Source organism: Streptomyces sp. MK7 (assembly GCF_032658145.1).
GTDB classification, from domain to species: Bacteria; Actinomycetota; Actinomycetes; order Streptomycetales; family Streptomycetaceae; genus Streptomyces; species Streptomyces spiralis.
The window spans coordinates 115,343-172,765 of record NZ_JAVACL010000001.1; the positions used below are offsets into that span (position 1 = coordinate 115,343).

General features: G+C 72.3%; 52 protein-coding genes (2 of these 52 only partly in view). 13 read left to right on the top strand and 39 right to left on the bottom strand.

All coding sequences use genetic code 11. The features are described from left to right. The 3 genes from R2S09_RS00485 to R2S09_RS00495 form a co-directional block, all read right to left on the bottom strand. A protein-coding gene (locus R2S09_RS00485; RefSeq protein ID WP_306188749.1) for a DUF5063 domain-containing protein crosses the window boundary here: on the bottom strand, positions 1-315 show its 5' end (the start). Its footprint begins 345 nt before the window's first position; the window shows 315 of its 660 coding nt (coding positions 1-315); the start codon lies at positions 313-315; its stop codon lies off the left edge, out of view. Further along, entirely contained in the window at positions 308-907 is a 600-nt protein-coding gene (gene recR / locus R2S09_RS00490; protein ID WP_306188751.1) for a recombination mediator RecR, read from the bottom strand. Before recR ends, R2S09_RS00485 begins: the two co-directional genes overlap by 8 nt. 82 nt (positions 908-989) lie before the next feature. Then, the gene (locus R2S09_RS00495; RefSeq protein ID WP_037869563.1) at positions 990-1,334 is read right to left on the bottom strand and encodes a YbaB/EbfC family nucleoid-associated protein; all 345 of its coding nucleotides are present in this window, start codon (positions 1,332-1,334) and stop codon (positions 990-992) included. A 253-nt stretch (positions 1,335-1,587) separates the two neighbouring features. On the opposite strand from R2S09_RS00495, the gene R2S09_RS00500 reads away from it, so the two are divergent. Then, complete coding sequence (locus R2S09_RS00500) at positions 1,588-2,337, top strand: SLATT domain-containing protein (protein ID WP_306188756.1); 750 nt, start codon at positions 1,588-1,590, stop codon at positions 2,335-2,337. 22 nt (positions 2,338-2,359) lie between these two features. Here R2S09_RS00500 and R2S09_RS00505 read toward each other — a convergent pair whose 3' ends face one another. After that, positions 2,360-5,038 (bottom strand): serine/threonine-protein kinase, encoded by a 2,679-nt coding sequence (locus tag R2S09_RS00505; RefSeq protein WP_316739126.1) that lies wholly within the window; start codon positions 5,036-5,038, stop codon positions 2,360-2,362. A gap of 319 nt (positions 5,039-5,357) precedes the next feature. Here R2S09_RS00505 and R2S09_RS00510 point away from each other — a divergent pair, with 319 nt between their 5' ends. The 4 genes from R2S09_RS00510 to R2S09_RS00525 all read left to right on the top strand — a co-directional run bounded on the left by R2S09_RS00510 (position 5,358) and on the right by R2S09_RS00525 (position 10,828). Then, positions 5,358-6,713: an aspartate aminotransferase family protein gene (locus R2S09_RS00510; RefSeq protein WP_306188854.1), complete on the top strand. Its 1,356-nt coding sequence runs from the start codon at positions 5,358-5,360 to the stop codon at positions 6,711-6,713. Positions 6,714-6,878: 165 nt separating this feature from the next. Next, the gene (locus R2S09_RS00515; protein ID WP_306188759.1) at positions 6,879-7,580 is read left to right on the top strand and encodes a GntR family transcriptional regulator; all 702 of its coding nucleotides are present in this window, start codon (positions 6,879-6,881) and stop codon (positions 7,578-7,580) included. Continuing rightward, entirely contained in the window at positions 7,577-10,096 is a 2,520-nt protein-coding gene (locus R2S09_RS00520; RefSeq protein ID WP_316739128.1) for a glycosyltransferase family 2 protein, read from the top strand. Before R2S09_RS00515 ends, R2S09_RS00520 begins: the two co-directional genes overlap by 4 nt. 81 nt (positions 10,097-10,177) lie before the next feature. Continuing rightward, the gene (locus R2S09_RS00525) at positions 10,178-10,828 is read left to right on the top strand and encodes a hypothetical protein (RefSeq protein ID WP_189898287.1); all 651 of its coding nucleotides are present in this window, start codon (positions 10,178-10,180) and stop codon (positions 10,826-10,828) included. Between the two features lie 24 nt (positions 10,829-10,852). Here R2S09_RS00525 and R2S09_RS00530 read toward each other — a convergent pair whose 3' ends face one another. The 7 genes from R2S09_RS00530 to R2S09_RS00560 form a co-directional block, all read right to left on the bottom strand. After that, on the bottom strand, positions 10,853-11,611 hold the full coding sequence (locus R2S09_RS00530; protein WP_306188764.1) for an ABC transporter ATP-binding protein: 759 nt from the start codon (positions 11,609-11,611) through the stop codon (positions 10,853-10,855). A 10-nt stretch (positions 11,612-11,621) separates the two neighbouring features. Next, positions 11,622-12,197 (bottom strand): hypothetical protein, encoded by a 576-nt coding sequence (locus R2S09_RS00535; protein WP_316739132.1) that lies wholly within the window; start codon positions 12,195-12,197, stop codon positions 11,622-11,624. Further along, entirely contained in the window at positions 12,194-13,531 is a 1,338-nt protein-coding gene (locus tag R2S09_RS00540; protein ID WP_306188768.1) for a hypothetical protein, read from the bottom strand. The genes R2S09_RS00535 and R2S09_RS00540 overlap by 4 nt, the downstream gene beginning before the upstream one ends. Positions 13,532-13,681: 150 nt before the next feature. Then, the gene (locus R2S09_RS00545) at positions 13,682-14,233 is read right to left on the bottom strand and encodes a hypothetical protein (RefSeq protein ID WP_306188770.1); all 552 of its coding nucleotides are present in this window, start codon (positions 14,231-14,233) and stop codon (positions 13,682-13,684) included. Positions 14,234-14,746: 513 nt separating this feature from the next. Then, complete coding sequence (locus tag R2S09_RS00550; protein WP_316739134.1) at positions 14,747-16,582, bottom strand: 5'-nucleotidase C-terminal domain-containing protein; 1,836 nt, start codon at positions 16,580-16,582, stop codon at positions 14,747-14,749. A 154-nt stretch (positions 16,583-16,736) separates the two neighbouring features. Next, positions 16,737-17,885: a hypothetical protein gene (locus R2S09_RS00555; RefSeq protein ID WP_316739136.1), complete on the bottom strand. Its 1,149-nt coding sequence runs from the start codon at positions 17,883-17,885 to the stop codon at positions 16,737-16,739. A gap of 213 nt (positions 17,886-18,098) precedes the next feature. Next, complete coding sequence (locus R2S09_RS00560) at positions 18,099-19,382, bottom strand: adenylosuccinate synthase (protein WP_306188775.1); 1,284 nt, start codon at positions 19,380-19,382, stop codon at positions 18,099-18,101. A 196-nt stretch (positions 19,383-19,578) separates the two neighbouring features. Here R2S09_RS00560 and R2S09_RS00565 point away from each other — a divergent pair, with 196 nt between their 5' ends. Next, a complete protein-coding gene (locus R2S09_RS00565; protein WP_306188777.1) occupies positions 19,579-20,448 on the top strand; it encodes a diacylglycerol kinase in 870 nt (289 codons plus the stop codon). 19 nt (positions 20,449-20,467) lie between these two features. Here the strand turns inward: R2S09_RS00565 and R2S09_RS00570 are convergent, their stop codons facing one another. Beyond that, entirely contained in the window at positions 20,468-20,845 is a 378-nt protein-coding gene (locus R2S09_RS00570) for a Uma2 family endonuclease (protein ID WP_316739139.1), read from the bottom strand. A 36-nt stretch (positions 20,846-20,881) separates the two neighbouring features. After that, positions 20,882-21,379, bottom strand: coding sequence for a GbsR/MarR family transcriptional regulator (locus R2S09_RS00575; RefSeq protein ID WP_306188781.1), 498 nt, complete (start codon positions 21,377-21,379; stop codon positions 20,882-20,884). A gap of 92 nt (positions 21,380-21,471) precedes the next feature. Here R2S09_RS00575 and R2S09_RS00580 point away from each other — a divergent pair, with 92 nt between their 5' ends. Both R2S09_RS00580 and R2S09_RS00585 read left to right on the top strand, forming a co-directional pair. Continuing rightward, complete coding sequence (locus R2S09_RS00580; protein ID WP_316739142.1) at positions 21,472-22,374, top strand: ABC transporter ATP-binding protein; 903 nt, start codon at positions 21,472-21,474, stop codon at positions 22,372-22,374. After that, on the top strand, positions 22,371-23,972 hold the full coding sequence (locus R2S09_RS00585) for an ABC transporter permease (RefSeq protein WP_316739143.1): 1,602 nt from the start codon (positions 22,371-22,373) through the stop codon (positions 23,970-23,972). Before R2S09_RS00580 ends, R2S09_RS00585 begins: the two co-directional genes overlap by 4 nt. Positions 23,973-24,085: 113 nt before the next feature. Here R2S09_RS00585 and R2S09_RS00590 read toward each other — a convergent pair whose 3' ends face one another. From R2S09_RS00590 to R2S09_RS00690, 21 genes are all read right to left on the bottom strand, one after another. Further along, positions 24,086-25,324 (bottom strand): cytochrome P450, encoded by a 1,239-nt coding sequence (locus R2S09_RS00590; RefSeq protein WP_316739145.1) that lies wholly within the window; start codon positions 25,322-25,324, stop codon positions 24,086-24,088. Between the two features lie 119 nt (positions 25,325-25,443). Continuing rightward, positions 25,444-26,109: a response regulator transcription factor gene (locus R2S09_RS00595; protein ID WP_306188788.1), complete on the bottom strand. Its 666-nt coding sequence runs from the start codon at positions 26,107-26,109 to the stop codon at positions 25,444-25,446. Continuing rightward, on the bottom strand, positions 26,106-27,452 hold the full coding sequence (locus R2S09_RS00600; protein ID WP_316739147.1) for a histidine kinase: 1,347 nt from the start codon (positions 27,450-27,452) through the stop codon (positions 26,106-26,108). The genes R2S09_RS00595 and R2S09_RS00600 overlap by 4 nt, the downstream gene beginning before the upstream one ends. Before the next feature lie 168 nt (positions 27,453-27,620). Further along, positions 27,621-28,295 carry a response regulator transcription factor gene (locus tag R2S09_RS00605; protein WP_306188792.1) on the bottom strand — a complete coding sequence of 225 codons (675 nt, stop codon included), beginning with the start codon at positions 28,293-28,295 and terminating at the stop codon, positions 27,621-27,623. After that, entirely contained in the window at positions 28,292-29,782 is a 1,491-nt protein-coding gene (locus R2S09_RS00610; RefSeq protein ID WP_316739150.1) for a sensor histidine kinase, read from the bottom strand. Before R2S09_RS00610 ends, R2S09_RS00605 begins: the two co-directional genes overlap by 4 nt. Next, positions 29,782-30,987, bottom strand: a complete 1,206-nt coding sequence (locus tag R2S09_RS00615) for an acyltransferase (protein ID WP_316739151.1) — start codon at positions 30,985-30,987, stop codon at positions 29,782-29,784. The genes R2S09_RS00610 and R2S09_RS00615 overlap by 1 nt, the downstream gene beginning before the upstream one ends. Further along, positions 30,980-31,930, bottom strand: coding sequence for an alpha/beta hydrolase (locus R2S09_RS00620; RefSeq protein ID WP_316739575.1), 951 nt, complete (start codon positions 31,928-31,930; stop codon positions 30,980-30,982). The genes R2S09_RS00615 and R2S09_RS00620 overlap by 8 nt, the downstream gene beginning before the upstream one ends. 353 nt (positions 31,931-32,283) lie before the next feature. Beyond that, a complete protein-coding gene (locus R2S09_RS00625; protein WP_316739153.1) occupies positions 32,284-33,162 on the bottom strand; it encodes an alpha/beta hydrolase in 879 nt (292 codons plus the stop codon). A gap of 229 nt (positions 33,163-33,391) precedes the next feature. Then, positions 33,392-34,582 carry a kynureninase gene (kynU, locus tag R2S09_RS00630; RefSeq protein ID WP_316739154.1) on the bottom strand — a complete coding sequence of 397 codons (1,191 nt, stop codon included), beginning with the start codon at positions 34,580-34,582 and terminating at the stop codon, positions 33,392-33,394. Then, positions 34,575-35,432 carry a tryptophan 2,3-dioxygenase family protein gene (locus tag R2S09_RS00635; protein ID WP_306188799.1) on the bottom strand — a complete coding sequence of 286 codons (858 nt, stop codon included), beginning with the start codon at positions 35,430-35,432 and terminating at the stop codon, positions 34,575-34,577. Before R2S09_RS00635 ends, kynU begins: the two co-directional genes overlap by 8 nt. A 229-nt stretch (positions 35,433-35,661) precedes the next feature. Then, a complete protein-coding gene (locus R2S09_RS00640) occupies positions 35,662-36,075 on the bottom strand; it encodes a DUF3151 domain-containing protein (protein ID WP_306188801.1) in 414 nt (137 codons plus the stop codon). Positions 36,076-36,132: 57 nt separating this feature from the next. After that, on the bottom strand, positions 36,133-37,635 hold the full coding sequence (locus tag R2S09_RS00645; protein WP_316739158.1) for an MFS transporter: 1,503 nt from the start codon (positions 37,633-37,635) through the stop codon (positions 36,133-36,135). Between the two features lie 124 nt (positions 37,636-37,759). Further along, positions 37,760-38,791 (bottom strand): class II fructose-bisphosphate aldolase, encoded by a 1,032-nt coding sequence (gene fbaA, locus R2S09_RS00650; RefSeq protein ID WP_306188804.1) that lies wholly within the window; start codon positions 38,789-38,791, stop codon positions 37,760-37,762. Between the two features lie 169 nt (positions 38,792-38,960). After that, complete coding sequence (gene pyrE, locus R2S09_RS00655; protein WP_189898315.1) at positions 38,961-39,509, bottom strand: orotate phosphoribosyltransferase; 549 nt, start codon at positions 39,507-39,509, stop codon at positions 38,961-38,963. 10 nt (positions 39,510-39,519) lie between these two features. After that, positions 39,520-40,317, bottom strand: coding sequence for an aldose 1-epimerase (locus tag R2S09_RS00660; RefSeq protein ID WP_306188807.1), 798 nt, complete (start codon positions 40,315-40,317; stop codon positions 39,520-39,522). 74 nt (positions 40,318-40,391) lie between these two features. Further along, on the bottom strand, positions 40,392-41,513 hold the full coding sequence (locus R2S09_RS00665; RefSeq protein WP_316739160.1) for an SRPBCC domain-containing protein: 1,122 nt from the start codon (positions 41,511-41,513) through the stop codon (positions 40,392-40,394). 133 nt (positions 41,514-41,646) lie between these two features. Further along, a complete protein-coding gene (locus tag R2S09_RS00670; protein ID WP_316739162.1) occupies positions 41,647-42,324 on the bottom strand; it encodes a response regulator transcription factor in 678 nt (225 codons plus the stop codon). Next, a complete protein-coding gene (locus R2S09_RS00675; protein WP_316739164.1) occupies positions 42,321-43,517 on the bottom strand; it encodes a sensor histidine kinase in 1,197 nt (398 codons plus the stop codon). The genes R2S09_RS00670 and R2S09_RS00675 overlap by 4 nt, the downstream gene beginning before the upstream one ends. 354 nt (positions 43,518-43,871) lie before the next feature. Beyond that, positions 43,872-45,527, bottom strand: a complete 1,656-nt coding sequence (locus R2S09_RS00680) for a polyamine aminopropyltransferase (RefSeq protein ID WP_316739165.1) — start codon at positions 45,525-45,527, stop codon at positions 43,872-43,874. Between the two features lie 238 nt (positions 45,528-45,765). Continuing rightward, positions 45,766-46,293, bottom strand: coding sequence for a DUF2617 family protein (locus R2S09_RS00685; protein WP_306188817.1), 528 nt, complete (start codon positions 46,291-46,293; stop codon positions 45,766-45,768). Between the two features lie 396 nt (positions 46,294-46,689). Next, positions 46,690-47,040: a hypothetical protein gene (locus R2S09_RS00690; protein WP_316739168.1), complete on the bottom strand. Its 351-nt coding sequence runs from the start codon at positions 47,038-47,040 to the stop codon at positions 46,690-46,692. Positions 47,041-47,181: 141 nt separating this feature from the next. Here R2S09_RS00690 and R2S09_RS00695 point away from each other — a divergent pair, with 141 nt between their 5' ends. Continuing rightward, the gene (locus tag R2S09_RS00695) at positions 47,182-48,384 is read left to right on the top strand and encodes a pyridoxal phosphate-dependent aminotransferase (RefSeq protein ID WP_306184882.1); all 1,203 of its coding nucleotides are present in this window, start codon (positions 47,182-47,184) and stop codon (positions 48,382-48,384) included. A gap of 124 nt (positions 48,385-48,508) precedes the next feature. On the opposite strand, the gene R2S09_RS00700 is transcribed toward R2S09_RS00695, so the two are convergent. After that, positions 48,509-49,054: a YbjN domain-containing protein gene (locus tag R2S09_RS00700; protein WP_306184880.1), complete on the bottom strand. Its 546-nt coding sequence runs from the start codon at positions 49,052-49,054 to the stop codon at positions 48,509-48,511. A 138-nt stretch (positions 49,055-49,192) separates the two neighbouring features. Between R2S09_RS00700 and R2S09_RS00705 the strand changes: the two genes are divergently transcribed. Beyond that, entirely contained in the window at positions 49,193-49,714 is a 522-nt protein-coding gene (locus R2S09_RS00705) for a hypothetical protein (RefSeq protein ID WP_306184878.1), read from the top strand. A gap of 143 nt (positions 49,715-49,857) precedes the next feature. Here the strand turns inward: R2S09_RS00705 and clpB are convergent, their stop codons facing one another. Further along, entirely contained in the window at positions 49,858-52,455 is a 2,598-nt protein-coding gene (gene clpB, locus R2S09_RS00710) for an ATP-dependent chaperone ClpB (RefSeq protein WP_316739177.1), read from the bottom strand. A 188-nt stretch (positions 52,456-52,643) separates the two neighbouring features. On the opposite strand from clpB, the gene R2S09_RS00715 reads away from it, so the two are divergent. Next, positions 52,644-53,060: a TIGR03618 family F420-dependent PPOX class oxidoreductase gene (locus R2S09_RS00715; RefSeq protein WP_316739179.1), complete on the top strand. Its 417-nt coding sequence runs from the start codon at positions 52,644-52,646 to the stop codon at positions 53,058-53,060. A gap of 195 nt (positions 53,061-53,255) precedes the next feature. Here R2S09_RS00715 and R2S09_RS00720 read toward each other — a convergent pair whose 3' ends face one another. Further along, positions 53,256-53,591 carry a hypothetical protein gene (locus tag R2S09_RS00720; RefSeq protein WP_030173891.1) on the bottom strand — a complete coding sequence of 112 codons (336 nt, stop codon included), beginning with the start codon at positions 53,589-53,591 and terminating at the stop codon, positions 53,256-53,258. Between the two features lie 297 nt (positions 53,592-53,888). Here R2S09_RS00720 and R2S09_RS00725 point away from each other — a divergent pair, with 297 nt between their 5' ends. Then, entirely contained in the window at positions 53,889-54,902 is a 1,014-nt protein-coding gene (locus R2S09_RS00725; protein WP_306184870.1) for a helix-turn-helix transcriptional regulator, read from the top strand. Between the two features lie 83 nt (positions 54,903-54,985). Continuing rightward, positions 54,986-55,936: a helix-turn-helix transcriptional regulator gene (locus tag R2S09_RS00730; protein WP_316739576.1), complete on the top strand. Its 951-nt coding sequence runs from the start codon at positions 54,986-54,988 to the stop codon at positions 55,934-55,936. Here R2S09_RS00730 and R2S09_RS00735 read toward each other — a convergent pair. After that, the gene (locus tag R2S09_RS00735) at positions 55,899-56,942 is read right to left on the bottom strand and encodes a LuxR C-terminal-related transcriptional regulator (RefSeq protein ID WP_399143903.1); all 1,044 of its coding nucleotides are present in this window, start codon (positions 56,940-56,942) and stop codon (positions 55,899-55,901) included. The two genes, R2S09_RS00730 and R2S09_RS00735, sit on opposite strands and share 38 nt — an antisense overlap. A 187-nt stretch (positions 56,943-57,129) precedes the next feature. After that, positions 57,130-57,423 carry the end of a substrate-binding domain-containing protein gene (locus R2S09_RS00740; protein WP_316739577.1) on the bottom strand. Its footprint extends 813 nt past the window's final position, so only the last 294 of its 1,107 coding nucleotides appear in the window; the start codon falls outside the window, past its right edge; its stop codon occupies positions 57,130-57,132.

Below are 57,423 nucleotides of genomic sequence, written 5' to 3' on the forward strand. Positions count from 1 at the left end.
GTCGAAGACCTCGGAGTAGACGTCGATCGGCTCCAGGAGGCGGGCGAGGTTCTCGCGCAGGATGTCCACGTCCTGCTCCGGGCCGGAGTCCGGCTCGTAGCGCTCGTCGGGGACGAAGTCCTCGTGCGCGCCGAGCCGGCCGCCGGCCAGCAGCAGTTGGGAGACCTCCAGCAGGAGGAACGGCACCGCCGAGTCGGGCTCGTCACCCCTGGCGACCTCGGCGACCGCGACCAGGAAACTCTCGACCTGGTCGGCGATCTGGACCGCGAAGTCGTCCGGATTCTGGCTGGTCGCGTGCAGCGTGGCGTCAGACATCTAGGAGTCGTCTCCCCTCGAAGGCGCGACCGAGGGTCACCTCGTCCGCGTATTCCAGGTCGCCACCCACCGGGAGGCCGCTGGCCAGGCGGGTGACCTTCAGGCCCATGGGCTTGATCATGCGGGCGAGGTACGTCGCCGTCGCCTCGCCTTCCAGATTCGGGTCCGTGGCCAGGATGAGCTCCGTGACCGTGCCGTCCGCGAGACGGGCAAGGAGTTCCCGTATCCGCAGGTCGTCCGGGCCCACGCCCTCGATCGGGCTGATCGCGCCGCCCAGGACGTGGTACCGCCCGCGGAACTCGCGCGTGCGCTCGATGGCGACGACGTCCTTCGGCTCCTCGACCACACAGATGACGGACGGGTCACGGCGGCTGTCGCGGCAGATCGCGCACAGCTCCTCCTGCGCCACGTTGCCGCATGTCGCGCAGAAGCGGACCTTCGCCTTCACCTCCATCAGGGCCTGGGCGAGCCGCCGTACGTCCGTCGGTTCCGCCTGGAGGATGTGGAAGGCGATCCGCTGGGCGCTCTTGGGACCGACGCCGGGCAGCCGCCCCAGCTCGTCGATGAGGTCCTGGACCACGCCTTCGTACACCGGACTGCCGTCCCTTCCCGCGTGTTGCTTCGCTTCGTAACCGTAGTGGCCGGGCGGCCCCTCAGAAAGGCACCCCGGAGGGTCAGAAAGGCAGCCCGGGGATGCCGCTCCCGCCGCCCAGGCCCTGGGCCAACGGGCCGAGCTTCTGCTGCTGGAGCGTCTGGGCGTTCTCATTGGCCGCCTGGACGGCCGCGACGATCAGGTCGGCGAGGGTCTCGGTGTCCTCCGGGTCCACCGCCTTGGGGTCGATCTTCAGCGCGCGCAGCTCGCCGGCGCCGGTTACGGTGGCCCGCACCAGGCCGCCGCCCGCCTGCCCGTCGACCTCGGTCTGCGCCAGTTCCTCCTGGGCCCGCTGCAGATCCTGCTGCATCTTCTGGGCCTGCTGGAGCAGCTGCTGCATGTTGGGCTGGCCACCACCGGGAATCACGATCAGCTCCTGCTTTCGTACGGCATGTCCGGATGTCCGGGCGGAGTATCCCCGCTGGCATGAGCCTACGTGGTCCAGGGAGGTGGCGCCCTGCCACTCTTTCGAGTGAGTCACGGGTGGGCCCTATACCTGATCAAGGCCCCCTTCCGAGCGGAAAAGCGAGGCTTCCCTCCTCTTCGCCACCCATTGGGGGGTAGGAAGGGGGCCGGCGCGTCAGCCAGCGTCACAGACCGTGATCAGTAGGGAGTGCCGGGTGGGTCAGCCGGAGATGCAGCCCGAGGGTTCGCGACAGGACGGGCGCGGCGACGGGGCGGCCAGGCTGCGGCCGGGCGACCTGACCGGGCGGCCGTTCCCGCTCGGCGACTGGGGCGAGCCGGCCGAGCGGCTGGACGAGCTGTACCGGTGGGTGGAGCGGGGTGCGCTCGAGACCGCGTCCTGGTACCTCGCCGAGCGGGTGTGGAAGCGGCGCGGGGCGCGGGTGCTGCGCTGCGGGGCCGCGGTGGGGGCGGTGGCCGGGGCGGCGCTGCCGCTGCTGGACCTGACGCGGGCCGTCGGTGGAGTGGCGCCCTGGGGATATCTGGCACTGCTGCTGTCCGTGGCGTGCGTCGGCATCGACCGGTGCTTCGGGGTGACCTCCGGCTGGATGAGGGACGTGGCGACCGCGCAGGCCGTGCAGCGGCGGTTGCAGGTGCTCCAGTTCGACTGGGCGTCCGAGAACGTACGGGAGGTGCTGGGGCCGGCCGAGGGGACGGCGAGCGAGGCCGCGGAGCGGTGCCTGACGGTCCTGCGGCGGTTCTCGGAGGACGTGACCGAGCTGATGCGGACGGAGACGGCCGACTGGATGGTGGAGTTCCGGATCGGCTCCGCGCCGATGGGCCTCCAGTCGGCGGTGTCCGGCGCCGGCCGGCCGGAGGTGGGGGCCGCCGGAGGCGGGCGCCTTCCGCTGCCGCCGGGGGGCGCGCGGCCCAACATGCCCCGGCAACGCCCCCCGGAGCCGCGCTGACCGCGCCCCGCTGCCGCCTGGGTCACTCCTTGGTGTAGATCAGCTGCACCCCGGTGGTGGTGTTCACACGCCGCAGGCTGCCGTCCGACAGGAGGCTGACCTGCGTGGCCTCGCCAGGAGTGCAGCCCTGGGTGCCCTGGCCGACCGTGAGCGAGGACGGGCCGATCTCCAGCGGACCGCCGTCGACCGGCTTCCTGGTCAGGTCGGCCCGGAACACACAGTGGTAGGTCCCGCCGCCTTTCAGCGGGCCGTCGGCGACGAGCGTGAGGACCGTGTCGCCCACCTCGCCCTGACTGATGGTCAGGCGGCGGGGGTTGGAGCCGTAGACGTTGTCGATGGTCGTCGTCCAGGTGCCGAGATACGCGGCCGGGACGACGCCGTCCGACGGGGAGGGCGAGTCGGGCGGCGACGTCGTGGGCGACGGGGCAGGGTCCGTCGAGTCGGCGGGAGTGGTGGGTGCGGTGACGACCGGGGAAGGGCCGGGACCGCCCTTGTCGTCGTGGTCGCCGCCGCCGCTGCGCATCAGGGCGTACACCGAGCCGCCCGCGACGAGCGCGACGACCAGCGCCATCGCGACCAGTGCGGCGGTGGAGCGGCCGCCCCGGCGCGGTTCGTGCCGCGCGGGCAGCGGGCTCGGTCCGTACGGCGGCGTGGACCCCACCGGCGGCGGCCCGTACGGCGGGGTCGCGCCGAGGCCGCCGTAGGGGTTGGGCGCCCCGGCCGGCGCCCAGCCGCCGGGCTGCTGCGGATAGCCGTAGGGGGCGGGGACGGGCTGCTGCGGGTAGCCGTAGCCCGGATGCGCGGGCGCCGGCCCGGGCGGAGGCGTCCGGCCCGCGACCATGGTGGGCAGGTGATTGACGGGCGGCTGCGCCCCGCCTCCGCCCGGCTGCCCGGGAACGGGCGGGTTGGCTCCGGGGGCGGCGGGGGCGTGCCCACCGGACGGCGGGGGAGCCTCGGCCGGAGGCTGAGCGACGGACGGCTCTGCAGCAGCCGGGCGGACTGCGGCGGGGTCCTGCGGAGTGGGGGCGGCGGCGGGAGTCCCGGCAACGGCACCGGGAGCGGCCGGGGCTCCAGCAGCGGCGGGCGTGGCCGGGGTCCCGGCAGCGGCGGCAGGAGCAGAAGGAGTCCCGGCAACGCCGGGGACGGCCGGGACCCCGGCAACAGCGCCGGGAACAGCTGGAGTGCCACCTGCGGCAGGAGCAGAGGAAGTCCCAGCAACACCGGGAACGGCCGGAGTCCCGGCAGGAGCTGGAGCAGCCGGAGATCCAGGGGCGGCGGCGCCCGGCACAGCGGGCTCCCCGGCAGCGGCGGCGTGCGCCGTCCCTGCGGCTCCGGCACCGGCCCCCGCGCCGGCACTCGGACCGGCTTCAACACCGGCTCCGGCACCGGTCCCGGCCCTCGCCCCGGCACCAGCACCAGCACCAGCACCAGCACCAGCACCAGCGTCGGCCCCGGCAACAGCTCCGGCATCGGCTCCGGCAACAGCTCCGACCCCAGGGCTTCCCGGCGCCCCGGAGCCGGCGGCGGCCCCCGCCGGACCCGCCTGCGCCCCCTTGGTCAGATCGGGCCTCCCGGCCCCCGCGTCGGCCCCGGCAACGGCAGCGACCCCCTCCCCCGCCGCCGGGCCCGCGGAACCCGCCACCGGACCCGCCGCAGCTGCCAGGCCCGCCGAACCCACCGCGCCAACGGGCCCCGCCGAACCCACCGGACCCGCTGCCCCCGGCCCCGCCGGAGTCACCGCATCCGCCGTACCCCCCGTCGCCCCCTGCGGCTCCCGTTCCTCCGGGTTCTCCGCGTCCAGGAGTTGCACCGCGTGGCGGCCGAGCTGGGCCACCAGGGCGCTCGGCAGCCAGGGGTCGCGGAAGCGGCCGTCGGCCAGGGTGTCCTCGGCGCCGGTGCGGTCGAGGATCCAGTCGAGCGTGGGCCGCGCCGCCGGGTCCTTCTTCAGGCAGGCGCGGACGAGGTCGACGATGCCCTCGGGCAGCGCCTCGAGGCCGGGTTCCTGCTCGGCGATGCGGTACATCAGCGCGTGCACCCCGCTGTCGGCGGTGCCGAACGGCAGTGCGCCGGTCGCCGCGTAGGCCAGCACGGAGCCGAGGCAGAAGACGTCCGCCGCGGTCGTGACCCGGTCGCCGCGCACCTGCTCGGGTGCCATGAAGCCGGGCGAACCGACCAGCGCGCCGGTCCGCGTGAGGCCCCCGTCCGTGACGGTCTCCAGGGCCCGCGCGATGCCGAAGTCGATGACGCGCGGGCCGTCGATGGTGACCAGCACGTTGGAGGGCTTGAGGTCGCGGTGGATGAGCCCGGCCGCGTGGATGTCCTTCAGCGCGCCCGCGAGACCGGCCGCGAGGATCCGTACCGAACGCTCGGGCAGCGCGCCGTGGTCGTGGCCGACGACCTGCTGCAGGCTGGGTCCGGCGACATACCCCGTGGCGACCCACGGCACGGTGGCCTCGGTGTCCGCGTCCAGCACGGGTGCCGTCCAGTGGCCGCCGACCCGCCGGGCGGCCCGCACCTCCTGCCGGAAGCGCGCCCGGAACTCCTCCTGCTGCGCCAGTTCCCGCCGGACCAGTTTCACGGCGACCGTCCGCCCCCGGTCCGACCGGGCCAGATACACCTGCCCCATGCCGCCGGCCCCGAGCCGCGCCAGCAACCGGTACGCACCGATCCTCTGCGGATCGCCGGGCCCCAGCTTCTCCATGGCTCAGCGCCTCCCCCCGATGCCCGACCGATGTCCGACATCCCCCGATACACCCCTGCCCAACAGCCCGAGGATAGTGCCGCCACCGGGAGTGACGGAGCGGCCCGGTGTCTACGGTTCCGTAACAGCGGCGTGCCCGTACCGGCACCGCGCCTCACCCGTACCGGCACCGCGCCTCGCCCTTACCCGCACCCCTCTCCCCGACAACCTGTCGCTAAATCCTTCCGAGCGCAGACAGGACGCCCATGCCGGGTCCGCATCCCGGACATCTACGCTCGCGGCCATGACCCCTCAGTCCCCTCAGCCCTCTCAGCCCCCGCTGAGCCCCCAGCCGAACCCCGAGGCCGGTGCCGCCGTGAAGGCCGCCGACCGGGCGCACGTGTTCCACTCCTGGTCCGCGCAGGAGCTCATCGACCCGCTGGCCGTGGCCGGCGCCGAAGGGTCGTACTTCTGGGACTACGACGGCAGGCGCTACCTGGACTTCGCCAGCGGGCTCGTCTACACGAACATCGGCTACCAGCACCCGAAGGTCGTCGCCGCGATCCAGGAGCAGGCCGCGCGGCTGGCCACGTTCGCGCCGGCGTTCGCCCTTCAGGCGCGCTCGGAGGCGGCCCGGCTGATCGCCGAGCGGACCCCGGGCGACCTGGACAGGATCTTCTTCACCAACGGCGGCGCCGACGCCGTCGAGCACGCCGTGCGCATGGCCCGGCTGCACACCGGGCGGCCGAAGGTGCTCTCGGCGTACCGCTCGTACCACGGCGGCACGCAGCAGGCCGTGAACATCACCGGCGACCCGCGCCGCTGGCCCTCCGACAACGGCACGTCGGGGGTCGTGCACTTCTGGGCGCCCTTCCTCTACCGCTCCCGCTTCTACGCCGAGACCGAGGAGCAGGAGTGCGCGCGGGCCCTGGAGCACCTGGAGACGACGATCGCCTTCGAGGGGCCGTCGAGCATCGCCGCGATCATCCTGGAGACGATCCCGGGGACCGCGGGGATCATGGTGCCGCCGCCCGGCTATCTCGCCGGGGTGCGCGAGCTGTGCGACAAGTACGGGATCGTGTTCATCCTGGACGAGGTGATGGCCGGGTTCGGGCGGACCGGTGAGTGGTTCGCGGCGCAGCTCTTCGACGTCGTGCCCGACCTGATGACCTTCGCCAAGGGCGTGAACTCCGGATACGTGCCGCTGGGCGGTGTGGCGATCTCCGGGAAGATCGCCGAGACCTTCGGCAAGCGGGCCTACCCCGGTGGTCTGACGTACTCCGGGCACCCGCTGGCGTGCGCGGCGGCCGTCGCGACGATCAACGTGATGGCCGAGGAGGGCGTCGTGGAGAACGCGCGGCGGCTCGGCGCCGAGGTGGTGGAGCCGGCGCTGCGCGAGCTGGCCGAGCGGCACAGCAGCGTCGGCGACGTGCGCGGTGCCGGCATGTTCTGGGCCCTGGAACTGGTGAAGGACCGCGAGACCCGCGAGCCGCTGGTGCCGTACAACGCGGCCGGGGAGGCGAACGCGCCGATGGCGGCCTTCGCCGCCGCCGCGAAGGCGCACGGCCTGTGGCCCTTCGTCAACATGAACCGCACCCACGTGGTGCCGCCGTGCAACGCGACGGAGGCCGAGCTGAAGGAGGGCCTGGCCGCCCTGGACGCCGCCCTGTCGGTGGCGGACGAGTACACGAAGTAGCCCACCGGATCCGGGACACCTCTGTTCCCGCCTCACTGGGCGGTTGGGGGAACCCGAACGCGTAAGGTGGCGTGCTCGTAGACATGCGTACGTACGCGACCCCCGTGGACGTATGTTCGAGGACGACGAGCACGCCACCGCACGCGTGAGGGAGAGGGCCCGACCATGCCCGGCATCAGCGGCACCCCGGCCGTGACGCGCAGCACCCTGCGGCAGCAGATCGCGGAGGCGCTTCGGGACGAGGTGCTGGCCGGGCGGCTGCAGCCTGGGCAGGAGTTCACGGTGAAGGAGATCGCCGAGCAGTACGGGGTGTCCGCGACCCCGGTGCGTGAGGCGCTCGTCGATCTGTCCGCACAGGGCCTGCTGGAGGCGGACCAGCACCGCGGGTTCCATGTGCACGAGTACTCGCCGGCCGACTTCCGCGAGATGATCGAGGCCCGCAGCCTGGTCACGGACGGCATGTTCCAGGCCATGGCCGACGGGCGGGCAGCCCTGCGCGACCCCCTGGACCCACGGACGGCGGCCACCCTCGCGGGGGTGCGCCGGCGCGGCGAGGAGGCCCAGCGCGCGGCCCGCGCCGGCGACCTGACCGTGCTGATCGGCTACGACCTGCGCTTCTGGCGCGAGCTCGGCCTGCTCTTCGGCAACCCCCATCTCTCCGACTTCCTGCACCGGCTGCGCGTGCAGTCCTGGGTGTGCGCGGTACAGCACCTGCGCCGGCTCGACGATCTGCGCGGGGTGCTGTGGTCCGGCCATACCGAACTCGTCGACGCACTGGTGAAACGTGACGCCCCGGCGGCCCGGGCGATCCTCGCCGCGTACAACGCCCACTCCCTCGCCCTGGCCGACCGGATGGCAAGAGCATGAGCAGATCCACCCCCGGGGCCGAGGAGCCGTACGCCACCGACGCGTCCGCCGCCGAGCCGCCCGCCGCCGACCCGTGCGCCGCCGAGGAGCGGTCCGCCGACGCGCCGCCGGTGGAGTTGTCGGTCGTCATCCCCGCCTACAACGAGCACGAGCGCCTCGGCCCCACCCTGGACGCCGTCACCACGTATCTCGATGACAACGAGAACCGCTTCGGCACCTGGGAGGTCGTCGTCGCCGACGACGGCTCCACCGACGGCACCGGCGACCTCGTCACCGTCCGCCGGGACCCGCGGGTCCGGCTCGTCGGCGGCGGGCGCAACCGCGGCAAGGGCCACGCCCTGCGCCTGGGCGTCGCCGCCACCCGCGGCCGGCGGGTGCTGGTCACCGACGCCGACCTCGCCGCCCCCATCGAGGAGCTGGAACGGCTGGACAAGGCGATGGGCGAGGGCGGCGCCGCCGCGATCGGGTCCCGCTCGGTGCCCGGCGCGACGATAGGCAGCCGCCAGCACCGGGTGCGCGAGCTGATGGGCCGCGCCGGGAACGTCCTCATACGCCGGGTCGCGGTGCCCGGCATACGCGACACCCAGTGCGGCTTCAAACTCTTCGACGGCGAGCGGGCCCGCACGGCCTTCGCCGCGTCCCGGCTCAACGGCTGGGGCATCGACGTGGAGGTGCTCCAGCACTTCCGGCGCGCCGACTGGCCCGTCACCGAGGTCCCGGTCCGCTGGTCCCACCAGTCCGGCTCCAAGGTCGGCCCGCTCGACTACGGCCGCGTCCTCGCCGAACTCGCCCGCCTCAAGGCGCGCACCGCCCGGCCCGCCGACGTCCTCGCGGTCCTCGCCTTCCTGGTGATGGCGGTGGTGCTGTACTCCGGCCGGCTGACCGACCCCGGCCACCGCTACCTCCCCGACTCGCTCCAGGACCAGAACCAGTGGGAGTGGTTCTTCGCGGTCACCGCCGACAGCGTGGCCCACTTGCGCAACCCGCTCTTCACCGATCTCCAGGGCTTTCCCGACGGCGTGAACCTCATGGCCAACACGGTCATGCTGGGCCTGTCCGTCCCCTTCGCCCCGATCACGCTCGCCTTCGGCCCCGCGGTCTCGCTCAGCGTCTGCATGGCCCTGGGCCTGGCCGCGACCGCCGCCGCCTGGTACTGGCTGATCGTCAAACGGGTCGTACGGCACCGCGGAGCGGCCTTCACCGGCGCCTCGCTGGCCGCGTTCGCCCCGCCGATGGTCAGCCACGCCAACGCGCACCCGAACTTCGTGATCCTGTTCATGATCCCGCTGATCGTCGACCGCGCGCTGCGGCTGTGCGAAGGCACCCGGGTCCGCCGGGACGGCATCGTGCTGGGGCTGCTCACGGCGTACCAGATCTTCCTGGGCGAGGAGCCGCTGCTGCTCGCGGCGATCGGCATGACGCTGTTCGCCGCCGCCTACGCGGTGGCGAACAGGGAGGCGGCGAAGGCGGCCTGGCGGCCACTGCTGAAGGGCCTGCTGATCGCCGGCGCGGTCTGTCTGCCGATCGTCGCCTTCCCGCTGTACTGGCAGTTCGCGGGTCCGCAGAGCTACAAGAGCGTGCTCCACGGCGACAACGCGGGCAACAGCCCCCTGGCCCTGCTCTCCTTCGCCGAACGCTCCCTGTTCGCGGGCGACGCGGCACGGGCGAACGCCCTGTCCCTCAACACCACCGAGCAGAACGCCTTCTACGGCTGGCCACTGGTCCTGCTCGCCTTCGGGATCGTCGTGCGGCTGTGGGAGCAGGCCCTGGTGAAGGCGCTGGCGGTTACGGCGGTCGGTGCTGCGTTCCTCTCCCTGGGCCCGAAGTTCCGCCTGCCGATGACCGACACGGTCTACCCCGGCCCGTGGGCCCTGCTCGCCCACAAGCCGCTCTTCGAGTCGGTCATCGAGGGCCGGGTCGCGATGATCTGCGCCCCCGCGCTCGGCATGCTGCTCGCGCTCGCCCTGGCCCGGCTGTCGGCGGCCCGCAAGGTCGGCACGCTCTACGCCGGCCTGCTGGCCGCCGCCCTCGCGCTGCTGCCTCTGGTGCCCGCCCCGCTGAAGGCGGTGGACCGCGAGCCGGTGCCGGCGTTCATCGCGGACGGCATGTGGAAGCCGTACGTCCGCGACGGCGAGTCACTCGTCCCGGTGCCGCTGCCCGACCCTGGCGCGGCCGAGGCCCTGCACTGGCAGACCGCGGCCCACCTGGGCTTCAAGCTCCCCGGCGGCTACTTCAACGGCCCCTGGGGCCCCGACCACGTCGGCATCTACGGCGCCTCCCCGCGCTACACCTCCAACATGCTGCGGGACGTGCGCTACACCGGCGTGGTGCCCACCATCGGCGACAACTGGCGGGCCCAGGCCCGGCAGGACTTCGCCTACTGGCACGCGGGCGCCCTGGTCCTCGCCCCGCAGCCCAACGACGGCCCGCTGCGCAAAGCGGTCACCGCGCTGGTGGGCCGCCCGGGGAAGTGGACGGGCGGGGTGTGGGTATGGGATCTGCACGAGGGGAGCTGACGGGACCCCGCACCGACTACCCTTCCCTGACCGTGTTTTCCCGACCGTGTCGTGTGCTTCGCACTGGATGAGGAGCCCTCTTTGGCCTGTGACCTGTGGCTGGTACCGCTCGTCGACGTGTTGTGCCACACCCCCGACAACCCGTTCGCCGAGGAACTCGCGCAGTACAACAAGGTGCTGGCCGAGAACGGGCTCCCGCCGGTGCCGGTGTACCAGTACATGCCGGGCCTGTCCGGGGAGGTCGCGCCGGTGGCCGGCTTCGACTACGACGCACTGCACTTCCTGCGCCGCTCCTACCTCCTCCAGGTCTGCGGCCTGCCGTTGACCCCGGTCGACGAACTGGGCGGCGACTACGAGCAGCTGCTGGAGATGTTCGAGTCCACGGCCCAGCAGTCCCACCTGGTCTGGCACTACGACCACGCGGGCGCGTACGTCCCCCTGGACTTCCCCCAGCCGCTGTCCAACGACGAACTCCTGGCGAGCGGCGGCCCACTGGGCTCCTCCCAGGCCCTGCTGCGCGAACTGGAACACGTCGCCCCGGCCATCGGCATCGACCCGGCCAACCCCCCGGCCGCCCCGGCACCCCCGCCCGCCCCCACCGAACTGGAGCAGCCGGCCGCCCCCGCCCCCTACGACCCCAGCCCCTTCGCCCGCGAACGCCACGTCTGGCTGGGCCTCCACGCGGCCGCGACCCGAAGCCTGGCCCAGGGGTCGATGATCGTCTTCAGCTGAGAGCGGCGCCGCTGGACCCGGCGGTCAGCTGGACTCCGCGGTGGCGGGGGGCGAGGAGACGACGGCATAGGCGGTTTCGGCGCGGCGCGCCTCGGGGGTGTCGCCGGGGGCGTGGGCGAGGAAGTCCCGGGTGGGTCCGGTGAAGGCGATCCGCCCGTGCCGCAGGACGGTGACCTGGTCGGCCTCCTCCGCGAGGTCGGCGACATCATGAGTGGACATCAGGACGCGCACCTCGGCCGTGGCCAGGCCGAGGATCAGGTCACGGAACACCCGCCGTTGGGTGGGGTCCATGCCGGCCGTCGGCTCGTCGAGGAGCAGCACGCCGGCTCCGTGGACGAGGGCCGAGGCGACACCGACACGGCGCAACTGCCCGCCGGAGAGCTGCCGGGTCTTCGCGTCGGCCCGGTCGGCCATGTCGACCCGGCCGAGGGCGGTGAGCGCGGCGTCCCAGGCATCGGACTGGTTCATGCCCTTCAGCCAGCCGGTGTAGGCGACCTGTTCACGGGCGGTCAGCCCGGTCATGGCGGTGACGGTCTGCGGCATCCACGCGACCTGCCGGAGGTAGGCGTGGTCGCGGGAGGACACGGATCCCATGCGGACGCTGCCGGTGCGGGGCCGGTGCAGGCCGCAGGCGAGTTTCAGCAGGGTGGACTTCCCGGTGCCGTTGGGACCGAGCAGGACGGTGAACCCGTCGGGAATGGTGTAGGTGAGATCGTTCAGGACGGGCGGCTTGCTGCGGCCGTAGCCGAAGGTGCAGTGTTCCAGGCGGATCGAGGCGGGCATCAGGGGCCTTTCAACGGGTGGTGAAATGGGCGCCCAGACCGGCGGCGAAGACGGCGAGGCTGAAGGCGAGGGTGGGCATGACGTGCGCCGGGTGGAGGGTCACCGCCCAGATCCACGGCTGCTGGAAGCTGCGGTGTCCGACGAACATCACGACGAACACCCAGGCCGCGGGGACGACGGTGGCGGCCTGCTCGTGAATCCTGCGGGCGATGAGCATGAGGCCGGTGAGGAAGAGCAGGTTGCGGCCCGCCATCGTGGCCTCCTCGGCGTCGGCGAGCACGCCGACGGCAACACTGGCCACGGCGCCCGCCGCGACGACTGCCGTGACCAGAGCCGCGTCGAGGAGGCGCATGTCGCGGCGGGCGGTCGCCTCGATCTCCGGGAGCCGTTGGGTGAGGCTGTAGCCGAGCGCGGAGGTGATGAGCAGGGGGGCGAGCTGCATCAGGAACACCCGGTTGCCGCTGACGGCGACCAGACTGGGCAGCTCGGCGTACTGGTTGTGCCCGCTGACCGCGACGACGGCGAACACGGCGAGCGCCGGAAGGATCACCGTGGTCGTGCGACGTGCCTTGATCCACAAGGTCATCGGCCGGTCTCCTGGGCGAGGCGGCACGCCTTGACCTGCTCACCGTGGAACCAGTCGGCCTGCTTGTCCTTGGGCAGACGGTCTGCGCTGTCGGTGAGCTGCTCCACCTTGGCCAGCACCTGGCCGGGGTTCTGGAAGGCGCTGTACTCGGACCGGCGCCAGGCCAGGTAAGGCTCCTCGGCGCCGGCGATCCTGGCGGCCCAGAGCATCGCGGCGTCGTGGTCGACGATCCAGTCGGCCGAGTGCGGTGTGTCGAACCGGCTGGAAAAGCGGCAGGGGAAGGTGACGGACATCAGCAGTGTGCTGTAACGGACGTACGCCATGCCAGGTCCGTTCCGTCCAGTCTGCTTCGAGAGGGGCAGCCGCCATGAGCCGGTGGTGGAGGGCTTGGCGCGGCGGCCGTCCAGGATGCTGTCGGTGACCGTGCCGGGCACGGTGACGCCGACCCCGGCGTCCTGGAGGCGGTGCAGGGTCCGGGTGATCTCGCTTCGCGCCTGGGGAAGCTGCCCGACGGCGCCGCCTGACACCGCCATGCACACCCGCGGGGCGGTGCCGGTGCAGCGGGCCTCGGCGTGGCCGGCGCTGACCGGTCCGTATCCGTAGCCCCAGCCGCGGGCCGTGTACGCACATCCGGCCATGACCACCACCGCCATGACGACTGCGGACAGGCGGATGGCGCGACGGGCCCTGTGCCCGGCGGGGATCCACCACACGGCGATCGCCACGGCGGCAGCGGCACCGAACAGGAACGGGACGAGGAGCGTGACCGGACGGTAGTACTCGCCGAAGTCCGGGGTGGTGTCCAGGTCACCGGAGACGTGCCGCAGCCACACGGGCTCCATCCGGGACGTCTGGGTGATCAGGTAGTACACGACGACCATGGACAGGGGCGCGGAGATCAGACGGGGTGTGAGATGCCCCAGGGCACATCCGATCACCGCCCACACGACCACGAGCCCCATCCCGAGGAGGAGCGGGGCCACGGCCTGGGGCGTGGGAGCGAGCCGGGTCTCGACCAGCCGCATCACCACCGGCAGCACGAGCATCGTCCACCCCGCCGCGACCACCGGGGCCAGGACGTGCGCGGCGACGCGGAACCGCGATCGGCCAGGAGCCAGGCCCCACACGGCGTCCCGCTTGAGACGCCCGCCTTCCCAGACGGCGAGCCCGCAGGTGATGGCGTAGGCGAAGACGTAGAAGTAGAACAGGGACCGCGCGACCTGCTCCGGGGCCCACAGGGGTCCTGCGATGACCTCTTGGTAGGAGTCCTCGAAGTGCAGGGCGTAGAAATAGTAGAAGGCGATGAGACCCAGCCAGACGGGCGCGGTCCACACGGCAGGGCTGGTACGCAGTCGGGTACGGAGGTTCACGAGTCTTCGGGACCAGTCTGTACGTGGGGGCGGGGAAAACGCGGGGGAAGGCAAAGCACTGGGCCGGGAACCCGCGAACGAGGCTCCCGGCCTGACGGCTGCGTGCTCGGCCGGCTAGTCGGCCGCGGTCGTGTCGACGTACACCTTGCTCACGTTGAGGTTGGCCTTCGTGTAGATCGAACCGTCCAGCGCGGGGATGGTGAAGTACCGGTTGTCACCATCGGTGTAGTGGGCGTTCCACTCGCCGCGGGACGTGTACGAGGACCCCTTGAAGCAGTTCGTGAAGGTCTTCATGCCCATGTCCTTGTCCCGGCTGAACGGGATCGCCTGCCACAGCTTCACCCCGGCCGAGACGCTGGAGGCTCCGACGAGGGAGCAGCCGGTGAACTGGATCTCGGTGTAGTCGTTGTCCGCCCAGTGCCGCGACTCCTTGTCGCCGGGCGCCCAGCCGGAGAGATAGCTGGTGAAGTTCCGCGGCTGCATCCGGCCCGGCTCCGGAGGACCGTACAGCTGGAACAGCCCCTCCTCGCCGCCGTTGAACGTGTACGCGTCGTCGCTGGACGTGGCGCCGTCGTCCGCGCTTGCCGCGGTGACGGTGCCGGTGAGCGCCGCCGCGGCGACAGCCGCGATCAGGCCGGTGCGTATGGAGTTCCTCGAGTTCAGCATGTTGCCTTCCCTGGCCAATCGATCTTGCGGTTCCCGCCCCGGATCGGAACCGGGGCTACCAGCCCGTATGGGACACGCGAAGGTCAGGTCGGCGTACGTGCATGGCCGATACAGCGGCATGACGAATGAGCCCTTCCCCCGTAGAAAAAACCGTCTCCCGTTGCCGGTTGAGGTACGCGGCGGCGGATCGGTCACATCCGCCGGGCGCGGTGATCACGATAGGCACATGGCACAGGAGCAGATCAAGGGCCGGCAAAGAGCACCGGTACAGGCCGCAGCGGGCCTGGCGGGAAAGCGACTTCGGCGGCCACAACAAACCGGAATGAAGAGGTCAGCCACACAACCTTTGAGTGGCCTGTGTCGCCCCGGTGAAGCGGAGGAGAAGCCCAAGCAAAGCCGAGGCATGGAGAGATGACTGAGAATCCCCCTCATTCGGGCGTAAATGAGACGTAGAACACATACAGCGGGGAACGGCCGGCCGGATCTCCGTACCGGCCGTTCCGCCCTCGCCGGTCAGAACACCGGTGTCCCGTCCTGCGTCAGCTTCCAGTTGTCGGCCGCGAACGTCTTCGGGTCGATCGTGCCCTTCGTCGTGGCGTAGGCGATCATCAGGTCGCGGACCTGGTTGGTGGAGCTGTAGGCGGTGTCGGCGTCGGCGATGTGCGGGTAACCGCTCCCGCCGTTGGCCCGGTAGTTGTTCACCGCGACGACGAAGACCTGGTCGGCCGCGACCGCCGCGCCGTCGTAGGTGAGGTTCTTGATCCGGGAACCCTCGGGCTGCGCGATGTCGATCTCGTACGAGACTCCGGACGCCGTGTCGTACATGTAGTCCCAGAAGCTGTTGGCGTTCGTCAGCGTGGAGGTGTCCACCTTCGTGCCGCTAGGCACCTGGTGGTAGTACTTCGCCGCGTACTCGAGGTAGTCCTTGAGCTGGGCGCCGGTGAGCTTCTTGCCGTACAGGGTGTTCTCGTAGATGTAGAGGCCCGCGACATCACGGATCGTGACGTCGCCGGCCGGGATGACGGCGGTGCGGCTGAAGCACGCGGCGACGGAGATCAGCGGGAGCTGGGCGTCGGACGCCGACAGGCCCGACCTGACCGCGTCCATCTGGACCTGGTGGATGAAGTCGATGGCGGGGACGTCCTCCCAGCAGGCCTGTGCCGTCGACATCTCCTCGGTGCACGTGCCGATCGCGGTGTTGACGTACTTGACCACCAACGCGTGGTCGGCCTTGAGCAGTTCGGTGATACGGGCGTCCTCCTCGACCGTGTTGCTGTTGAGCGTGGTGGAGGTGGTGCGGGTGACCTTCCAGCAGCCGTGGTGCAGCTCCAGCTCGAAGTCGAAGACGGACAGCCGGTAGCCGTAGCAGTACGGCTCGGACAGGACGACGTCCTTGCCCGTCTCCTCGTTCTTCACGGTGTACGTCGGGACGTCGACGTGCGTGTGGCCGACGAGGATCGCGTCGATGCCGGGGACCTGCTCGGCGACCAGGTTCGAGGCGTTCTCCACGTACGGGAGTTCGTCGCCCCACGACGTCGAGCCGTCCAGGCCCGAGTGGTCGGTGAGGAAGACGACGTCGCAGCCGAGCGAGCGCAGCCGCGGCACGTACTTCTTCGCCTGCTCGACCAGGCCGGTGAAGGTCATCTTCCCGGAGACGTTGTCCTTGTCCCACAGGGCGATGCCCGGGTTGGTGAGGCCGAGGATGCCGACCTTGATGTCCGGCGCGCCGGGCACCTTGATGCGCTTGACCGTGTAGGGCCGGAACGCGGGCCGCAGGGTCGTCGCGTCGAGCGCGTTGGCGCCCAGCAGCGGGAAACGGCACTGCTTCTCGAAGGTGCGCAGGACGTCGATGCCGTAGTTGAACTCGTGGTTGCCGAGCGCTGCGGCGTCGTAGCGCATCTCGTTCATGGCGATCGCCATGGGGTGCTGGGGGCCGGGCTCGCCGTCCTTGCCGGTGATGGGGTCGACGTTCGCGTAGTAGTACGCCAGTGACGTGCCCTGGATGATGTCGCCCGCGTCGACGAGCAGCACCCGGTCCTCGCCCTTCTGCGCGCGCAGCTGCTTGACGAGGGTGGCGATGCGGGCGATGCCGTACGTGTTGCCCTTGCTGTCGGAGTAGGCAGCGTTGGTGTAGTAGTCCCAGTCGAAGACGTGGCTGTGCAGGTCGGTGGTGCCGAGGATGGAGAACGACCAGGTTCTCGGCGCCCTTTCGGGCTTGCGTCCGGCGGCCTGCGGGGCCTGCGCGGCCTGCGCGGCAGGCGCGCCGGCCGTCCCCGCGACGGCCACGGCCGCTGAGGTGACGGCGGACTTCTTCACGAACTCCCGGCGGTTCATGGGACTGACGGGCATACAGGGCTCCTGAAAGGCTGACGTGACGCGTGTAGACATCGGTGCCGTACGGAACTACTCGCGTAGAGCGTGGCGTCTGCCCGGTCCGCCGGAAACCAGGAAGTGGCCATGCCCGGGTCAAGCCTGGGTCATCAGGTGCTCGGCGAGCGGAGGTTCAGGTGCCGGAGTCGCACAGGCTCCACCGGTCGGTGGTCTCGATGCGCAGCAGGCAGCGGTCCGGCACCGGCACGGTCAGCCGCGCCTCGCCGCGTCCGTCGGCCAGGACCGGCCCCGTGTGGAGCGAACGGGTGACCGTGAGAAGGCGGAACGGGCCGTCGCCGTGGTGCTCGAACCGCACGGCCCGGAGCCCGGCGGCCTTGACGACGCTCTCGATGCCCCGGCCCGTCAGCCGGGTGTCCCGGCGCAACTGCCGTGCCTCGCCGGCCGGGCGCAGTGCCAGCCGCCACGGACCCGGGGCCGACACCTCCAGCAGCATCACCGCGCCTCGCTGCGGCGGCACCAGCACCCGAGCGAGGGTGACGTGCCGGCCGCACGCGCCCTTCACCAGCTCGGTCGAGCGGCCGAACCCCGTGCCGGACACCGAGTAGGCGTCGTGCTCCCGGCCTTCGGCCTCGAAGACCAGGAGGGCCCGTCCGCCCGTCCCGGGCCTGTGCACCCGGACCCGGGTCGTCCCGGAACCGTGGATCCAGGTGAGGCCGTGTCCCTGTCCCTCGGCTCGGGCGGCGACGTCCAGCCGTTCCAGGGCCGCCCGCCCTCGTTCCAGGATCTCCGGAACCCGGTCGGGGGCGCTCGCCTTGGCGTCCTCGTACGCCTGGAGGGCCGTTGCGTAGTCCGCCAGGTCGTCCGGGGCGCTGGAAGGGCCGGGCGAGTAGGGGTGGTCGGTCAGCAGCTCGCCGTAGTCGGTGACGGCCTGTTCGGCGGCGTGGACGGCGTCCGTCCTCCGCTCCGGTTCGGGTCGTGGCTCGGGCTTCGATCGTGGCTCGGGCTTCGATCGTGACCCGGACTTCGATCGTGACGCGGGCTCGGGACGGGACTCGCGCTCGGGCCGCAGCTCGGGCTTCGGAGCGGGCGCCGACGCCGACCTGAGTGCCCGTCTGTTCCTGGGCTCGGCCGTCGGCTTGGACCCGAACCGGCGCGCCACCAGCGCCGGCGGGACGACGAGAACCGCGTACATGAGAAGAGCGGCTCCGCCGTCGCCGACCGGCAGCAGCACCACCGCGAGGATCAGTACGGCGAAGGCGGCCGTTCCACTAATCAACCCGTACGCCAGACATCTGCCCCAGGACGCCCTGACCGGCTTCATCGAGCCACCCCCCGTCGGTCCCGACGGCTCACCGCACTGTCCGCAGACCATCGTGCGGCGGGCGATCGCCGGCGAACAGAGGTGGTTCCGGGCAAGCGGAACGGGCGCCGGTTGCCGGACACCGGCAATGCGGAGATACGGGCGGCACCGGGCGCACGGCGGCCGACGCGCGAGGCGGCGGCCGCCATACCCGACAAGGGATTACGGCACGGGCTACAGGAACGAGTTGATCTCGATCGTCTCGTCGCGGCCGGGGCCGACGCCGATCGCGGAGATCGGGGCGCCGGACATCTCCTCCAGGGCCTTGACGTAGGCCTGGGCGTTCTTCGGCAGGTCGGAGAAGGACTTGGCCTTCGAGATGTTCTCCTGCCAGCCGGGCAGGTACTCGTAGACCGGCTTCGCGTGGTGGAAGTCGGTCTGGGAGTACGGGAGCTCCTCGACCCGCTTGCCGTCGATCTCGTAGGCCACGCAGACCGGGATCTGCTCCCAGCCGGTGAGGACGTCGAGCTTGGTGAGGAAGAAGTCCGTGAGGCCGTTCACCCGGGTCGCGTAGCGGGCGATCACCGCGTCGAACCAGCCGCAGCGGCGGTCACGGCCGGTGGTCACACCGCGCTCGCCGCCGATCCGGCGCAGCGCCTCGCCGTCCTCGTCGAACAGCTCGGTCGGGAACGGGCCCGAGCCGACACGGGTCGTGTAGGCCTTCAGGATGCCGATGACCCGGCTGATCTTCGTCGGGCCGACGCCGGCGCCGGTGCAGGCACCGCCCGCGGTCGGGTTGGAGGAGGTCACGAAGGGGTACGTGCCGTGGTCGATGTCCAGGAGGGTGCCCTGGCCGCCCTCGAACAGGACGACCTTGTTCTCCTCCAGGGCCTGGTTGAGGATCAGGACCGTGTCGGCGACGTACGGCCTGATCTGCTCGGCGTAGCCCAGCAGCTCCTCGACGACCTGGCCCACGGCGATCGCGCGCCGGTTGTACAGCTTGGTCAGGATCTGGTTCTTGACGTCGAGCGCCGCCTCGACCTTCTGGGTGAGGATCGACTCGTCGTACAGGTCCTGCACGCGGATGCCGACGCGGTTGATCTTGTCCGCGTAGGTCGGGCCGATGCCGCGTCCGGTGGTGCCGATCTTGCGCTTGCCGAGGAAGCGTTCCGTCACCTTGTCGACGGTGACGTTGTACGGCGTGATGATGTGGGCGTTTCCGCTGATCAGGAGCTTCGACGTGTCGACGCCGCGCTCGTTCAGACCGCTCAGCTCGGAGAGCAGGACCGACGGGTCGACGACGACGCCGTTGCCGATGACCGGCGTACAACCGGGCGACAGGATTCCGGAAGGGAGGAGGTGCAGTGCATACTTCTGGTCGCCGACGACGACCGTGTGGCCGGCGTTGTTGCCGCCCTGGTAACGCACCACATAGTCCACGGAGCCGCCGAGCAGGTCGGTGGCCTTTCCCTTGCCCTCGTCACCCCACTGAGCACCGAGCAGCACAAGTGCGGGCACGCGCGTACACCCCTTCCGGGCGGGGCATGTCCAGGGTCAGGGGCGTACGCGGGTTCACCGCCGCGTACACCGCGCGACCGTCGTCGGCCGCACAAACCGTCGGACCGGATGCCCCGGAATAGACGAAGCCCCTGGCGCAATAGCGCAAGGGGCTCTTGCACAAAGATGCTACCCGAGGAAGTGAGGCAGGACCGAGGTGGCGACCTTCGCGACGTCCGATCAGCTGCTGGTGGTCATCGACCCGGTCGCCCGGCGGACGGACGGGGAGTCCGTACGGATCGCGAAAGACGTGCTCAGCGCGGGTGCGGCCACCAAGGTGTGCCTGCCGGACGGGCCGGAGGAGTTCGCCCGGGCGCTGGCGCGGCGCGGCTCGCGGCGGCCGGTGGTGGTCGGTGACGACCGGGCGCTGCTGCGCGCGGTGTCCCTGCTGCACCGGCAGCGGGAGCTGGCCGCGTGCGCGCTGTCGGTCGTACCGGTCGGAGATGTCATGCCCCTGGCCTGCTCACTGGGCGTGCCCGCCGGTCCGGTGGCGGCGGCGCGGGCCGTGCTGGACGGGGTCGTACGGCGCCTGGACCTGCTGGTCGACGACAGCGACGGGGTGGTGCTGGGGACGCTGCGCATCCCGCCGCTCGCCCCGCACGAGGCGCCTGCGGGCGCCACGGCGCTGCCCGCCGAGGTGCCCTCCGCGCAGGGTCACCCCTGGCTGCGGACCTGCCAGTCGCTCGTACGGACCCTGGTGGCCCGCCCGCCCCGGACGGCGTCCGACGCCGGTCCCGAGCCCTCCCGGCTCCGGGTGGAGGTCGACGGGGAACTGGTGGTGGACCTGGACCAGCCCGTGGAGGGGGTGTCGGTGGTGCCGGGGGCCGCCGGAGTGGCCGAGGTGGAGGTACGGCCGCTCTCCGTGGGCGCCGCGGGATCCCCGGTACGGGCGGAGGGACGCACGGTGACCGTCTCGGGGGCGCACTTCCGGTACCGGGCGGACGCGGTGGTGTCGGGGCCGGTGCGCACCCGGACGTGGACGGTGCGGGAGGGGGCCTGGGGGCTGGTGGTGCCCGCGCCGGGCTGAGGGCCCGCGGCGGGGTGAGTCAGGCCTCATCCTCGGGCGGACGGAACCCGCTCGTGTCGAGGGTGCAGCCGAAGGGTTCCGGGACGGGCAGCTTCTCGCCGAACGGCTTGCTGACCCGGTACTCGTACCCCGCCGCCGACGGCGCCCCGTACACCGTGGCCTCCTGCTTCTGCATGTCGAGCACCAGGTAGACGGGAACGCCCGCCGTGCCGTACACCTCGACCTTGCCGATCAGGTCGTCCTTCCGGGTGGAGGTGGAGGTCAGCTCGGCGACGAAGGAGAGGGCTTCGCCGTCCAGGTGGTGGCTCTCCGTTTCGAAGACCTGCTCGTGCGCGGCATGAATGTCAGGGCCGTACGCGCACTCGTCCCCCGAGAAGACATACAAGAACGGACCCACTCGGCGTAGCTGCTCAACTACACCCTCAAGGCCTGGTCACGAAGCCCCGAAAAGCTCCTCCCGGCGCATCCGCCAGCGCTCCATCATGGCCATGACCTCTCCGTCGATGAACTCGAAGAAGGCCAGCGTCTCGGCCAGCCGCCGTCCGGCGGGGCTCTCGGCGCCGAGGCTCTCGACGCCCTCGCGCAGGGCGTGCTCCCAGCGCTTGATGACCGCCTCGCGGTTGGTGAGCGCCTCGTACCACTGGCCGGCGTGGACCCGGTAGCGCTCGCGGCGTGAGCCGGGCTCCCGCTCGCGCGAGACCATGTGGACCTGAGCCAGGTAGCGCACCGCGCCGGAGACCGCGGCCGGGCTGATCTTCAGCTGCTCGCTCAGTTCGCTGGAGGTGAGCGCGCCGGTGTCGGAGGAGAGCAGTGCGGCGAAGACGCGGGCCGGCATCCGCTGCAGTCCGGCCTCGACCAGTTGGGCCGCGAAGCTCTCCACGAACTTCGACACCGCCTCCGGGTCACGCTCCGGCGCCTTCTCGTCCGTCATGCCCGCATCCTCTCCCCTCGTCCCGACGCGCTCCCGAGTTTATACGCTTCCTTAGCTTCACAATTTTCTGAAACTAGCGTAGCTTCCAAAGCATGACGAAGGCAATCACCGTCTCCGGCCTCCACAAGGCGTTCGGCGCCACCCACGCGCTGGACGGACTCGACCTGGACGTCGAGCAGGGCGAGGTCCACGGCTTCCTCGGCCCCAACGGCGCCGGGAAGTCCACCACCATCCGGGTCCTGCTCGGACTGCTGCGCGCCGACTCGGGCGCCGCCCAGGTGCTGGGCCGGGACCCCTGGACCGACGCGGTCGAGGTGCACCGCCGGATCGCGTACGTCCCCGGCGACGTCACCCTGTGGCGCAACCTCTCCGGCGGCGAGGTCATCGACCTGTACGGCCGGCTGCGCGGAGGCCTCGACCAGCGGCGCCGCGCCGAGCTGATCGAACGGTTCGAACTGGACCCGACGAAGAAGGGCCGGGCCTACTCCAAGGGCAACCGGCAGAAGGTGGCCCTGGTCGCCGCCTTCGCCTCCGACGTCGACCTGCTCATCCTGGACGAGCCCACCTCGGGCCTCGACCCGCTGATGGAGGAGGTCTTCCAGCGCTGCGTGGCCGAGGAACGCGACCGCGGCCGCACCGTCCTGCTCTCCTCCCACATCCTCAGCGAGGTGGAGGAGCTGTGCGACCGGGTGAGCATCATCCGCAAGGGCCGCACCGTCGAGAGCGGTTCGCTGGCCGACCTGCGCCACCTCACCCGCACCAGCGTCACCGCCGAACTCGCCGGCCCGCCGAACGGCCTGGCCCACCTGCCGGGCGTGCACGACCTCGACGTACAGGGCCGCCGCGTCCGCCTCCAGGTGGACACCGACAAACTGGACGCCGTGCTGCGGCAGTTGAGCGAGTCGGGCGTGCGCTCGCTGACGTCGACACCCCCGACGCTCGAGGAACTGTTCCTGCGGCACTACCAGGACGACCTCGACGAGGTGTCCCGATGACCGCCCTCGTGACCGCCGCACCGCGCCGCTCCCGTCAACTCGCGGGCACCGGCACTCTGTTGCGCTTCGCCCTGCGCCGCGACCGGGTGATGATCCCGGTCTGGATCGCGGTGAACGCGCTCATGGTGCTGTCCATGCCGAACACCCTGAAGGGCCTGTACGGCACCGCGGGCCAACGCGCCGACCTGGTCCGGCAGATGGAGACCAACGCCTCCTTCCGCGCCCTGATCGGCCCGGTCTTCGACACCTCGATCGGCGCGCTGACCGCCTGGCGGGCGGGCGTGTACGCCGCCGCCCTGGCCGCCGTGACGAGCCTGCTGGTCGTCGTGCGGCACACCCGGGACGAGGAGGAGAGCGGCCGCCAGGAACTGGTGGCCTCGGGCATGGTCGGCCGTCGCGCCTCCCTCACGGCGGCGCTGCTGGCGGCGGCCGTGGCGAACGCCGTGCTGGCTCTGCTGGTCATGGCGGGCCTGGCCGGACAGGGGGCCTCGGGTGCCGTGTCCTTCGGGCTCGGCCTCGCCGGGGTCGGCATGGTCTTCGCCACGATGGCGGCGATCGTCGCGCAGCTGACCGAGAGCGCGCGCCTGGCCCGCGGCCTGACGGCGGCGGTGCTGGGAGCGGCCTTCGTGCTGCGCGCGGCCGGCGACTCGGCCACCGACGACGGCTCCTCGGTGCTGACCTGGCTGTCGCCGCTGGGCTGGCTGGAGAACCTGCGGTCCTTCGCCGACGAACGCTGGTGGGTGCTGCTGCTGTTCGCGGCGGCGACCGCGGTGCAGGGCGTGCTGGCGTACGGGCTGGCGGGCCGCCGGGACGTGGGCATGAGCTTCCTGCCCACCCGGCCCGGACCGGCCGCCGGCCGCCTCGGCACCGCCGCCGCGCTGGCCTGGCGGCTCCAGCGCGGCGGCGTCCTCGGCTGGAGCGTCGGCTTCCTCGTGGCGGGGATCGTCTACGGCGGGCTGACGGACGGGGCGGCCGACCTGGTCCGCGACAACGACAACGCCCGTGAGATCTTCCAGCGGATGGGCGGCCAGTCGGGGCTGACAAACGCGTTCCTCGCCTCGATGGTGGGGATGCTCGGGCTGATCGCCGCGCTGTACGTCGTGGCCTCGGTGCTTCGGTTGTACGGCGAGGAGTCCTCCGGCCGGGCGGAACCCCTCCTGGCGAACGCGGTCGGCCGTCTTCGCTGGGCCGCCGGTCATCTCGCCATCGCCTTCGGCGGCTCGGTGTGGATCATGCTCCTCGCCGGCCTCGGCTTCGCCGTCGGCTACGGCAAGCAGATCGGCCCGATCCTGGGTGCCTGCCTGGTCCAGGTCCCCGCGATCTGGGTGATCGGGGGCCTCGCCGTCCTGCTGTACGGCGTCCTCCCGCGGGGTGCGATGGCGGCGTGGGGAGTGGCCGGCGCCGTGCTGCTGCTGGGCTGGGTCGGCCCGGCCCTGGACGTGCCGCAGCCGGTCCTGGACATCTCTCCCTTCGGGCACCTCCCGAAGCTGCCCGGCGCGGAGATGGCCTGGGGGCCGGTGGCGGTACTGACCGGGATCGCGGTCGCCCTGGTGGCGGCGGGACTGGCGGGACTGCGGCGGCGGGACATGACGACCTGACCCCCTTCGGGCAGCCCTGGGGGCACACCCCTGAGCGCACGCCCTTGAACGTCCCTGAGCGTCCCGAGCGTCCCCGAGCGTCCCCGAGCGCACGGCCTCGACCGGTCGTGCGCTCAGCCCACCTCCACGCTCAGCCCCTTCAGCCCCCGGATCACGAAGTTCGGCTTCCGCTCCGGCTCGGCCGCCAGGGTCAGGGCCGGGGCCCGCTCCAGCAGGGCCGCCATGGAGGCCGCCAGCTCGATCCGGGCCAGCGGGGCGCCGATGCAGTAGTGGATGCCCGCGCTGAAGGAGATGTGCGGGTTGTCCCGCCGGGTCAGGTCCAGCCGCTCGGGACCGGTGAAGACCTCGGGGTCGTGGTTGGCCGAACCGAACAGCATGGCGATCTCCGCGCCCCGCGGGATCGTGGTGCCGTCGATCTCGATCTCGTCCAGCACCCACCGCTCGAAGAGCTGGAGGGGAGTGTCGTAGCGCATCAGCTCCTCGACGGCGGACGGGATCAGGGAGTGGTCCGCGCGCAGGGCGGCCAGCTGGTCGGGGTTGCGGAACAGCGCCCACCAGCCGTTGACCGTCGCGTTCACCGTGGCCTCGTGACCGGCGTTGAGGAGCAGCACGGCTGTGGAGATCATCTCCTGCTCCGTGAGCCGGTCGCCCTCGTCATGGGCGGCGATCAGTCCGGAGATCAGGTCCTCGCCCGGCTCCCGGCGGCGGGCCGCGATCAGCTCCCGGAGGTAGTCCGAGAACTCCACCGAGGCCCGCACCGCCCTCCTCGCCGTCTCCTCGGACGGGTTCAGCTCGTACATCCCGCAGATGTCCGCCGACCAGGGCCGCAACTGCGAGCGGTCCGACTCGGGGATGCCCAGCATCTCGGCGATCACGGCGACGGGCAGCGGTTCGGCGACGTCCGTCAGCAGATCGCCGCCGCCCGCCTCCACCAGGGCGGCGACCAGATCGTCCGCCAGCCGGTGCACGTACGGCTTCAGGCGCTCCACCGTCCGCGGGGTGAACGCCTTGGACACCAGGCGCCGGATACGGGTGTGGTCCGGCGGCTCCAGGTCGAGCATCCCGTGGTCGTTGAGGACATGGAACGGCTCGTGCTCCGGCGGGGGCGGCGTCCGGCCGAAGTCCTCGTGCGTGAACCGGTGCTGGTAGGTCCGGCCCAGCCGGCGGTCCCGCAGCAGCGCCGACACGTCCGCGTGGTGCGGCACGAGCCACTGGTCGCTCGGCTCGTAGTAGAGCACGCGGCCCCGGGCGCGCAGTTCGGCGTAGGCGGGATAGGGATCGGCGACGAACGCCGGGTCCCAAGGGTGGAACGGGAGACCGGAAGGAGCGGAAGGAGCGGAGGGAACGGCCATGCACGGACGCTAGCCCGACATCCCCCGGCCTGACCAGGGGACCCGTGACCAGGGGATTCTGACCAGGAACGCCTCTGACTCGGGACACCTCTGACCAGGTGCGTCGCTCTCCCCGGGCCCTACCCCGGCGTCACCAATCTCGCCTCGTAGGCGAACACCGCCGCCTGCGTGCGGTCCCTCAGGCCCAGCTTCACCAGGATCCGGCTGACGTGGGTCTTGATCGTCGACTCGGCCACCAGCAGGCGCCCGGCCATCTCCGCGTTGGACAGGCCCTGCGCGATGAGCACCAGCACCTCCGTCTCCCGCTCGGTCAGATCGCCGTACGCCGCCTGCGCGGACGGCATGATCCGCGGGGCCTCGGACAGCTTCGAGAACTCCGTGATCAGCCGCTTGGTCACCGAGGGCGCGAGGAGCGCCTCGCCGGACGCCACCACCCGTACCCCCTCGGCCAGTTGGCGCGCGGAGGCGTCCTTCAGCAGGAAACCGGAGGCACCCGCGCGCAGGGCCTGATAGACGTACTCGTCCAGGTCGAAGGTGGTGAGCACCAGCACCTTCGCCGCCCCGTCCGCGGCCACGATCTCCCTCGTCGCCTCGATGCCGTTCAGCTCGGGCATGCGGATGTCCATCAGGACGACGTCCGGGGTGAGTTCGCGGACCCGGTCCACTGCCTGGCGGCCGTTGACCGCCTCGCCGACGACCTCGATGTCCGGCATCGCGTTCAGCAGGACCGAGAAGCCCTCCCGCACCATCATCTGGTCGTCCGCGATCAGGACGCGGATGGTCATGCCTCGCCCCCGATCGCCGTCGGGACCGGCAGGAACACCGACACCTCGTACCCCCCGTCGTCCACCGGGCCGGCCGTCATCTCGCCGTTCAGCATGGAGACCCGCTCCCGCATGCCGGTGATGCCGTGCCCCGCCCCGGGCGAGGGCTGGATCCGGGACGGCTCGGGCGGCGGACCGTTGACTATGCGCAGGCCCAGACCGCCGAGCACATAGCCGATCTCGACCCGGGCGCTCGCGCCGGGTGCGTGTCTCAGGCTGTTGCTCAGGGCTTCCTGGACGATCCGGTACGCCGACAGCTCCACGCCCTGCGGGAGCTCCCGCACCGCACCGGTCACCACCTTCTCCCCCTCCAGGCCGGCCTCCCGGACGTTGGCCAGCAGCGTGTCGAGGTCGGCGAGGGTGGGCTGCGGGGCCTCCGGGGCCTCGTAGTCCTCCGCTCGGACGACTCCGAGGACACGGCGCAGCTCGGTGAGGGCCGCCACCGCGTTCTCCCGGATGGTGGCGAAGGCCTTCTCCAGCTCCGGCGGAGGATCCTGCACCCGGTAGGGCGCCGCCTCGGCCTGGATCGCGACCACGGACATGTGGTGCGCCACGACGTCATGCAGCTCGCGGGCGATCGTGGTGCGCTCCTCCAGCAGGGTGCGGCGGGAACGCTCGTGAGCGGTCACGGTCTGCTGGGCGGTCACCGTCTGCTCGGCCTCCCGGCGTATGTGCCAGACGGTGACGGCCAGCAGGACCAGGGCGGACACGACCAGCATGGGCGCGGAGTTGTTGCTGAAGTGGTAGCCGAACACGGACTCGACGCCGAAGGCGTACAGGGCGGTGAGCACCCACATCCATCCCGCCGTGCGCGGCCGGGTGCGTATCGCCACGACCGTGAGCACCGTCAGGTGCGACAGGAAGCTGCCGGGCTGCCAGGGCCAGTCGCCGAAGGTGCCGGCGGCCATCGACGTGACGGCGCTCGCCGCCAGGGACAGCCAGAACGCCCCGACCGGGCGGACCAGGGTGAGGAGCACCGGCGCCAGGGCCAGCAGGGCGGTCATCGGTGCCCACAGGCCGTCGTAGGAGCTGGTCCAGGCGGCGAACATGGCCAGCACGCCGGCCACCGCGACCAGCAGGTGCGGAGCCCAGGCCGCGTACTCCCGGGTGCGGCCGGGCAGCCGCCCGGCCAGGGGGCCGTCGACGCCCCTGCGGTGCAGAGGGCGGTAGGCGAAGGCGTCGTGGAACAGGTCCTGCCGCAGCCCGCGCAGCGCGTTCACGGCCAGCCGGTACTCGGGGCTGCGCCCCTCGTACGGACGGAACGCGCCGTCCGGCGTCGTCTGCGTGTGGGTCGTCTCGGTCACGGTGAAAACGGTAGGCCCCGGCGGGTGTCGTAGTCGTCCCCAGTGAGAGGGGTCCTTGGGCCTCCCTCTCAGGTACTACGGGTACGTCCGAGCCCGCCCGCGTCCGCCCGCCCGCGGCCGCTCGCATCCGCCCGCGGCCCACCCGCCGTGCACGGCTACACGGTGCGCTCAGTACCCGGAGGGGCGCACCAGTCCCGACTCGTAGGCGAACACCGCCGCCTGGGTGCGGTCCCTCAGGCCCAGCTTCACCAGGATGCGGCCGACGTGCGTCTTCACGGTCTGCTCGGCGACGACGAGGTGCTCGGCGATCTCCGCGTTCGACAGGCCGTGCGCGATCAGCGTCAGCACCTCCGTCTCGCGCTCGGTCAGATCGCCGACCCGCTCCTTCAGCGGGGCGCGCGGTCTGTCGTTCATCCGGGAGAACTCGGCGATCAGCTTGCGGGTGATCGCCGGCGCCAGCAGGGCGTCACCGGCCGCGACCACCCGCACGGCCTCCGCCAGCTGGTCGGCCGAGGCGTCCTTCAGCAGAAAACCGGAGGCTCCGGCGCACAGCGCGTCGTACACGTACTCGTCGAGGTCGAAGGTGGTGAGCACCAGGACCCTGGTGCCGGGTGTCTCGACGGTGACGCGGCGGGTGGCCTCGATGCCGCTGAGCTCGGGCATGCGGATGTCCATCAGGACGACGTCCGGGGTGAGTTCGGCGACCTTGGCGACGGCGTCCAGACCGTGCACGGCCTGGCCCACCACCTCGATGTCCGGCTGGGTGTTGAGCAGCACGGTGAAGCCCTGCCGGACCATCTGCTGGTCGTCGGCGATGAGTACGCGGATGCCGCCGCTCGTCATGGGTGGTCTTCTCCTGTCGGATGGGGTGGACCGGGAGCCCGCGGGCCGGGGGCCGGCGGGCCCGGCGAGTCCTCGGGGACCCCGGGCACGTCCGGTGGTTCGACGTCGACGACGGGTGCGCCGTCCGGGGCGGTGAAGTCGGTGTGGAGGAGGGGCAGTTCGCGTGCGCCGGACCGGGCGGTGAGCGGGGCGGTGCCGTCGCGGGGCAGGAAGGCCGACACGGCGAAGCCGCCGTGCAGCGTCCTGGCTGAGGTGACATGGCCGCCCAGCATCGCCGCCCGTTCGCGCATGCCGAGCAGCCCGTGCCCGGCGCCCGGGGAGCGCGACACGGGGCGCCGCGGACGGGAGTTGACCACGCTCAGGAACAGGCCGTCGGGGACATGGGTGACCTCCACGCGGACCGCCGAGCCCGGGGCGTGCCGCAGGGCGTTGCTGAGCGCCTCCTGGACGATGCGGTACGCCGACAGCTCCACGCCGGGCGGATAGGGCTGGGCCTCCCGACGGGTGTCCTCGACCTCGAGGGCGACCGTCAGGCCGGCGGTGCGGGTGTTCTCGACAAGGGCGTCCAGGCGGTCGAGGGTGGGCTGCGGGGCCTGCGGCGCGGCCCGGCCGCCGGACTCGCCGAGGCCGTAGGGGTCCTCGGGGTTCTCCGAGCGCAGCACGCCGAGCACCCGTCTCAGTTCGGCCAGTGCCTCCAGGGCGTTCTGCCGGATGCCGGCGAGGTTCTCCTTCAGCTCATCGGAGGGGTCCTCCGTCAGGTGCGGGGCCACTTGCGCCTGGATGGAGATGACCGACATGTGGTGGGCGACCACGTCGTGCAGCTCGCGGGCGATGCGGCTGCGTTCCTCCAGCAGCGTGCGCCGGGCCCGTTCCTCGGCGGTGAGCGTCGTCTGCTGGAGCAACTCCGCGCGGGCCACACGGCGGCCGCGCAGGGCGGTGCCCAGCACCACCACGACCGCGGACAGAACCACGGCGAGCACGCCGGTGGACGCGTAGTTCGCCGCGCCCCACAGGCCCTGGAGGACATAGGTGACCAGCACTGTCAGCCCCAGCGCCTCCGCGGCGACGCGGGTGCGGACCCGCAGGGAGAGCAGCAGCAGGACGAACAGGTGGGCGACGATCCCGGCGGCGGTCCACGGCCACTGGAAGTCCGTCGCCCGCCGGGCCGACAGCGGGCCGTGGACCGCGATCGCTCCCAGCAGCGTGGCCGTCGTCGACAGCCACCACGCCGGAATGGGCCGCCACAGGGCCAGCACCATCGCTCCGCTCTGGCCGACCGCGACCAGGAACGCCGTCCCGGGGCCCACACGGCCGTTGTCCTGGAGTTGCGCCGCAGCACCGATCAGGACGCCGAGCGCGGCCACGCACACGATCCCGTGCGGCAGCCAGCGCAGCCACACCGAGGGAGGCAGCGGATCGGCCTGTGCGGTCCACAGATCGTCACGCAGCACCCGCAGCCCTCGCCGGACGGGGTTCCCCCTTGGCATCACACGTCCACCCTAGGGCCGGACGTGTGGGCCGTCCCGGGGCGACGGGACCGCACCACAAGGGAACGTCGCCGGCCGCCGGCCTGCTCGAATCCGCGGAACGCCGCCCAGCACACGGCCAGGACCAGGGCGAACACCGGGAGCCAGGCGAGCCGGGCCGCCACCCAGCCCAGGCCGTCGGGCAGGGTGTGCAGGCCGGGGAGGCGGCCCGCGAGCAGGCCCGTGGCCGTGGTCGCCATCAGCGCCGTCTGGTGCCACAGGAAGATCGTCATGGCGGAGAGGTTGACCAGCGCCACGGCCGCCCAGGCGAGCGGACGCCGCATCGCACGGCCCAGCCGCTCGCGCACCAGCAGCGCCAGGCCGCACTGGGCCAGCCCGAAGGTGACGGCGGCCAGTGTCGGCGGGTCGAGGTTGGAGACCGTGGCACCCGGGACGCCGACCATCGACGCCGGGTAACCTGCCCAGGCGACGAGGGCCGCGGTCGCCGCCGTCCCGCCGGTCAGCAGGATCCAGCCGGCGCGGCGGCGCCGGAGTTCGCCACGGGTCCAGGCCGCGCCGAGGGTGTACGGCACGAGCCAGCCGGCGGGCAGGTTCAGCCAGCCGAGCCAGGCGGGCGCGCCGAGGCCGAAACGGAGGAGGTCCACGTGCAGAACGACCACCAGGGGCCACAGCGGGTTGAGCCGGGTCAGCAGCGGGGTCGCCGCCGTCAGCACGGCGAAGACCAGGAGGAACCACGTGGGGGACAGGGCCAGCTTGACGAGGGTGCGGACCGTGCCCGGGTCCGCGCCGGTCAGGAGGAGGGCGACCGCGGCGGCCGTCCAGAGGGTCAGGACGGCGGCGACCGGTTTGAACAGGCGGGACAGGCGGGCGCGGAGCCATTGCGGGTAGCCGGTGCCGCGGGCACGGGCCGAGAGGTAGCCCCGGGTCGCCACGTGCCCGCCGACCAGGAAGAACACGGCGAGGGTCTGGAAGACCCAGGAGATGGGCGCCAGCCAGGGCATGTGCTGGAGGGGGCTGGCGGTGTGCAGCGCGGGGTGCGTTCCGCCGCCGGTGTCCGCGACCAGTGCGGTGACCAGCCAGTGGCCCAGGACCACGCCGAGGATCGCCAGCGCCCGCAGCGCGTCCACGGCCCGGTCCCGGTGCGGGGGAGTGCCGGCGTCGACCTGCCGGGCCACGGCTCGTACACGGGTCAGCACGTCAGTCACCTGGCATCTCCTTCGTGGCACCCAGGACGATCCGGGTCAGGTTGGTCAGGGACGGGGAGCCGGGGGTGAAGTAGGCGCTGTGACCGCCCGGTCCGGCCGGGAAGGTACGGGCGCCGAAGGCCGGGTCCACGGGGTCGGTGCCGAAGCCGACGGTCGTGCCGAAGAGATCCGCGTGCACGTGCGGCACGTGCGCTATCCAGTCGTCGGCGCCGCGGCCAGCCCAGACCCGGGCCCGGGTGTGCAGCGCCCGCACCGAGTCGGCACCGGTGCCGGGGCTGCCGAGGAGGGCGATGTCGTTCACGTCCAGGCCGGCGGCGGCTCGTCCGCACACCACCGAGCCGTAGGAGTGGCACACCAGCGTGATGTGCGGGCCCCGGCCCGTCACGCCTCGCAGGTCATGGATGAACTGCCGCAGGTGCGGGGCGGCCTGCTCGGCACGGCCGGTGGTGAGAACCGCGGTGCTGATCGTGCCCGGCGTCTCGTATCCGAGCCAGGCGACGACCGCCGTGTGCGTCGTGGCGGGGGCGTCGCGGGTCAGCTCGCGGGAGAGCGCCGACGCGCCTGCGCGGAAGCGGTCATAGGTGTCCAGGGAGGTGTCCGAGCCGGGGACGAGGACCGCCACGCGATCCGCGTGCGCCAGGTCGCCGATCACTTCCACGGCACGGCCCGAGCCCCGGCCGTCGAAGGAGAGCAGCCGGTGCGAGGGGGACGCCAGCTCCCGGTCCACGGCGGCGCGGTGCGCGTCCCCGTGCGCTGCGGCCATGCGGGCCGCCTGCTCGGCGTTCGCGCGGTTGGCCGTGTAGGCCGCGTCCAGGCCGGCCCGCGTCGGGGTGGCGAGGGCGGCCGGGGCCGGGGCGGGGATCCGCGGGCGGGCCGCCGCCGAGAGCGGCACCACCACGGCGGCGGCGACGAGGACCGCGAGGAGGACGCGGAGGGCGCGCAGCCCCCGGCGCCGCCGTCGAGCGGAACCCGGGACACGGGCAGGAGCCCGGTCCGCGGAAGTGTCCCCGCACTCCCGCGCTGCCGGTTCCTGCTCCCGCTCCCGCCCCTGCTCTTTCCCCCGCTCCTGCTCCCGCTCCTGCTCCCGCTCCTGCTGCTCTTCCCCCCGCTCCTGCTCGACGACGGTCGTCCGCCCAGGCCGCCTCACGGCTCGTCTCCCCCTCCGGTCGGCCCGTCCGTCGGGCTCGTCCAGAGGGGAAATTACGGATCCGGCCGCGTCGTCCGCGTCCCGCCCGAGAGCTGTTCCGCGCCGTAGCTCTCAGGTACTACGGGTCTGACACCCAGGGGTTGGACGGCTCACCACGCCAGCTGCGCGATCTCCTCCGCCACCACCGCGCACGCGTCCGCCGCCGGGTCGATCAGGGGGAAGTGGCCGACGTCCTCCAGCAGGGTCAGCCCGACCACCTCGCCGGCCTTGGCCGCCGCCTCCGTGTACGACTCCGCCACCGCCTGCGGAACGTCCACGTCCGCACGCCCCTGCACCAGCGTCGTCGCGATACCCGTCGGCAGCAGCAGCGCCGGGTCGGCATACGGCCGCCGTACATCGAACTCGTCGGCACCGCCCAGCAGTTGCAGCGCCGCACCGCCGCACACGTTCAGCTTCCCGGCGACCGCGAAGTCCGCGATCGGCGCGAGTGCCACCACACCCCGCAGCGGCGCGGGCCGGTCGGTGCGCCAGGGCGTGTCGCCGGGCAGAACGTGCCGGGCCGCTGCCCACAGGGCCAGATGGCCGCCCGCGGAGTGGCCGGTGATCACCGTGCGCCGCGCGTCGGCCTGCGGCAGCACCTCCCGTACGAGCGCGGGCAGCGCGTCCAGCGCGGCCGCCACGTCGTCGAACGTCTCCGGCCAGCGGCCCGCGACCGCGGCCTCCCCCTCGCCGTCCGGGGCGGCGCCGCCACGCCGGTACTCGACGTTGGCCACGGCGAAGCCCCGGCGGGCAAGGAAGGCCGCGAACGGGGTGATGTGCCGGCGGTCGTACGGTGCCCGCCAGGCCCCGCCGTGCAGGACGACGACCAGGGGGGACGGGCCGGGTTCCGTGGTGCGCGGGGCGTAGAAGTCGATCACCTGGTCGGGGTGGTCGCCGTACGCGGCGGTGCCGTCGGGGTCCACGGGCGCGTGCGAGAAGGCGGACTCCTCTTCGGCGGCGGCTCTGGCTGCGGCGGCGTCGTCCGGCATGCTCCAACCTCTCAGCGACGATGGGGGTCCCTCCCAGGCTTGCAGCACTGGGGGAGGGGTTCGGCGGACCAGGTGAGATGGCGGTGACGGTATCAGGACGGTGACATGGGTGTTCGGCCGTGGGGGTGCCACTGCCGCGGCGGCACCCCGCACGCCTTCACGCCTTCACGGCTTCACGGGTTCACGTCACCACGCCGCCACGCCGTCACGCCGTCACGCCGTCACGCCGTCACGCCGAGTCCAGCACCTCCCCCAGCACCCTCGCCGCCCTCTCCGCGTCCCCGAAGCCCACATACAGCGGGGTGAAGCCGAACCGGAGCACGTCGGGGTGGCGGAAGTCCCCGACCACACCCCGCCGGATCAGCTCCTTCATCACGCCCCCGGCGTCCGGGCAGCGCAGCGCCACCTGACTGCCGCGTTCCGCGTGCGCCTGCGGGGTCAGGGACTCGACGAGGCCCTCCGGGACGTACGCCCCGACGCACTCGAGGAAGAAGTCCGTCAGGGCGAGGGACTTGGCGCGGACCGCCGTCACCGTCACGCCGTCCCAGACCTCAAGCGCCGCCTCCAGGGCGAGCATGGAGAGAATGTCCGGGGTGCCGACCCGGCCGCGGAGCGCGCCCGCCGCCGGTTCGTAGGCCGGCCGCATCCCGAAGGGCTCCACATGCGAGTTCCAGCCCGGCAGCGGGGAGTCGAAGCGGTCCTGCAGGTCGCGGCGGACGTAGAGATACGCCGGTGAACCCGGGCCACCGTTGAGGTACTTGTAGGTGCAGCCCACCGCGAGGTCGACCCCGTGCTCGTCCAGCCCCACCGGCAGCGCGCCCGCCGTATGGCACAGGTCCCACACCGACACCGCGCCCGCCGCCCGCACCGCCGTCGTGAGCGACGGCAGGTCGTGCAGCCGGCCGGTGCGGTAGTCGGCGTGGTTGAGCAGCACGGCCGCCGTGCGGTCACTCACCGCGTCGGGTACCGCGGCCGGGGCCACCGGGCGCAGCGCGCACCCCGTCATCCGCGCCGCCGACCCGGCGATGTACCCGTCCGTGGGGAACGTCGTCGCGTCCACCAGGATCTCGTCCCGGCCCTCGCCCGCGAGCCGTACGGCGCCCACGAGTGCCTTGAAGACGTTGACACTGGTGGAGTCGCCCACCACGATCTGGCCCGGCGCCGCGCCGACCAGCGGAGCGATCGTGTCGCCGATCCGCTCGGGCGCCGTCCACCAGCCGCTCTCCTCCCACGAGCGGATGCGCAGCTCGCCCCACTCACGGCGGACCACGTCGGCGACCCGGCCGGGGACGTTCGCGGGCAGCGCGCCGAGCGAGTTGCCGTCCAGGTACACCACGTCGTCCAGCACGAACCGCGAGCGCACCGGCGCCAGTTCGTCGGCGGCGTCCAGCTTCTCCGCACGCAGCGCCAGTTCAGACATGGGACCTCGCCGTCCACAGCTCGGGGAACACGTTCTTCTGTGCCCGCTTCTCCAGCCAGGCCACCCCGGCGGAGCCGCCCGTGCCCTGCTTGGCGCCCATCGCGCGGCGGGTGGCGACCAGGTGGTCGTTGCGCCAGCGCCACACCAGCTCCGCCACGTCCGTCAACGCCTCGCCGAGCCGGGCGAGTTCGTCTTGTTCCGCACCGGAGTAGAGCCGCGCCCAGACGGCCTCCACCTGCTCGGACGGCTCGTAGCGCAGCGACACGTCACGGTGCAGGACGGCGTCCGGGACCGCGTGCCCGCGCCGGGCCAGCAGCCGCAGCACCTCGTCGTAGAGGCTCGGCTCGTGCAGCGCCTTCTCCAGTTCGGCGTGGGCGCGGGGCGCGCCCCGGTGCGGGACGAGCATCGACGCGGACTTCTCGCCGAGCAGGAACTCCATGCGCCGGTACATCGCCGACTGGAAGCCGGAACCCTCGCCGAGGGCGCCGCGGTAGCTGTTGAACTGGGCCGGGGTGAGCTGTCCGAGCGGCTTCCAGGACGCGTTCAGCGCCTCCAGTTCGCGTACGGACCGCTTCAGCGCGGCGATCGCCGACGGCACGTCGTCGGCGCGCAGGGCGCCGGCCGCGGTCTCCCATTCGTGGACGATGACGGTGAACCACAGCTCCATGACCTGGGTGGTGACCAGGAAGACCATCTCTCCGGGATCGTCGGAGAGGGTGTGCTGGAGGTGGGTGAGCACGTCCGCCTTGACGTAGTCCTCGTACGGCGTCGTGCCCTCGAAGTCGAGATGCGGGGTCTCGGGCTCAGCGGCCTCGTCGGGCCGAGGGGTCGGGTGAGCCTGGTGGGACATCGCTGTCTCCTGCATGTACTCCGGGTAGCGGTCCGCCCCTGCCGATGCCGGCACGGGGGCCCCGGTCCCCACCCGAATCCTGCGCAACACCCACGGAGATCGCAAGGCCCGCCTGATCACACAGGCGGGCCAGGTCACACAGACGGGCCGGGCCACACAGGCGGCGCGGGCCACGGGCGGCGCGGCCCGCGTACGTCCCCGCGTGTCTCCGCGTGTCCCCGCGTACGGCTCAGCCCAGCGTCTGGGCGGCCGTCTCGGAGGAGTCCTTCAGGAACTGCGAGCAGCGCATGTACTCCTCCTGCTCGCCGATCGCCTGGGCGGCACGGGCGAGGGCGTGCAGGGCGCGCAGGAAGCCGCGGTTGGGCTCGTGCTCCCAGGGGATCGGGCCGTGGCCCTTCCAGCCGCTGCGCCGCAGGGCGTCCAGACCGCGGTGGTAGCCGGTACGGGCGTACGCGTACGACTCCACGGCCGCACCCCGCTCGAACGCGTCGTCGGCCAGTTGCGCCCAGGCCAGCGAGGACGCCGGGTACCGCGCGGCGACGTCGGCGGGCGAGGTGCCCTGCGCGAGAAGCTCGCGGGGCTCCGGGTCGTCGGGCAGGTGGGTGGGAGGCGGGCCGCCGAGGAGGTTCTCGTGAATACTCATGGGTTCAGTCTGCGGCATCCCACCGGGCGGAGTGCGCCCACCCGGCGGCTCCTCGTCTCAGGCCCGCTGGTCCGGTTCCAGGGGCGGGGTCGTCACGAAGCCGTGGGTGCGGCACTCGGGGCGGCGGCACTCGGGGCCGGGGCGGCGGACGGTCGCGAAGGCGAGGAGCGCCCCCGCCACCAGCACCGCCGCGATGATCGGCATCGCCCGCCGGAACGCGGCGTCGAAGGCGTCCGCCGAGCGGTACGCCTCCGGGCCCATCCCGGCCAGCAGCGGCAGCGCGGCCACCGCGATCAGCCCGGCCGCGCGGGCCGCCGCGTTGTTGATGCCGCTGGCCAGGCCCGCCCGGGAGGTGTCGACCGAGGCGAGGACGGTGGCGGTCAGCGGGGCCACCAGGGTGACCATGCCGGCGCCCATGACCAGCAGGGCGGGCAGGACGTCGGTGACGTAGTCCGCGTCCTTCCCGACGCGCAGCATCAGCAGCATCGCGCCCGCGCACAGCAGCGGGCCGACGGTGAGCGGGACGCGCGGGCCGATCCGGTCGGCGAGGGCGCCCGAGCGGGCCGAGAACAGCAGCATGAGGACGGTCGTGGGCAACAGGGCGGTGCCCGCCCGCAGCGGTGAGTAGCCGGCCACGACCTGGAGCTGGAGGGCGGTGAGGAAGAAGAAGCCGCCGAAGGCCGCGTAGACGCACAGGGTGACCAGGTTGACCGCGGTGAACTGGCGGGAGGCGAAGATGCCGAGCGGCATCATCGGGTCGGGCACCCGCTTCTCGACGTAGACGAAGGCGACGGCGGCGGCCACTCCGGCGGTCGCGGTCAGGGCGACGGCGAGGGAGCCGCTGCGGGCCTCGATCAGGGCGTACGTCACCAGGGCGAGGGAGACGGCGCCGAGGGCGGCGCCCAGTACGTCGAAGTGGCGGTGGGCGCGGACCTTCCCGGCCGCTCCGCCGGCTTCGCCGGGCCCGGCCAGGGGGACGCCGCCGGTCGACTCGGGGACGTGCCGCAGGGCGACGGGGACGCAGACCAGGGCGAGCGGGACGTTGAGCAGGAAGACCCAGCGCCAGCCGGCGCCGTCCACCAGCCAGCCGCCCAGGAACGGGCCGACCGCCGCGCCGATGCCGCCGAACCCGGACCACAGGCCCACGGCCCGGCCCCGGTCGTCGGGGTGGAAGGACGCCTGGATCAGGGCGAGGGAGCCGGGGGTGAGCAGGGCGCCGCCGATGCCCTGGAGGGCTCGGGCGGCGACGAGGACGGTGGAACCGGGGGCGAGGCCGCACAGCAGGGACGCGGTGGCGAACCAGATCACGCCGAGCACGAAGATCCTGCGGCGGCCGTACAGGTCGCCGAGGGAACCCCCGAGGAGGATCAGTCCCGCCAGGGTGACCATGTAGGCGTTGACCGTCCACTGGAGGGTGGCGAGGTCCGCGTTCAGGTCACGGCCGATGCGGGGCAGGGCGACGTTGACGACGGTCGAGTCCAGCATGACCATGCTGGAGCCGAGCACGGTGGTGAACAGGATCCACTTGCCCTGTGCGGACGACAGCCGGATGTCGGGCATGGGTGGATCATCCCGCGTCCGGCGCCACGGGGCCAGACGAGCGACGGACCCGGCGCTCGGCGCACCGGGCCCGTCACGGACAGGCGAACACAGGTGGAGACAGGCGAGGACAGCCGGTAGCCGGTTACTTGATCTTCATGCCCGTCGAGCGCAGGTTGCCGCAGCCCTCCACCACGCGCGCCGCCATGGACGCCTCGGCCAGCTTGCCCCAGGTACGCGGGTCGTAGGCCTTCTTGGAGCCGACCTCGCCGTCGACCTTCAGGACGCCGTCGTAGTTCTTGAACATGTGGTCGGCGACCGGACGCGTGAAGGCGTACTGGGTGTCGGTGTCGATGTTCATCTTCACCACGCCGTTCTCCAGCGCGGTGCGGATCTCCTCCTCCGTGGAGCCGGAGCCGCCGTGGAAGACGAAGTCGAACGGCTTGCTGTCGGCCGGGCGGCCGAACTTCGCCGCGACACCCTCGTTGAGCTCCTTCAGCAGGTCGGGGCGGAGCACGACGTTGCCCGGCTTGTACACGCCGTGGACGTTGCCGAAGGACGCGGCCAGCAGGTAGCGGCCCTTGTCGCCCAGGCCCAGGGCCTCGGCGGTGCGGATAGCGTCGTCGACCGTGGTGTACAGCTCGTCGTTGATCTCGTGGCTGACGCCGTCCTCCTCGCCACCGGTCGGGGTGATCTCGACCTCAAGGATGATCTTGGCGGCGGCGGTGCGGACCAGCAGCTCCTGCGCGATGGCGAGGTTGTCGGCGAGGGTCTCCGCGGAGCCGTCCCACATGTGGGACTGGAACAGCGGGTTGCGGCCGGCCTTCACGCGCTCCTCGGAGATCGCGAGCAGCGGACGTACGTACCCGTCGAGCTTGTCCTTCGGGCAGTGGTCCGTGTGCAGCGCGATGTTGACCGGGTACTTCTCGGCGAGCACGTGCGCGTACTCGGCCAGGGCCACGGCACCCGTGACCATGTCCTTGCTGTACTGGCCGCCGAGGAACTCGGCACCACCGGTGGAGATCTGGACGATGCCGTCGCTCTCCGCCTCCGCGAACCCGCGCAGCGCCGCGTTCAGGGTCTGGGAGGACGTCACGTTGATGGCCGGGTAGGCGAACTTGCCTGCCTTCGCCCGGTCGAGCATCTCGTTGTAGACCTCGGGGGTTGCGATGGGCATCTGTCCGCTCCTTGTATGTGCGGGGTGCGTTCTGCGTGTTTACGGCCCTGACCTAGGGAGTGACGTCATCGTCGGCCCCATCTTCGCAGACGATGCCGGATGCTTCGGACACCCTGTCCAGCCTGTGGATGACGGGTCGCGCGGCCCGGACCGCACCGCCGTCCGTGCCTCAGTCCAGGCCCAGGTCGTCCTTCGAGTACGCGAAAACGTACGGCACGCCCGCCTTCTCGGCGACCGTCTCGGCGGCGCCCGTCGCCCGGTCCACGATCGTGGCGACCCCGACGACCTCGGCGCCGGCCTCCCGCAGCGCCTCGACGGCGGTGAGCACCGAACCGCCGGTGGTGGAGGTGTCCTCGACGGCGAGGACCCGGCGGCCCGCGACCTCGGCGCCCTCGATACGACGCTGCAGCCCGTGCGCCTTGCCCGCCTTGCGCACGACGAACGCGTCCAGCGTCCTGCCGCGCGCGGCGGAGGCGTGCAGCATCGCGGTGGCCACCGGGTCGGCGCCCAGGGTGAGGCCGCCGACCGCCTCGTAGTCCAGGTCGGCGGTCAGGTCGAGCATGACCTGACCGACCAGCGGGGCGGCCACGCCGTCGAGGGTGATGCGGCGCAGGTCGACGTAGTAGTCGGCTTCCTTGCCCGACGACAGCGTCACCTTGCCGTGCACCACGGCCTTGTCCTTGATCTGCTGCAGCAGCTCGCCGCGAACGTCACTCATGGCAGCCAGCTTAAGCGCGGCGCCAGCTCCAGGTCGTCGTGGCCTCCAGCGGTTCCAGGGGTGTGACCAGGTGCGGGTGGGTGTTCAGGCCGTCGGGCGGGCCGGTCTGCGGCTCCACGCACACCGCGGCCTCCTGCTCGTCGTAGACGACGACCCATTTCTCCGGGCTGGTCACCCTCAGCTCCAGCTGCCCGGGCCAGGTGAGCGTGACGTCGACGCCGTCGGGCATGCCGAAGCAGTCGTCCCAGGGGCCGGGCTTGGGGTCGACGCGGTGACCGGTGGGCAGATGGTCGTCGCCGCGCTCCTCCTGCCAGGCCGGGGCGAAGTCCAGCCGCGCGTCCTGGGCGCCGGGTCCGCCGAGGTTGCGGTGGAACCACGGATGCCAGCCGATCTGCGCCGGGAAGGAGGACTCGTACGTCTCGACGGACATCGTCAGGGTCAGGGAGTCCTCGGTGAGCGCGACCATCTGGGTGACCCGGCCGCGATAGGGCCAGGGGTCGACCAGGTCGTACGTGATCACCGCCTCGTCCGCCGAGACGCGGGCCGTGTGCCAGGCGCCGTCTCGGGCGGTGCCGTGGATGGCGTGCGGCGGGGAGTTCAGCGGCATCTGGTGAACGGTGGCGCCGTCCCGGAACCGGCCCTCGCGGATCCGGCCGCACCAGGGGACCATCGGGAAGCAGCCGAACCTCTCGCCCTGGCGCAGCAGTTCCAGCCCGCCCACCCGGAGCCCTCCGATGCGGCCGCCGTTGCCCGGCTGCACGGTCGCTTCCGCGTCGCCCGCGGTCAGCGTGATGTCTTCGTTACTCACGGAACGAGGCTACTGGCCCGATCAACAGGGCGTTCCGCGCGCCGTCCGCGCACGCCGTGGCGCGTGCCGCGGCGTCACCGGCGGCGTCTGAGAGCCCGGCCCACGACGATCGCCGAGGCCACGACCAGTGCGGCGGCGGGGGCGGCCCAGCGGAGGGTGGGCGTGGCGGAGACGGTGAGCGGCGCGGGGACGGGTGCGTAGCGGCCGCGCGGCGGGGCGTGGTCCACTTCCTCCGCGCTGCGCCCGATCATCGTCCGCCGTGCGTGCGCCGCCTCGGCGGGCGGCTCGGGGGCGTCGTCGAAGCCCTCGGCGAGGGACATGTCCGCGTCGAGGGACATGTCCTCGTCGTCGCGGTCCGGCCGGTCCTCCCCGCCGTCCTCTTCGTCCGCTTCCCCCGCTTCGTCCGCTTCCCCCGCTTCGGCCGCTTCGGCCGCTTCGGCCGCTTCGGCCGCTTCGGCCGCTTCGGCCGCTTCGGCCGCTTCGGCCGCTTCTGCCTCGCGGTCGTCGTCCTCGGCGAGGGGATCGAGGGAGGACGGCGGGACCTCGGTGTCGAAGACGGAGACGTGCTCGGCGGAGCCCGGTTCGGAGAGGCGGGGTCCGGGGGCCTCCTCCGGGGGCGGTACGGGCGCGTCGTCCGCATCCGGTGTCGTCTCGAAGTCGCCCGTCGCCAGCGGGGCGAAGTCCTCCGTCGCCAGGGCCTCGGCGGACTCGGCGGGCTCGAGGGGCTCGGCGGGCACGATGGGTTCCGCCGGCTCCGCAGGTTCCGCCGGCTCCGCAGGTTCCGCCGCCAGGTTCTCCGCGAAACGGCTCAGCAGCCGGATCACGGCTGCCCGTACGGCATCCGGGTCGAGCTCGGTGAGCCGGCCGCCGGCCGAGGCGGTGCCGTCGAAGGCGAGGGCCGAGCCGTCGTCGGTGTCCCGCAGCCGGATGGTGAGCGCGAGGTCCACCGAACCCGTGCCGCGGGACTCCGTGGCGGCGCCCTCGACGCCGTACGTCCCGTCGTCGCGGGCGGAGACACGCAGGGTGCCGCGGTAGGTGACGGAGTGACTGCCGACGCGCACCTTGAGCCGACCGGCGACGGGCTCGGCGCCCGGGTCCTGCTGGAGTCCGGGCACCGCCCGGGCGACCCGCGCGGGGTCGGCGAGCGCCGCCCGCAGCCGCCGGGCCGGAACCGGAACGAACACCTCGTGCTCCATGTCAGCCGAGCGTACCCAGTGCGGGCCGGGAATACCCTCTCCTCGCCCGCAACGCCCCCACGCCCTGCTCCCCCGCTCCCCCGCTTCCCCGCTCCCCCGCGCCTCACGTGCCCGCACCGCGGTCCGGCGCCGGTCAGGGCTCGCCGCCGGGGCGTACCAGGCCCGACTCGTAGGCCAGTACCACCGCCTGGGCCCGGCTGGCCACGCTCAGTTTGGCCATGGCGCGGTTGAGGTGGGTCTTCACCGTGGCCTCGCTGATGAAGAGGCGGTCGGCGGCCTCGGCGTTGGTCAGGCCCCGGGCGACCAGTCGGAGGACCTCCAGCTCGCGGCTCGTCAGCGCGCGCAGGGCGGCCGGCGCATTCGCGGGCGCCGTCGGGGTGTCCGCCCGCTGTGTGAACGCCTCCACCAGCCGTCGGGTGACCACCGGAGCGAACAGGGAGTCGCCGCCGTGCACGGCGGTCACCGCGGCCAGCAGGCGCTCCGGACCCGCGTCCTTGAGGAGGAAACCGGCCGCGCCGGCCCGCAGGGCGCCGTACACGTACTCGTCGAGGTCGAAGGTGGTGAGGATCAGGACGCGCGGCGCGGGGTCCGCCGCCTCGGAGAGGATCCGGCGGGTCGCCTCGATCCCCGTCATCCCGGGCATGCGGATGTCCATGAGGATCACATCCGGCCGGGTCTTCGCGGCCAGGGTCACCGACTCCGCCCCGTCGGCGGCCTCCCCGACGACCTCCATGCCGGGAGCGGCGCGCAGCAGCGCGACCAGCCCGCTGCGCACGAGGAACTGGTCGTCGACCACCAGCACTCTGATCATCCCGTGACGGTGTCTCCCCGGCGTGCGGCCTGCTCCGACGTCGGCAGGGTCAGATGCACGCCGAATCCACCCTCGCGCCGCGGGCCGACGACGATCGTCCCGCCGTAGAGCTTGGCGCGCTCGCGCACGCCGATCAACCCGTGGCCGCCGGGTGCGGGCATTCTGTCCGGATCCATCCCCCTTCCCCGTTCCTCGAGGTGCCCGTCGTCGGTGACCGACACCGTCATCTCGCCCGCCCGGTAGACGAGTTCGACGGCGGCTGCGGCACCTGGGGCGTGCTTGAGCACATTCGTCAGGGCCTCCTGGACCACCCGGTAGACGCACAGCTGTACTCCGGGCGACAGCGGTCTCGGCTCGCCGTGCACCCTCAGATCGACCGGGACGCCGCCCGCGCGGACCCGCTCCACCATCTCCTCCAGCCGGTCGAGGCCGGGCGTCGGCTCGGTGGCGGCGCCGTGTTCCCCCGCGCCGTCCGTGCCGTCCACGCCGTCCGCGCGCAGCAGGCCCAGCATGCGTCTGAGCTCGGCCAGCGCCTCGCCGCCGGCGTCGGCGATGGTGGAGAGCGCCTCGCGCGCGGTGCGGCCGTCGGAGTCGAAGACGAACCGGGCGAGGCCCGCCTGGACGTTGATCACCGCCATGTGGTGGGCGACCACGTCGTGCAGTTCGCGCGCGATCCGCACGCGTTCCTCCGCGACCTCGCGCCGGGCCCGTTCGGCCTGTTCGGCGCGGAGGCGTACGGTCAGCTCGGCGGTCCTGCGGGCGACGTACCCGAACCGCCACAGCACGAGCGGGTATCCGATCGCCTGGCCCACGACGGACGCCATCGAGTCGGAGTGGCTGATCGCTCCCGCGTAGATCCACACACCGCCCATCAGGGCGGCGCACACCGCGGTGACCCGGTTGGACCGGGTGGCGGCCACCGTGTACAGGGCGACCATGGCGGCGGGCGAGTTCACCACCGGCCAGTACCCGAGGGTGACGTAGACGGTCCAGGAGAGGTGGACGACGACGAAGACGGTGAGCGGGGCCAGGCCGCGCAGCGCGAGCGGCAGGTTGGTCAGGGCGACCAGCGTCCAGGCGAACGCGTCCAGCGGCGGCCATCCCTGTCTGGCGGCCTCGGCGCCGAGCAGGCACGCGACGGTCGTCGGCGCCAGGGCCGTCAGACCGTCGACCGTGAGGGGGCGGATCCGCATCGCCGCAGGGTAAACCCGTGCGTGGGCCGCGACGTCAGCTTTTCGCGGTACCGCGAAAGATGCAGGGACCACGCGGCTACCGCACAGGGTGTGCAGGAGATCCACCCGGTGACGGATTCCGCCGCCTCGGGGCCGCCCGTACGTTCGTGGGGCGACGGTGGCACGGGGCCGCCGAGCCGGGGGAAGCACGGGGGATCCACGGGGGGACGCTTGGGGGGAAGGCGGCCCGTTCCGCTCCGGGAGACAGGGGGAACGGGCCGCCCGGGCGAGCCCGGCACCTGCCCCGGCGCCGCCCCCACACCTGCCCGGCGCTGCCTCCACGCGCCGGCCCCGGCCCCCTACAGGAACGTTGCCTCAGTCGGCGTAGCGCGGGGCGATGAGGGTCGAGGGCGGGAGGCCGGGGACGCGGGTGGTGGCGGCGGCACGGACGGCTGCGGCGAGGGTGGCCGGGGCGAGCGTGCGCGGGCGCGGGGCGCGGGGATCCAGTGCCAGGACCGGCGGGGTGCGGGAGGCCAGGACGAAACCCCAGTCGCGGGGCGCCCGGGTGGCGCCGGCCGTCCGGTCGGGTCCGGCGGCGAAACCGGAGTCGCCGCCGGGCACACGGTAGGCGACCGTCCGCAGGCCGGCCGCCCGGACCGTCGCCTCCACCGTCCAGAACGCGCGCGGGCGCGAGACCACCGGCCCCGCGTGCACCACCAGCCGGCCGCCGGGCGCCAGGGCGCGCCGGGCCAGGCCGTAGAACTCCTGCGCGTACAGCTTCGTGCTCGCCGTGATGCCCGGGTCCGGCAGGTCCTCGATCACCACGTCGTACGCCCCCGCCGGCGCCCCGCGCAGCCAGCCGAAGGCGTCGGCCACGGTCACATGGAGGCGGCGGTCGCCGTACACGTGCCCGTTCAGCCGGGCGAGCCCCGGGTCGGTGCGCGCCAGGCGGACGACGGCCGGGTCGACTTCGACGATGTCCACACGGCGCACACCGGGGTGGCGCAGCACCTCGCGGGCGGCGAGGCCGTCACCACCGCCGAGGATCAGCACACGCGCGTGCGGGCCGGTCATCGCGGGGTGGACGAGCGCCTCGTGGTACCGGCGCTCGTCCTGGCCGCAGACCCGCAGCCGCCCGTCGAGGAACAGGTCCAGCGGACGGCCGCGGGTGCCGCCGGTGAGGACGACCTCCTGGACGCCGGTCTGCTCGGCCACACGGACGTCGTCGCCGTAGACCGCGTGCCGTGCCGCGCGTTCGAAGTCGCCGACCAGGGCGGCGGCCGAGGCGAGCAGGCCGAGCACGGCGAGGTTGGCCACGAGCAGCAGCCAGCGTCCGCGCCGGGTCAGGTCCCGCCGGAACAGGCCGAGCACCAGCGTCCCGCCGGCCACCACGTTGACGGCGCCGGTGAGCAGCGCCCCGGTCAACTGGCCCAGCAGCGGCAGCAGCAGGAACGGGAAGGCGAGACCGCCGACGAGCGCGCCGACGTAGTCGGCGGCGAACAGATCGGCGACCGCGCCGCCCGCATCCTGCCGGCGGATGCGCTGGATCAGCTCCATCAGCAGCGGGACCTCGGCGCCGATCAGCAGGCCGATGGCGAGCGAGAAGGCGACCAGGAGACAGCGCGGGCCGCTCGCCCACAGGCCGCCCCAGTCGCCGGTCCAGGCGAAGACGGCGTACAGCGCCATGGCACTGCATCCGCCGACGAGCGCGAGCGTGGCCTCGATCGCGCCGAAGGCGACGGCGGCGCGCCGGCGCAGCCGCTTCGCGGCGAGCGAGCCGATGCCCATCGCGAACACCATGACGGACAGCACGACGGACGCCTGCGTGACCGAGTCGCCGATCAGGTACGAGGCGAGCGCGACCAGTTCGAGTTCGTACACGAGTCCGCAGGCCGCGCAGACGAAGACGCCCGCGAGCACGAGCAACCGGCCGGTTCCCGGCCGGACGGGCAGCCTCGCGGGGCCGCGCCAGGATGACACCGGGCAGGGCGGGGCCGTGCCGGGCGGGGCCGGGGCGTGCGGTTCGATCACGACTGCGACGTTACGTCACGGGTGTGGGACGCTTCGTCACCCACACGTGTGGAAAATGGGGCTTTTGAGGCATCGCTGGTTTGGGCACGAGGAGTTGGCGGGGACCCGTGCGGGGACCCCGGTTGACGGGCGCCCGTGCGGGGGACGCCGGTTCGACGGAGACAACCCGTGCGGGGGAGGCCGGTTGACGGACAACCGCGCGGCGGGCGTTCGTTGACGAATATCGCTTCCGGGCCGGTCAGTCGGCGGGAACCCGGGCACGTCGGCGCGCGCCCACCCGGGTGCGGGTCGCCACCAACTGGCCGTCCTGCGGGTAGGCGTGCCAGGTCCGCCAGTGCACCTGTCCCTCCTTCTGCTGGGCGAGCAGCGCGGTGAACGCGTGCGGACTGCCCGGGAACACGCCGGCGAGGCCGTGCGGATGGTCGGAGACGAGGGCCAGCAGCTCCTGGGCGCGGCCGGCGAACGACCCCGGCGACAGTTCCTCGACGCGCGCCGCGAACTCGTACTCCCAGTCGCCGACGCGTTTGGCGACGCCGAGCGGCAGGGGCGTACTGGAGCCCGCGATGCACGCCACCGTCTCCGAGCAGATGCCCCGCTCTTCCTCCAGGAGCACCTGGTGGGACGCGCCGAGCAGTCTCAACTGCAATTTCTTTCCTGACAGTTCGAGGTCGAGGGTGGCCAGCGCGGGCAGCGGCTCGCGTCCCAGGGCCCAGGCGAGGTCGGCCGCACGCGTGTCGGTGTAGGAGGTGTTGAGGGTCGTGAGCATGGATCGGCTCCGCTAGCACGCAAAGAACGAAGAAAAGGGGGGCTTGGGCCGGCACACCCCGGTCCACAGGGAGAGCACGGCCCGGTCAGCCCGGTTCAGAAGAGGTGTGAGCAGGACGTCCTGGGGGCTACGTCGGCTCGGCGTGTGAGAAGGGAATCATGAACGGTGGCGCCGCCACAGCGTTTTTACCCAAGTTCGTAGGCTTTCCATCCCTCAGAGGGCCTACCTGCTCAACTGTTCAACCACGGCGTGCGCCGGGGCGCGCGCGACGGCGCGCGACGGCGCGCGGCACGCCCGGCGAGCCCACGCGAGGGCCTCCGCCGGGCCCGCGCCAGGGTCCGGCCGCCCGAAACCCTGCCGTTCGAAACCCGGCCGACCGAAACCCTGCCACCCGGGTCAGCTGCCTCCGCCGCAGCCGCCCCCGCCGCACGACGAACCGCCGCCGCAGGAGGAGGAGGACCCGCCGCACGAGGAGGACCCGCCGCACGAGGAGTGCCCCCCGCAGGAGGAGTGCCCGCCCGAGTGATGCCCGCCGGAGTGGTGGCCGCCGGACGACGAACCGCCGCCGTCCCCCGCCGCCCACCAGCCGCCACCCCCGCCGCTCGCGCTCCCGCCGTACGCCCGTACGCGCCGGCCGCCCTTGGACAGCCGCACCTTCCGGCCGCCACCGGACCTGCCGCGCGCCGCGGAGGCCATCGAGACCACGAACAGCACCGCGATCACCGCCAGAACGATGCCGAAGACCATGGCGTCACGCTCCTTCCGCTCCCCCGGGTACCACCCCCGGAACGCCCCCCGTGGGCGCCTGAAATCGGTGCGTGCTGCGGGGATGCCCGGCCACCGCACGGGCCAAAGCACACTTGAGGAAGTCCAGAGCTTCGGCGCAGGATGACCGGCATGACCTCCAGCGCACGCCCCTTCCTCAATCGCCGGCTCGCCGAGTTCGGGACGACGATCTTCGCCGAGATGTCCGCCCTGGCCACGCGGACCGGGTCGATCAACCTGGGGCAGGGCTTCCCCGACACCGACGGGCCCGAGGAGATCCGGGAGGCGGCGGTGCGGGCGCTGCGCGAGGGCCGCGGCAATCAGTACCCGCCGGGCCCGGGCGTCCCCGAGCTGCGCACCGCCGTCGCGGCGCACCAGCTGCGGCGGTACGGGCTGTCGTACGACCCGGACACCGAGGTGCTGGTCACCGCGGGCGCCACCGAGGCCATCGCGGCCTCGCTGCTGGCGCTGCTGGAGCCCGGGGACGAGGTGGTCGCCCTGGAGCCGTACTACGACTCCTACGCGGCCTGTATCGCGATGGCGGGGGGACGACGGGTGCCGGTGACGCTGCGCCCGCACCACGGCGAGGGCGGCCCGTCGTTCCGGCTGGACCTGGACGAGCTGCGCGCCGCTGTGACCGGCCGGACCCGGCTGCTGCTGATCAACACCCCGCACAACCCGACGGGCACGGTGCTCACCCGCGAGGAGCTGACCGCGATCGCCGAGCTGGCCGTGGAACGGGATCTGCTGGTGGTCACGGACGAGGTGTACGAGCACCTGGTCTTCGACGACGCCGAGCACATCCCGCTCGCCACCCTGCCCGGGATGCGCGAGCGGACGGTGACGATCGGCTCGGCGGGCAAGACGTTCTCGTTCACCGGCTGGAAGGTCGGCTGGGTCACGGCGGCGCCCGCCCTGGTGACGGCGGTGCGATCGGCGAAGCAGTTCCTGACGTATGTGGCCTCGGGGCCGTTCCAGTACGCGGTCGCCGAGGCGCTGGCGTCCCCCGAGTCGTACTTCACGGCCTTCCGCGAGGACATGCGGGCCAAGCGGGAGGTGCTGGCGGCGGGGCTCGCCGAGGCGGGCTTCACGGTGTTCCGGCCCGCGGGCACCTACTTCGTCACCACCGACATCCGCCCGCTGGGCGAGACGGACGGCTTCGCCTTCTGCCGGTCGCTGCCCGAGCGGGCCGGCGTGGTCGCCATCCCGAACGCGGTCTTCTACGACCACCGCGAGGAGGGCGCGCCGTTCGTCCGGTTCGCCTTCTGCAAGCAGATCCCGGTCCTGGAGGAGGCGGCCCGGCGTCTGAAGGCCCTGGCGGGCTGACCGGCCGCCCGCGCGCCGCTCCGCTCCCGTGCTCACGGCGAGAGCCCGGCCCGGGCACACGGTCTCGGTGACCTGTGCCCCTGGCCGGGCTCTCACTCGCCTGCGGGGTGCGCGGGGCGGCGGGTCACTCCTCGTCGGTCTCGGGACCGCCGTCCTCGGGTCCGTCGGCCTCGTTGATGTCCTGCTCCAGGCCGAGCTGCTCGACGAGCCACCGGTCGAACTCCAGCGCGGCCCGCACCCAGCTGACCGTGGAGGAGACGAAGTGCTCGAGGCTCACGCCCATGCCGATCAGCATCTGCGCCTCGCCGATGAGGCGGACGGTGCCGTCGTCGTGGGTGTGGGTGTAGACCTTGGGCCACAGGGTGCGCCGGTTCCAGTCGTCGATGGACTCCAGCAGCTGCGGCTTCTCGTCGATCTTGTGCGGCCGGTCGTAGAACGTCCGCACCGAGAAGACCTGCTGGTCGGCCTCGCCGCGGAACATGAAGTACGTGCGGAACTGCTCCCACGGCGCGACGAGGTCACCCTCCTCGTCGACGAGGTGCTTGAGCTCCATCTGGTCCAGGAGCTGCTTCACAAGATCCTGGTCCGGGACGACGGGGCCCGCCGGTCCTTGGGGCTGCGGCTCGGGCTGGCCCCCGAAGTTCGGAATCGAGGACGGGTCGATGCTCACCGTGTTTTTCCCTTCGTACGGATCCCGCCATCCTCCCCCATGCGGGGAGGGGCGTGGCAAGCCCGCCGGGCGCTTGTCAGCCCTGGGCTGACATGATCCGGCCGACGGGTGGACGTCGGGCGGGTGGAGGTGGGGGCCATGACCCGGACACGGACCGGAAGGGCGGAGCAGCCCGGCGCCGGCGGGGCGCCGCGGGGCCGGACGAGGTGGTGGCTGGTCGCGGCGGTCGCGGTGCTGCCGGCCATGGCCCTGCTCCCCTTCCTCGTCGCCTTCGTGGGCATGGCCTTCTCCGACTCCGAGTACCCACTCGGCGGAGGGCCCAAGGCGGTCTCCTGCACGCAGGCTCTCGCCTTCGGCGGGGCGGCCCTTCCGGACGGCGCCGCACCGGTCGGGGGGTGCGTGGAGCAGGGCTGGCAGGACGTCTCCTACAGCGCGGACTTCCGGATGCCGCGGGCCGCTGTCCGCGACTGGCTGCACCGCACCTACCCGGACGCCCCGGCGCCGGAGACGGGGTTCTGCACCGACGACGCGGATCTGTGTCTGGAACTGAGCTACCTGCGGGGCCTGCCCGAAGGGGTGGGCGCCGACGTCGTACAGGTGAACGTGACGTACGAGGACTCCGGCACCGCCCTGGTCGGGTTCGCGGCGTTCACGACATGAGCGCGGCGGCCCGCCACCCGACTTCCGGGTGACGGGCCGCTTGGGCGCGTGGCCGCGTGGCCGCGTGGGCGCGTGGGCGCGTGGGCGCGTGGGCGCGTGGGCGCGTGGGCGCGTGGGCGCGTGGGCGCGTGGGCGCGTGGGCGCTACAGCGTCTTGCCCGTCGCCGGACCCACCAGGAGGCCCTCACCGAAGCGGTCGACGCGGACCGTGTCGCCGTCCTTGATCTCGCCGGACAGGATCTCCTTGGCGAGGCGGTCGCCGATGGCGGTCTGCACCAGGCGGCGCAGCGGACGAGCGCCGTAGGCCGGGTCCATGCCCTCGTCGGCCAGCCACGCCAGGGCCTCCGGCGTGACCTCCAGGGTCAGGCGGCGCTCGGTGAGGCGGCGGGCCAGGCGGTCGATCGCCAGCCGGGCGATCCGGCTCAGCTCGTCCTTGGTCAGGGCCGAGAAGACCACCAGGTCGTCCAGGCGGTTGAGGAACTCCGGCTTGAAGGAGGCCCGCACCAGCTCGAGGACCTGCTCCTTCTTCTCCTCCTCGCTCGTGATCGGGTCGATCAGGAACTGGCTGCCCAGGTTGGAGGTGAGGATCAGGATCGTGTTGCGGAAGTCGACCGTGCGGCCCTGGCCGTCGGTCAGGCGGCCGTCGTCGAGCACCTGGAGCAGGATGTCGAAGACCTCGGGGTGGGCCTTCTCCACCTCGTCCAGCAGGACCACGCTGTACGGGCGACGGCGCACCGCCTCCGTGAGCTGGCCGCCCTCCTCGTAGCCGACGTACCCGGGCGGGGCGCCGACCAGCCGGGCCACGCTGTGCTTCTCGCTGTACTCCGACATGTCGATGCGGACCATCGCCCGCTCGTCGTCGAAGAGGAAGTCCGCGAGCGCCTTGGCCAGCTCGGTCTTGCCGACACCGGTCGGGCCGAGGAAGAGGAAGGAGCCCGTGGGCCGGTCGGGGTCGGAGATGCCCGCGCGGCTGCGGCGCACGGCGTCGGAGACGGCGCGAACGGCCTCGCCCTGCCCGATCAGCCGCTTGCCGATCTCGTCCTCCATGCGCAGCAGCTTCTGCGTCTCGCCCTCCAGCAGGCGGCCCGCCGGGATGCCGGTCCAGGAGGCGACCACGTCGGCGATGTCGTCCGGGCCGACCTCCTCCTTGACCATGGTGTCCCTGGCGGCCTCCTCCTCGGCCTGCGAGGCGGCCTCCAGCTCCTTCTCCAGGCCCGGGATCTCCCCGTACAGCAGCTTGGAGGCGGTGTCGAAGTCGCCGTCGCGCTGGGCGCGCTCGGCCTGTCCGCGCAGGTCGTCCAGCCGCTCCTTGAGCTCACCGACGCGGTTGAGGGACTGCTTCTCCTTCTCCCAGCGGGCGGTCAGGCCCCGCAGCTCCTCCTCCTTGTCGGCGAGGTCGCGGCGCAGCTTCTCCAGCCGCTCGCGCGAGGCGGCGTCGGTCTCCTTCTCGAGCGCCAGCTCCTCCATGCGCAGCCGGTCGACGGCGCGCTGGAGCTCGTCGATCTCCACGGGCGAGGAGTCGATCTCCATGCGCAGCCGGGAGGCGGCCTCGTCGACCAGGTCGATCGCCTTGTCGGGCAGGAAGCGGGAGGTGATGTAGCGGTCGGACAGGGTCGCGGCGGCCACCAGGGCGGAGTCGTTGATCTGCACCTTGTGGTGGGCCTCGTAGCGGCCCTTGAGCCCGCGCAGGATCGCGATGGAGTCCTCCACGCTGGGCTCGGCGACCAGCACCTGCTGGAAGCGCCGCTCCAGCGCCGGGTCCTTCTCGATCCGCTCCCGGTACTCGTCGAGCGTGGTGGCGCCGACCATGCGCAGCTCGCCGCGGGCCAGCATCGGCTTGAGCATGTTGCCGGCGTCCATGGCGGAGTCGCCGCCGGCGCCCGCGCCGACGACGGTGTGGAGCTCGTCGATGAAGGTGATGATCTGGCCGTCGGACTCCTTGATCTCGGCCAGGACCGTCTTCAGCCGCTCCTCGAACTCGCCGCGGTACTTGGCGCCCGCGACCATCGCGCCGAGGTCGAGGGCCACCAGCCGCTTGTCCTTCAGCGACTCGGGCACGTCGCCCTTGACGATCCGCTGGGCGAGCCCCTCGACGACGGCGGTCTTGCCGACGCCGGGCTCGCCGATGAGGACCGGGTTGTTCTTGGTGCGGCGCGAGAGCACCTGCACGACGCGGCGGATCTCCTGGTCGCGCCCGATGACGGGATCGAGCTTTCCTTCCCGCGCGGCCGCGGTGAAGTCGGTGCCGAACTTCTCCAGGGCCTTGTACCGGCCCTCGGGGTCGGGTGTGGTCACCCGGCGCCCTCCCCTCGCCTTCTGGAACGCCTCTTGCAGCTTCTTCGCACCGGCGCCCTGCCGGGTGAGCACCTCGCCGGCCGCGCCGCCCTTGGCGGCGACGCCGATGAGCAGGTGCTCGGTGGACAGGTACTCGTCGCCCAGCTCCTTCGCCCGGCTCTGCGCGTCCGCGATCACGGCCAGCAGCTCGCGGTTGGGCTGCGGCGGGGCGACGGTGGAGCCGGTCACACTGGGCAGCGACGCGAGCACGCGCTCGGCGCCGGAGCGGATGGAGGCCTGGTCGGCGTCGACGGCCGACAGCAGGTCGATGATGTTCTCGTTGTCCTGCCCCTCGAGCAGGGCGAGGAGCAGGTGGGCAGGGGTCAGGTCGGGGTGTCCCCCGGTCACGGCCCGGTTTCCGGCCGCGTTGATCGCGTCCCGGCTCCTGTTGGTCAGCTCGGCGTCCACGGTCGCTTCTCTCCTCCTCGGCGTCAGCGGTCTGCCACGTCTCCCAGTGCTGACTCAATCAACGTGCACAAAGTTGAGTCTATTCCACTCAAGGCAGCACTCAAGAGGGGGGCGGCACTCAAGGGGGCACTCGGAGGGTCGGCCCCGTGATTCCCGTTCCCGCAAAGGCGCGCGTTAGGTTCCATGCCATGGCCACCACGTACAGCATCGACCCGGGCGCTCCCGACCCCGCCTATCTCGGCTTCTGGCAGGAGCGGCATCTGTGCACCCTGACGACGCTCCGCCCCGACGGCACCCCGCACGTGGTGCCGGTGGGGGTGACGTACGACCCCGAGGCGCGGCTGGCCCGGGTGATCACCAACAAGGCGAGCGCGAAGGTGGGCCACGTCCTCACGGCCGGGGAGCAGGGGGCGCCGGTCGCGGTGTGCCAGGTGGACGGCCGGCGCTGGGCCACGCTGGAGGGCCGCGCCTTCGTCCGCACGGAACCGGAGCGCGTCGCGGAGGCGGTACGGCGCTACGCCGAACGCTACGGCCGCACACCGGGCCCCAACCCGTCCCGAGTGGTGATCGAGATCGAACTGACCCGGGCGCTGGGGCGCGGCTGAGGACGACGGGTCCGGCGACGGGACGGGCGACAACCGTGCGACGAGCCCGGCGACCGGCGATTTCCCGTCACGGGCCGGATCCACGCGTTCCCGGAGATTCCGGGGAAAACTGCAGCGGCGTCACCGTGTTCAGGTCACGGTGACGCCGCTGCGGGGGGAAGTACCTGAGCGATCTGTTGCGACGGGGGAATCGCGTCAGGCACTGCGGGGGGTGGCTGAGGTAGTTCGTAGGGTCGCGGGCTCCGGCGCCACCTGCCGGTGATCCCGCTGGTCCAGGTTCACAAAGATCATTCCGTAGCGGACGGCACACCGTACGGGCTGTGGCGCCCCGCGGGGCCGCCGCAGGCACCGGAAGGCCCGTACGTCTCCGTCCTCGTCCCGCGTGACGACGACCGGCTCACCGAAGACGGTCACCATCAACGAGTCACCACTGTGGGGGAGGGCGGTGACCAGGTCGATGAAGTGCCAGCCCGAGCGGTAGGCCGTGGCCATCTCACGGCGGAACGAGCGGTCGTCGGGAGGAGTCGTCACGTCATCCCCTCACGTCGCCATCCGCGGGAGCGATCGGCCAACTCGTGTCACTTGCGGTCGACGCGGCTACTGCCGGCCAGCTGGTGTCCGCCCGAACGTCGCCCTTCTCGCCTGAGAAGCCGGCCCACAGTCCCATGGCCGCAGCGGCGGAGAAGGCGGCAACAAGTACCGAGCGAAGCATTCTCTTGCCCATAGTCGGCTTCGTCCTCACTTGAAGGTCCCCTCTTCCCCCGTCGAGTACGACGATGGCTCATTCGGGCACGTCATGGCCACATAATCGATGCATCATGTTCCTGCATGTTCAGGACCCTGGGGGGTGGAGATTTGGCGACGAATCAGACTAAAAACATACATCCCCATGCGGCCACCGAGATGTGTGAGGAAGGTGCGCGCCTCTACGCGAACGCTCTACGAGCAGGACGCATCGCGCGCACGGAGGCGGAACCCGCCCCCTGCCTCATGGAGTTCGCGCTGCTCCACCCGGACCCGGACGATCCGGACTGGCTGCGACCGGTTCCGGCGTCCGTGGCGCTGGCCCAGCGGCTGACCCCGCTGGAGCGCGAGATCGCCGAACGCAGGCGCCTGTCAATCCAACTGGCCGACGCCTTCGAGCCGTTCATGACGCTCAGCGCCCATATGACGGCGGGCACGGACTCCCTCACCGTGCTGGAGGGCGGCGACCGCATCAACGCCGCCCTGAACCTGGCCACCTCCCAGTGCCAGACCGAGGTCCTCACGATCCAGCCGAGCGACCGCTACACCGAGCGCAGCCTGCTCAGAGGACTGGAGCGCGACCGGCCCCTGATCGAGCGGGGCGTACGGATCCGCACCCTGTACCAGCACACGGCGAGGTACAACCCGGAGAAGCTGGCGTACGTGGCGCAGCTCGCCGACGGCAAGGTGGAGTACCGCACCATCGACGAACTGGTGGAGCGGCTCATCATCTGCGACGAGACGGTGGCCTTCATCCCCACCCGGGACGACCAGCAGGTCGCCCTGGAGCTGCGCCACCCCGGCCTCGTGCGCTATCTGATCAAGGTGTTCGAGTTCATGTGGGACCGTGCCGTGCCCCTGACCGCCGGCGCCCCCTACGAGACCGCCGCCGACGGCATCACCAGCATCCAGCACTCCATCGCCAAACTGCTCGTCGAGGGCCACGTCGACGAGGCCATCGCCCGTCGTCTGGGCATGAACGTGCGCACCTGCCGGGCCCACATAGCCAAACTCGCGGGCGCCCTGGGCAGCGGCAGCCGCGCCCAGCTCGGCTATCTCATCGCCCAGTCCGGGATCCTGCAGCAGGAGGAGCGCTGAACGGCGGGGAGGCGGAGGCCGCAGGCGCGGCGGGCGCCACCCGCACGGACGCGGGAGGCCACCGGGAGCACCCCCCGGACCGCCTGTGCGCGGCGGGCTCGGCGCTGTACGAACGCGCCCTGCGCGAGGGAGGGGTGGCGGCCGAGGACGCGAACCGTGCGCCGTGCCTGGTCGACTTCGGCCTGCTGCACCCCGCCGTCGACGACCTGGGCCGCCTGGAACCGCTCGCCCCCGCCACCGCCCTGCACCGTCTGCTGCGCACCGCCGAGGAGCGCGTCGCCGCCGAACGGCGGCGGCAGGAGCGGCTGGCCAGGACGTTCGAACCGCTCCTGCGGATCGGGGACCCGCGCGCCGGGACCGCCGACACGCCCGGGCTGAGGATCCTCAGCGGTACCGCGCGGATCAACCTGGCCATCACCGAGGCCATGGCCGAGGCGACCCGGGAGATGCTGTGCATCCAGCCCAGCGCCCACTACGGCAGCGGGCGCGGTGAGGCCGCGCAGGCCGTCGCCATGGGCCGCGACCAGGCCCTGCTCGACCGCGGCGCCCGCATCCGCACCCTCTACCAGCACACCCAGCGTCACGCTCCGCTCGTCCTCGCCCGCTACGAGCGGCTGCGCGGCGACGCGGAGGCCCGCACCCTGGACGAGCTCACCGACCGCCTCCTCGTCATCGACCGCGCGGTCGCCCTCATCCCCGCCAACGAGGACGGCACGCTCGCCCTCGAAGTGCGCCACCCCGCGCTGATCTCCTACTTCGTCACCACCTTCGACCGGCTGTGGCGGCTGGCCACCCCCATGTACCCGCAGAGCGTCCAGCGGCCGCCGGCCGGCGGCGTCACCCCCCGCCAGCGCGCCATCGCCGGCCTGCTGGTGGAGGGGCACACCGACGCCGTCATCGCCGAGCGGCTGGGCATGAACGTACGCACCGCGCGGGAGCACATCGCCAAGCTGGCCGCCTGGCTGGGCAGCACGAGCAGGGCCCAGCTCGGCTATCTCATCGCGCGATCCGGGATCCTTGACCAGGAACACTGAGCGGGACGGGACCGGAGGTGCCCGGCGGGCCGTCCAGGCCGGCCTGGGCGATCCGGACGCCCAGCTGCGTACGGCTGGCCGCGCCCAGCGTCTCCGACAGACGGGCGATGTGCGCACGGCAGGTGCGCACGCTGATGCCCAGCCGCTCGGCGATCACCGCGTCCTGGTGGCCCTCCGCCAGCAGCGCGGCGATGGACCGCTCGCGGTGGGAGATGCCCTCGATACCGGTGTCGGGCAGCGGCGCGGTCAGCGGGATCGCCAGCCGCCACAGCCGTTCGAAGACCGTCACCAGGTACTCCACCAGCGCCGGGTGGCGCAGCTCCAGCGCCATCGTGCGGTCGGCGTTGGCGGGGATGAAGGCGACCGTGCGGTCGAACAGGATCAGCCGGTCGATCACCTCGTCCAGCGTCCGCGCCTCGACCGCGTCGCCCATCAGCTCCAGGTAGTTCAGCAGCCCCTGGCCGTGCCGGGCCACATGCGTGTACAGGTCGCGCATGCGCACCCCCCGGCCGCGCAGCGCCAGCGCCCGGTGCAGGCCCTCCGACAGCTCGTGCTCGCGGCGGATGCCGCCGGGCTGGACGGTCAGCACCTCCGCCCGGCACGCCTCCGTCGCCTCGTCCATGGCCGCCTGGATGCGGGACAGGCCGTCCAGGACGCGGATCGCCGTGCCCTCGGCCGCGGCCCGGTGCTGCTGGACCCGGCTGCCCAGGCCCGCGTACCGCTCGAAGGCCGCCACCGCCGAGCCCACCCGCCGGTGGCTCTCGCTGACCTCCTCGTACATCCCGCGCAGCAGGCGGGTCATGACCTCCTGCGGCGCGGTCGGCACCAGGTAGTCCATGTCGTCGGGGTCCGGGTGCAGCAGGGCCAGTTCGAGCAGACAGGGCACTGGATCGGCGTCCCGGCGCGGCACCCGTCCGCGCCGTACGGCCCGGGAATACACGCGATCCCCGGCCTCACACAGTCGGTCGGCACCGTGTGGATGTTCCTGAGTTCCGCGCCCGGCCATGCCCCATCACACCCCCGGCTTCCGCGTCTTCGCAGCGCAACTATGCGCGGCCCGGACCGGCTGTGCAACACGGCTCCCCGCGCCCCGGACACCGGAAACGGCCGGTATCACCCGGTGTGCACCGGGCTCTCGGAGGGCGTGGCGTGTCACGGACGGCCGGCCGGGGTGCGGCCGGCACGGACGAGTCCTACTTCAGCTTCGCGGCCGCGCAGGCGGACTTGTACGGGGCGGTGCAGATCTCGGACACCTTGTAGATGCCGTCGGCCACGACCGTGTCCTGGATGTTGCCCTTGGTCAGGGCGACGACGGGCACCAGCTGCGCGGGAATGCCCTTCTGGGTGGCGTTGGCGACCTTGTCCCGGGTCAGGGCGTCGAACTGGATGTCCTTGCCCTGGACCTTGGCGATGGCCATCTCGGCGGCGTTCTCCGCCTCCGTCGGATAGGACTTGTACACGCTCATGTACTGCTCGCCGGTCAGGAT

Coding starts and splice junctions, on each gene's coding strand:
- R2S09_RS00530 (WP_306188764.1), bottom strand. CDS start 11,611: ATGCCCGCCTCGATCCGCCTGGAACACTGCACCTTCGGCTACGGCCGC.
- R2S09_RS00610 (WP_316739150.1), bottom strand. CDS start 29,782: ATGCCAAGGGGGAACCCCGTCCGGCGAGGGCTGCGGGTGCTGCGTGAC.
- R2S09_RS00675 (WP_316739164.1), bottom strand. CDS start 43,517: ATGCGGATCCGCCCCCTCACGGTCGACGGTCTGACGGCCCTGGCGCCG.
- R2S09_RS00545 (WP_306188770.1), bottom strand. CDS start 14,233: ATGCTGAACTCGAGGAACTCCATACGCACCGGCCTGATCGCGGCTGTC.
- R2S09_RS00665 (WP_316739160.1), bottom strand. CDS start 41,513: ATGGAGCACGAGGTGTTCGTTCCGGTTCCGGCCCGGCGGCTGCGGGCG.
- R2S09_RS00695 (WP_306184882.1), top strand. CDS start 47,182: ATGACCGGCATGACCTCCAGCGCACGCCCCTTCCTCAATCGCCGGCTC.
- R2S09_RS00605 (WP_306188792.1), bottom strand. CDS start 28,295: ATGACGAGCGGCGGCATCCGCGTACTCATCGCCGACGACCAGCAGATG.
- R2S09_RS00575 (WP_306188781.1), bottom strand. CDS start 21,379: ATGACGGACGAGAAGGCGCCGGAGCGTGACCCGGAGGCGGTGTCGAAG.
- R2S09_RS00520 (WP_316739128.1), top strand. CDS start 7,577: ATGAGCAGATCCACCCCCGGGGCCGAGGAGCCGTACGCCACCGACGCG.
- fbaA (WP_306188804.1), bottom strand. CDS start 38,791: ATGCCCATCGCAACCCCCGAGGTCTACAACGAGATGCTCGACCGGGCG.
- R2S09_RS00670 (WP_316739162.1), bottom strand. CDS start 42,324: ATGATCAGAGTGCTGGTGGTCGACGACCAGTTCCTCGTGCGCAGCGGG.
- kynU (WP_316739154.1), bottom strand. CDS start 34,582: ATGTCTGAACTGGCGCTGCGTGCGGAGAAGCTGGACGCCGCCGACGAA.
- R2S09_RS00585 (WP_316739143.1), top strand. CDS start 22,371: ATGACCGCCCTCGTGACCGCCGCACCGCGCCGCTCCCGTCAACTCGCG.
- R2S09_RS00725 (WP_306184870.1), top strand. CDS start 53,889: ATGTTCAGGACCCTGGGGGGTGGAGATTTGGCGACGAATCAGACTAAA.
- R2S09_RS00690 (WP_316739168.1), bottom strand. CDS start 47,040: ATGGTCTTCGGCATCGTTCTGGCGGTGATCGCGGTGCTGTTCGTGGTC.
- R2S09_RS00505 (WP_316739126.1), bottom strand. CDS start 5,038: ATGGAGAAGCTGGGGCCCGGCGATCCGCAGAGGATCGGTGCGTACCGG.
- R2S09_RS00715 (WP_316739179.1), top strand. CDS start 52,644: ATGGCCACCACGTACAGCATCGACCCGGGCGCTCCCGACCCCGCCTAT.
- R2S09_RS00640 (WP_306188801.1), bottom strand. CDS start 36,075: ATGAGTATTCACGAGAACCTCCTCGGCGGCCCGCCTCCCACCCACCTG.
- R2S09_RS00580 (WP_316739142.1), top strand. CDS start 21,472: ATGACGAAGGCAATCACCGTCTCCGGCCTCCACAAGGCGTTCGGCGCC.
- R2S09_RS00595 (WP_306188788.1), bottom strand. CDS start 26,109: ATGACCATCCGCGTCCTGATCGCGGACGACCAGATGATGGTGCGGGAG.
- R2S09_RS00645 (WP_316739158.1), bottom strand. CDS start 37,635: ATGCCCGACATCCGGCTGTCGTCCGCACAGGGCAAGTGGATCCTGTTC.
- R2S09_RS00685 (WP_306188817.1), bottom strand. CDS start 46,293: ATGCTCACGACCCTCAACACCTCCTACACCGACACGCGTGCGGCCGAC.
- R2S09_RS00735 (WP_399143903.1), bottom strand. CDS start 56,942: ATGGCCGGGCGCGGAACTCAGGAACATCCACACGGTGCCGACCGACTG.
- R2S09_RS00635 (WP_306188799.1), bottom strand. CDS start 35,432: ATGTCCCACCAGGCTCACCCGACCCCTCGGCCCGACGAGGCCGCTGAG.
- R2S09_RS00590 (WP_316739145.1), bottom strand. CDS start 25,324: ATGGCCGTTCCCTCCGCTCCTTCCGCTCCTTCCGGTCTCCCGTTCCAC.
- pyrE (WP_189898315.1), bottom strand. CDS start 39,509: ATGAGTGACGTTCGCGGCGAGCTGCTGCAGCAGATCAAGGACAAGGCC.
- R2S09_RS00555 (WP_316739136.1), bottom strand. CDS start 17,885: ATGAAGCCGGTCAGGGCGTCCTGGGGCAGATGTCTGGCGTACGGGTTG.
- R2S09_RS00705 (WP_306184878.1), top strand. CDS start 49,193: ATGACCCGGACACGGACCGGAAGGGCGGAGCAGCCCGGCGCCGGCGGG.
- R2S09_RS00515 (WP_306188759.1), top strand. CDS start 6,879: ATGCCCGGCATCAGCGGCACCCCGGCCGTGACGCGCAGCACCCTGCGG.
- R2S09_RS00550 (WP_316739134.1), bottom strand. CDS start 16,582: ATGCCCGTCAGTCCCATGAACCGCCGGGAGTTCGTGAAGAAGTCCGCC.
- R2S09_RS00535 (WP_316739132.1), bottom strand. CDS start 12,197: ATGACCTTGTGGATCAAGGCACGTCGCACGACCACGGTGATCCTTCCG.
- R2S09_RS00625 (WP_316739153.1), bottom strand. CDS start 33,162: ATGCCGGACGACGCCGCCGCAGCCAGAGCCGCCGCCGAAGAGGAGTCC.